This window comes from Streptomyces sp. NPDC054842 (assembly GCF_053611025.1).
The window spans coordinates 1-51,807 of sequence record NZ_JBSGZN010000055.1 but is presented as its reverse complement, the minus strand read 5'-3'; the positions used below and the strand labels follow the sequence as shown (position 1 = coordinate 51,807).

The 51,807-nt window shown below is 73.9% G+C and carries 40 protein-coding genes; 18 read left to right on the top strand and 22 right to left on the bottom strand.

From position 1 onward, the window contains the following. Positions 1–71 precede the first annotated feature (71 nt). The 4 genes from ACWGIS_RS31280 to yczE all read right to left on the bottom strand — a co-directional run bounded on the left by ACWGIS_RS31280 (position 72) and on the right by yczE (position 3,552). Positions 72–446 (bottom strand): RNA polymerase-binding protein RbpA, encoded by a 375-nt coding sequence (locus ACWGIS_RS31280; protein ID WP_003977404.1) that lies wholly within the window; start codon positions 444–446, stop codon positions 72–74. A 254-nt stretch (positions 447–700) separates the two neighbouring features. After that, complete coding sequence (locus ACWGIS_RS31275; protein WP_453365852.1) at positions 701–2,047, bottom strand: MFS transporter; 1,347 nt, start codon at positions 2,045–2,047, stop codon at positions 701–703. 42 nt (positions 2,048–2,089) lie between these two features. Then, a complete protein-coding gene (locus tag ACWGIS_RS31270; RefSeq protein WP_453365851.1) occupies positions 2,090–2,857 on the bottom strand; it encodes a glycerophosphodiester phosphodiesterase in 768 nt (255 codons plus the stop codon). Further along, the gene (gene yczE / locus ACWGIS_RS31265) at positions 2,854–3,552 is read right to left on the bottom strand and encodes a membrane protein YczE (protein ID WP_453365850.1); all 699 of its coding nucleotides are present in this window, start codon (positions 3,550–3,552) and stop codon (positions 2,854–2,856) included. Before yczE ends, ACWGIS_RS31270 begins: the two co-directional genes overlap by 4 nt. Before the next feature lie 64 nt (positions 3,553–3,616). Between yczE and ACWGIS_RS31260 the strand changes: the two genes are divergently transcribed. Then, a complete protein-coding gene (locus tag ACWGIS_RS31260) occupies positions 3,617–5,116 on the top strand; it encodes an SCO1417 family MocR-like transcription factor (protein WP_453365849.1) in 1,500 nt (499 codons plus the stop codon). A gap of 129 nt (positions 5,117–5,245) precedes the next feature. On the opposite strand, the gene ACWGIS_RS31255 is transcribed toward ACWGIS_RS31260, so the two are convergent. Both ACWGIS_RS31255 and ACWGIS_RS31250 read right to left on the bottom strand, forming a co-directional pair. Next, positions 5,246–6,910, bottom strand: coding sequence for an ATP-binding protein (locus ACWGIS_RS31255; RefSeq protein WP_453365848.1), 1,665 nt, complete (start codon positions 6,908–6,910; stop codon positions 5,246–5,248). A gap of 37 nt (positions 6,911–6,947) precedes the next feature. Beyond that, positions 6,948–7,142 (bottom strand): hypothetical protein, encoded by a 195-nt coding sequence (locus tag ACWGIS_RS31250; RefSeq protein WP_121404479.1) that lies wholly within the window; start codon positions 7,140–7,142, stop codon positions 6,948–6,950. 337 nt (positions 7,143–7,479) lie between these two features. Between ACWGIS_RS31250 and ACWGIS_RS31245 the strand changes: the two genes are divergently transcribed. From ACWGIS_RS31245 to ACWGIS_RS31230, 4 genes are all read left to right on the top strand, one after another. Next, positions 7,480–7,872 carry an ankyrin repeat domain-containing protein gene (locus tag ACWGIS_RS31245; protein WP_453365847.1) on the top strand — a complete coding sequence of 131 codons (393 nt, stop codon included), beginning with the start codon at positions 7,480–7,482 and terminating at the stop codon, positions 7,870–7,872. Positions 7,873–8,173: 301 nt separating this feature from the next. Next, positions 8,174–9,592 carry a HEAT repeat domain-containing protein gene (locus tag ACWGIS_RS31240; RefSeq protein ID WP_453365846.1) on the top strand — a complete coding sequence of 473 codons (1,419 nt, stop codon included), beginning with the start codon at positions 8,174–8,176 and terminating at the stop codon, positions 9,590–9,592. Between the two features lie 140 nt (positions 9,593–9,732). Next, entirely contained in the window at positions 9,733–10,857 is a 1,125-nt protein-coding gene (locus ACWGIS_RS31235; RefSeq protein ID WP_453365845.1) for a glycosyltransferase family 4 protein, read from the top strand. Next, a complete protein-coding gene (locus ACWGIS_RS31230) occupies positions 10,854–12,047 on the top strand; it encodes a glycosyltransferase (RefSeq protein ID WP_453365844.1) in 1,194 nt (397 codons plus the stop codon). Before ACWGIS_RS31235 ends, ACWGIS_RS31230 begins: the two co-directional genes overlap by 4 nt. Before the next feature lie 29 nt (positions 12,048–12,076). Here ACWGIS_RS31230 and ACWGIS_RS31225 read toward each other — a convergent pair whose 3' ends face one another. The 5 genes from ACWGIS_RS31225 to ACWGIS_RS31205 are packed head-to-tail and all read right to left on the bottom strand — an operon-like array spanning position 12,077 to position 16,478. Then, a complete protein-coding gene (locus tag ACWGIS_RS31225; protein ID WP_453365843.1) occupies positions 12,077–12,949 on the bottom strand; it encodes a 5-oxoprolinase subunit C family protein in 873 nt (290 codons plus the stop codon). After that, entirely contained in the window at positions 12,946–13,563 is a 618-nt protein-coding gene (pxpB, locus tag ACWGIS_RS31220) for a 5-oxoprolinase subunit PxpB (RefSeq protein WP_453365842.1), read from the bottom strand. The genes ACWGIS_RS31225 and pxpB overlap by 4 nt, the downstream gene beginning before the upstream one ends. Then, complete coding sequence (locus ACWGIS_RS31215; protein ID WP_453365841.1) at positions 13,560–14,318, bottom strand: LamB/YcsF family protein; 759 nt, start codon at positions 14,316–14,318, stop codon at positions 13,560–13,562. The genes pxpB and ACWGIS_RS31215 overlap by 4 nt, the downstream gene beginning before the upstream one ends. A gap of 19 nt (positions 14,319–14,337) precedes the next feature. After that, a complete protein-coding gene (locus ACWGIS_RS31210) occupies positions 14,338–15,162 on the bottom strand; it encodes a putative hydro-lyase (protein WP_453365840.1) in 825 nt (274 codons plus the stop codon). After that, on the bottom strand, positions 15,159–16,478 hold the full coding sequence (locus ACWGIS_RS31205) for an MFS transporter (RefSeq protein ID WP_453365839.1): 1,320 nt from the start codon (positions 16,476–16,478) through the stop codon (positions 15,159–15,161). Before ACWGIS_RS31205 ends, ACWGIS_RS31210 begins: the two co-directional genes overlap by 4 nt. A gap of 175 nt (positions 16,479–16,653) precedes the next feature. Here ACWGIS_RS31205 and ACWGIS_RS31200 point away from each other — a divergent pair, with 175 nt between their 5' ends. The 4 genes from ACWGIS_RS31200 to ACWGIS_RS31185 all read left to right on the top strand — a co-directional run bounded on the left by ACWGIS_RS31200 (position 16,654) and on the right by ACWGIS_RS31185 (position 25,189). Continuing rightward, positions 16,654–17,358 carry a GntR family transcriptional regulator gene (locus tag ACWGIS_RS31200; protein ID WP_453365838.1) on the top strand — a complete coding sequence of 235 codons (705 nt, stop codon included), beginning with the start codon at positions 16,654–16,656 and terminating at the stop codon, positions 17,356–17,358. A gap of 272 nt (positions 17,359–17,630) precedes the next feature. Then, the gene (locus ACWGIS_RS31195; RefSeq protein WP_453365837.1) at positions 17,631–19,157 is read left to right on the top strand and encodes a hypothetical protein; all 1,527 of its coding nucleotides are present in this window, start codon (positions 17,631–17,633) and stop codon (positions 19,155–19,157) included. A gap of 461 nt (positions 19,158–19,618) precedes the next feature. After that, a complete protein-coding gene (locus ACWGIS_RS31190; protein ID WP_453365836.1) occupies positions 19,619–20,497 on the top strand; it encodes a hypothetical protein in 879 nt (292 codons plus the stop codon). A gap of 39 nt (positions 20,498–20,536) precedes the next feature. Then, positions 20,537–25,189 carry a hypothetical protein gene (locus tag ACWGIS_RS31185; RefSeq protein WP_453365835.1) on the top strand — a complete coding sequence of 1,551 codons (4,653 nt, stop codon included), beginning with the start codon at positions 20,537–20,539 and terminating at the stop codon, positions 25,187–25,189. A gap of 61 nt (positions 25,190–25,250) precedes the next feature. On the opposite strand, the gene ACWGIS_RS31180 is transcribed toward ACWGIS_RS31185, so the two are convergent. Together ACWGIS_RS31180 and ACWGIS_RS31175 are read right to left on the bottom strand one after the other, a co-directional pair. Beyond that, entirely contained in the window at positions 25,251–26,807 is a 1,557-nt protein-coding gene (locus ACWGIS_RS31180; RefSeq protein WP_453365834.1) for an APC family permease, read from the bottom strand. Positions 26,808–27,017: 210 nt separating this feature from the next. After that, positions 27,018–27,545 (bottom strand): hypothetical protein, encoded by a 528-nt coding sequence (locus ACWGIS_RS31175; RefSeq protein WP_453365853.1) that lies wholly within the window; start codon positions 27,543–27,545, stop codon positions 27,018–27,020. Positions 27,546–28,171: 626 nt separating this feature from the next. On the opposite strand from ACWGIS_RS31175, the gene ACWGIS_RS31170 reads away from it, so the two are divergent. From ACWGIS_RS31170 to ACWGIS_RS31155, 4 genes are all read left to right on the top strand, one after another. Then, positions 28,172–31,099, top strand: coding sequence for a nitrate- and nitrite sensing domain-containing protein (locus ACWGIS_RS31170; protein ID WP_453365833.1), 2,928 nt, complete (start codon positions 28,172–28,174; stop codon positions 31,097–31,099). Further along, complete coding sequence (locus ACWGIS_RS31165; protein WP_358855355.1) at positions 31,096–31,536, top strand: roadblock/LC7 domain-containing protein; 441 nt, start codon at positions 31,096–31,098, stop codon at positions 31,534–31,536. Before ACWGIS_RS31170 ends, ACWGIS_RS31165 begins: the two co-directional genes overlap by 4 nt. A 9-nt stretch (positions 31,537–31,545) precedes the next feature. Next, positions 31,546–31,941, top strand: a complete 396-nt coding sequence (locus tag ACWGIS_RS31160) for a DUF742 domain-containing protein (protein WP_453365832.1) — start codon at positions 31,546–31,548, stop codon at positions 31,939–31,941. A 259-nt stretch (positions 31,942–32,200) separates the two neighbouring features. Next, a complete protein-coding gene (locus tag ACWGIS_RS31155) occupies positions 32,201–32,806 on the top strand; it encodes a GTP-binding protein (protein ID WP_453365831.1) in 606 nt (201 codons plus the stop codon). 241 nt (positions 32,807–33,047) lie between these two features. Here the strand turns inward: ACWGIS_RS31155 and glpK are convergent, their stop codons facing one another. The 5 genes from glpK to ACWGIS_RS31130 form a co-directional block, all read right to left on the bottom strand. Further along, positions 33,048–34,565, bottom strand: coding sequence for a glycerol kinase GlpK (gene glpK / locus ACWGIS_RS31150; protein ID WP_453365830.1), 1,518 nt, complete (start codon positions 34,563–34,565; stop codon positions 33,048–33,050). A gap of 23 nt (positions 34,566–34,588) precedes the next feature. Continuing rightward, a complete protein-coding gene (locus ACWGIS_RS31145; RefSeq protein ID WP_453365829.1) occupies positions 34,589–35,371 on the bottom strand; it encodes an MIP/aquaporin family protein in 783 nt (260 codons plus the stop codon). A gap of 471 nt (positions 35,372–35,842) precedes the next feature. Beyond that, positions 35,843–37,489, bottom strand: coding sequence for an EAL domain-containing protein (locus ACWGIS_RS31140; protein WP_453365828.1), 1,647 nt, complete (start codon positions 37,487–37,489; stop codon positions 35,843–35,845). 110 nt (positions 37,490–37,599) lie between these two features. Then, positions 37,600–38,790, bottom strand: coding sequence for a lipid-transfer protein (locus ACWGIS_RS31135; protein ID WP_453365827.1), 1,191 nt, complete (start codon positions 38,788–38,790; stop codon positions 37,600–37,602). Positions 38,791–38,794: 4 nt separating this feature from the next. Then, the gene (locus tag ACWGIS_RS31130) at positions 38,795–39,274 is read right to left on the bottom strand and encodes a Zn-ribbon domain-containing OB-fold protein (protein ID WP_453365826.1); all 480 of its coding nucleotides are present in this window, start codon (positions 39,272–39,274) and stop codon (positions 38,795–38,797) included. A gap of 278 nt (positions 39,275–39,552) precedes the next feature. Here ACWGIS_RS31130 and ACWGIS_RS31125 point away from each other — a divergent pair, with 278 nt between their 5' ends. Continuing rightward, a complete protein-coding gene (locus ACWGIS_RS31125; protein ID WP_453365825.1) occupies positions 39,553–40,362 on the top strand; it encodes a M15 family metallopeptidase in 810 nt (269 codons plus the stop codon). Positions 40,363–40,408: 46 nt separating this feature from the next. Then, the gene (locus tag ACWGIS_RS31120; protein ID WP_453365824.1) at positions 40,409–40,969 is read left to right on the top strand and encodes an NUDIX domain-containing protein; all 561 of its coding nucleotides are present in this window, start codon (positions 40,409–40,411) and stop codon (positions 40,967–40,969) included. A gap of 58 nt (positions 40,970–41,027) precedes the next feature. Here ACWGIS_RS31120 and ACWGIS_RS31115 read toward each other — a convergent pair whose 3' ends face one another. Beyond that, the gene (locus ACWGIS_RS31115; protein ID WP_453365823.1) at positions 41,028–43,394 is read right to left on the bottom strand and encodes a glycoside hydrolase family 31 protein; all 2,367 of its coding nucleotides are present in this window, start codon (positions 43,392–43,394) and stop codon (positions 41,028–41,030) included. A gap of 213 nt (positions 43,395–43,607) precedes the next feature. Between ACWGIS_RS31115 and ACWGIS_RS31110 the strand changes: the two genes are divergently transcribed. After that, complete coding sequence (locus ACWGIS_RS31110) at positions 43,608–45,575, top strand: acetoacetate--CoA ligase (protein ID WP_453365822.1); 1,968 nt, start codon at positions 43,608–43,610, stop codon at positions 45,573–45,575. Here the strand turns inward: ACWGIS_RS31110 and ACWGIS_RS31105 are convergent, their stop codons facing one another. Beyond that, complete coding sequence (locus ACWGIS_RS31105; RefSeq protein ID WP_453365821.1) at positions 45,576–46,895, bottom strand: aminotransferase class I/II-fold pyridoxal phosphate-dependent enzyme; 1,320 nt, start codon at positions 46,893–46,895, stop codon at positions 45,576–45,578. A 111-nt stretch (positions 46,896–47,006) separates the two neighbouring features. Here ACWGIS_RS31105 and ACWGIS_RS31100 point away from each other — a divergent pair, with 111 nt between their 5' ends. Continuing rightward, entirely contained in the window at positions 47,007–48,221 is a 1,215-nt protein-coding gene (locus ACWGIS_RS31100; protein ID WP_453365820.1) for an MFS transporter, read from the top strand. Positions 48,222–48,243: 22 nt separating this feature from the next. Continuing rightward, positions 48,244–49,134 carry a hypothetical protein gene (locus ACWGIS_RS31095; RefSeq protein WP_453365819.1) on the top strand — a complete coding sequence of 297 codons (891 nt, stop codon included), beginning with the start codon at positions 48,244–48,246 and terminating at the stop codon, positions 49,132–49,134. Between the two features lie 68 nt (positions 49,135–49,202). Here the strand turns inward: ACWGIS_RS31095 and ptsP are convergent, their stop codons facing one another. Beyond that, the gene (gene ptsP / locus ACWGIS_RS31090; protein WP_453365818.1) at positions 49,203–50,873 is read right to left on the bottom strand and encodes a phosphoenolpyruvate--protein phosphotransferase; all 1,671 of its coding nucleotides are present in this window, start codon (positions 50,871–50,873) and stop codon (positions 49,203–49,205) included. A 77-nt stretch (positions 50,874–50,950) separates the two neighbouring features. Then, positions 50,951–51,400 carry a PTS sugar transporter subunit IIA gene (locus ACWGIS_RS31085; RefSeq protein ID WP_453365817.1) on the bottom strand — a complete coding sequence of 150 codons (450 nt, stop codon included), beginning with the start codon at positions 51,398–51,400 and terminating at the stop codon, positions 50,951–50,953. Positions 51,401–51,807 lie beyond the last annotated feature (407 nt).

Sequence of the window (51,807 nt, the reverse complement as noted above, 5' to 3'; positions counted from 1 at the left end):
GCCCCGTACAGAACGTACGGGGCCCGCGGTCGTCGTGCGTGTGTCGGTATGCCGCCCAGCTCCCGGAGGGGCTACGCGGACTTGCGGCTGTCTCGCGGGTGTACCGCGATGTTCATCGCGCCTGAGCGCAGAACCGCCAGACGCTCCTCGAGGACCTCTTCGAGTTCCTCTCGGGTACGCCGCTCCATCAGCATGTCCCAGTGCGTACGCGCGGGCTTGGCCTTCTTTTCCTCAGGGCCGTCGCCGTCCACCAGGAGTGCCTGGGCCCCGCAGACCTTGCACTCCCACTCCGGCGGGATCTCCGCCTCGACCGAGAAGGGCATCTCAAATCGGTGCCCCTTCTCGCATGCGTACTCCACGGCCTGGCGCGGGGCCAGGTCGATGCCGCGGTCCGTCTCGTAGCTGGTCACCACGAGGCGCGTGCCGCGAAGAGCTCGCTCACTCATGAATCGTGCCTCCCGGGCTTGTCGCCCACAGGACAGGTGTCGCTGTCGTCGTCATCCGGTCAACGTCCGGTCGGCGGTAAAGATTCCCGTTGTGGGTCATGCTCGCCGTCGTAGCCGCCCCTTGTTGTACCCACCAGCGCCCGGTTTGTCACATCTGACAGCAGATGTCACCCGGCGTTTCGTGTTCTTTGACGCGCAGTAACGGTACGCCAGGCAGGCCAAACGCGTACACTACCGGCCTTTGGCGTCGCGCGCTAAATCCTGGCCGGTTCGGGATTGCCCGCGTCGCGCACGGCCTGGCGTACGGGTACCCGCGCGAGCAGCACGAAACCGAGGACGAAGAAGGCCACGAGCGAGACGATCGCGTCCCGGTAGCTCCCGGTCAGCTGGTAGGTGAGACCGAACAGGAGCGGGCCCAGCCAGCTCATGCCGCGGTCGCTCATCTCGTACGCGGAGAAGTACTCGGCCTCCTTCCCGCTCGGCACCAGGTGCGAGAACAGCGAGCGGGACAGGGCCTGGCTGCCGCCGAGGACGAGACCGATGCCGGCGGCGAGCACGAAGAACCACACGGGCGCGCCGGCCGGCAGGAAGTACCCGGCACCCAGGGTCGCTGTCCAGGCGATCAGGGAGCCGAGGATGGTGCGCTTGGCGCCGTACACGCGCGCCAGCCGCCCCATGCCGAGCGCGCCCGCCACGGCGAGCACCTGGACCAGCAGGACGGCGACGATCAGGGTGGACTGGCTGAGGCCCAGTTCCTCCGAGCCGTACACCGACGCCTGCGAGATCACCGTCTGGATGCCGTCGTTGTAGACGAGGTACGCGAGCAGGAAGGCCAGCGTCAGCGGCTGGCGGCGCATGTCCCGGACCGTGGACGCCAGTTGCCGCCAGCCGTGCACCGGGGGCCCGGCCGGCGTCGTGCGGCGGTCGCGCAGGGCCCGCAGCGGTACGAGGGTGAAGGCGCCCCACCAGATGCCCGCCGAGGCGAGGCACACGCGGACGGCGGCCGACTCGGACAGGCCGAAGCTGTCGTGGGCGGTGTACAGGACGAGGTTCGCGACGAGGACCAGCGACCCCGCCGCGTAGCCGAAGGCCCAGCCGCGGGAGGAGACCGCGTCGCGCTCCTCGGGCGCGGCGATCTGCGGCAGGTACGAGTTGTAGAGGGCCATCGAGACCGCCAGCGAGGCGTTGGCGACGATCAGGAGCAGTCCGCCGAGGAGATAGCGGTCGCCGTCCAGGAAGAACATGCCCGCGGTGGCGGCGGCGCCCAGATAGGCGGCGGCCGCCAGCAGCGGTTTCTTGCGGCCCGTGCGGTCGGCGGCGGCCCCCGCCAGAGGCATCACGAGGATCGCCAGGATCACGGACGCCGACACGGAGTACGCGAAGAAGGAGCCGGCGCGGACCGGGACGCCCAGGGGGTGCACGAAGCCGTCCGCGTCCGCCGCCGACTTGGCGACGGAGGTCAGATAAGGGCCGAGGAACACGGTCAGCACACTCGTCGAGTAGACGGAGCACGCCCAGTCGTAGACGTACCAGCCGCGTTGTTCGCGTCGCCGCCCGGCGGCCTCGTCGGCCTCCGTCGCCCGCACGGTGTCGGTGCCCAACCCGCGCCCCTCGCTCTCCGTGGATGACCGTCGCGCGCGGGCTCAGACCCAGGTGCCCCGGTCCTCCAGGACCTCGCGCAGCGTGTCGATGTGATCGGTCATGATGCCATCCACGCCCAGGTCCAGGAGCCGGTGCATGCGCGCGGGTTCGTTCACGGTCCACACGTGCACGTGGAGGCCGCGCGCGTGGGCGGCGCGCACGAAGCGGCGGTCGACGACGGTCACGCCGGACTGGGCCTCCGGCACCTGGGCCGCGATCGCGGAGCGGCGCGCGACCGCGGGCATCCCGTACGAGCGCAGGCGCAGGCCGAGGACGCCGCGGGTGCCGTAGGAGGTGGCGAGGCGGGGGCCGGCGAGGCGCTGCGCGCGGGCCACCCGCGCCTCCGAGAAGGAGCCGACGCAGACGCGGTCCCAGGAGGCGGTGCGCTCGATGAGGCCGAGCAGAGGGCGCAGCGCCCCTTCGGCCTTGACGTCGACGTTCCAGCGGACCTCGGGGAAGGTGTCGAGGAGTTCCTCGAAGAGGGGAACCGGTTCGCGGCCCGCCACGCGCGCGTGGCGCACCTCGTCCCAGGGGAGGTCGGCGATCCGGCCGACGCCGTCCGTCACCCGGTCCAGCGTGCTGTCGTGGAAGGCGACGAGCCGGCCGTCGGCCGTCGTGTGCACGTCCGTCTCGATGTAGCGGTACCCCGCCTCGACCGCCCGGCGGAACTGGAACAGGGTGTTCTCCAGGCCCTCCGCCGTCCCGCCCCGGTGGGCGAAGGGGATCGGGCCGGGGTGGTCGAGGTACGGATGGCGTATGCGGGTGCTCACCCGGGCAGTATGGCGCGCTCCGGTTGACCGCCGGCGACGACCGTGCTGCCGGGCGGTGCCGGCGCGGGGGCGAACACGCGCAGGAAGAGCTGGGCCAGCGGGCCGATCGCCAGCGCGTACAGGACGGTGCCCGCCCCGACGGTGCCGCCGAGGGCGAATCCGGTCGCGACCACGGTCACCTCCACGGAGGTGCGCATCAGGCGGATCGAGCGGCCGGTGCGCCGGTGCAGGCCCGTCATCAGGCCGTCGCGCGGACCGGGGCCGAAGCCCGCCGTGATGTAGAGGCCGGTCGCCGCACCGTTGAGCACGATGCCCGCGACGAGCAGCGTGACCCGGAGGGCGAGGCCGTGCACGTCCGGCACGAGGGCGAGGGTGCCGTCCATGGCCACACCGACCACGAAGACGTTGGAGACCGTGCCGAGACCCGGCCGCTGGCGCAGCGGGATCCACAGGAGCAGCACCGCCGCCCCGACGATGATCGACACCACTCCGATGGTCAGCCCGGTCAGCTCCGCCAAGCCCTGGTGCAGCACGTTCCACGGCTCCAGGCCGAGGCCCGAACGCACCAGCAGCGCCGAGCTGGCGCCGTACAGCGCGAGACCCGCGTACAGCCGGAGGAGCCGAAGGGGCAGGCGCCCGGACTCGGTGAGTGTGGACAACGGAATCCCCCGTGTGGTGGCAGTGGCCTGACGCATGACACTCTGTGGCGGGGAAACGGTCGTCATCCATGGCCAATTCGGGGAAGGTGGACTGGTTCGCATGGTGCAGTGGACTTCGGCGGTGGGGGCGGCGCAGCTCGCCCGGCTCCTCAGCTCGCAGCAGGACCGCCCCGCCGGCCCCGGCACGCGCCGCCCGCCGGCCTACCGGGCGCTCGCCGACGGCATCCGGCTCCTCGTGCTGGAGGGCCGCGTGCCGGTCGCGGCCCGGCTGCCCGCCGAGCGTGAACTGGCGCTGGCCCTGACCGTCAGCCGCACCACGGTCGCCGCCGCCTACGAGGCGCTGCGCAGCGAGGGCTTCCTTGAGTCCCGGCGCGGAGCGGGCAGCTGGACCGCGGTCCCGGCGGGCAACCCGCTGCCCGCGCGCGGCCTGGAACCGCTGCCGCCCGAGGCGCTGGGCTCCATGATCGACCTCGGCACCGCGGCCCTGCCCGCGCCCGAGCCGTGGCTCACCCGCGCCGTGCAGGGCGCCCTGGAGGAACTGCCGCCCTACGCGCACACCCACGGCGACTACCCGGCCGGGCTGCCCGCCCTGCGCTCGATGCTCGCCGAGCGCTACACCGCGCGCGGCATTCCGACCATGCCCGAGCAGATCATGGTGACCACCGGCGCGATGGGCGCGATCGACGCGATCTGCCACCTGTTCGCCGGCCGCGGCGAACGGATCGCCGTCGAGTCCCCCTCGTACGCCAACATCCTCCAGCTCATGCGCGAGGCCGGGGCCCGGCTGGTGCCGGTCGCCATGGCCGAGGGCCTCGCCGGCTGGGACATGGACCGCTGGCGCCAGGTGCTGCGCGAATCCGCGCCCCGGCTCGCGTACGTGGTCGCCGACTTCCACAACCCGACCGGCGCCCTCGCCGACGAGGACCAGCGGCGCCGGATGGTGGACTCCGCCCGCTCCGCCGGGACCGTGCTGGTCGTCGACGAGACCATGAACGAACTGCACCTCGACGCGGACGTCGACATGCCGCGCCCGGTCTGCGGCTTCGACCCCGCCGGGTCGACGGTGATCACGGTCGGGTCGGCCAGCAAGGCGTTCTGGGCCGGGATGCGGATCGGCTGGGTGCGCGCGGCCCCCGACGTGATCCGGAGCCTGGTCTCGGCGCGCGCCTACGCCGATCTGGGGACCCCCGTCGTGGAGCAGCTCGCGGTGAACTGGCTGCTCAGCACCGGCGGCTGGGAGCAGGCCGTGGAGGTGCGCCGGGAGCAGGCGCGGGAGAACCGCGACGCGCTGGTGGCCGCCGTGCGGCGGGAACTGCCCGGCTGGGAGTTCTCCGTCCCGCGCGGCGGGCTCACGCTGTGGGTGCGCACCGGGGGCCTGTCGGGCTCGCGGATCGCCGAGGCGGGGGAGCGGGTCGGGGTGCGCGTGCCCTCGGGACCCCGCTTCGGGGTCGACGGGGCCTTCGAGGGGTACGTGCGGCTGCCGTTCACGGTGTCCGGCGCGGTGGCCGAGGAGGCGGCGGTCCGGCTGGCCGCGGCGGCCCGGCTGGTGGAGACGGGCGCCGGCGGGGGCTCCGACGCGCCGCGTACGTTCGTGGCGTAGGCCGGGCGGGGCGCCTCGGCTCTCCGCGACGGGCGACCTCGGCGTGCACCGGCGTTCGGGATGGACGCGGCGCCGACAGGGACTCCGACGCGCCGCGTACGTCCGTGGTCTGCGCCCCGCTGGGCGCCCTCAGCTCTCCGCGACGGCGACCTCGGTGGGCATGGGCTCCAGGACCGGGACGGGACGCTTCTTCTCCGTCTCCACGGCGGGCTTCTTCTCCAGCTCCGCCTCCATCTCCGCGTCCGCGTCCGCCTCTCCCGGGACGAGGTGCTCCGGCCCGACCGGAGTCGTGCGCTCCGGCAGCAGGGCCAGTACGGCGCGGCGCTGTGCCTCGCTCGTCGCGTCGTCGAAGGGGTCCGGGGTGGCCGGGACCTGGAGGCGGTGGACGGGGCCCGAGCCGAGCCGCGCGTAGCCCCGCCCGGGCGGGGTGTCCGGGGTGGGCGTGGTGTGCGGGGGCACGCCCAGCACCGCCTGGAGCTGCGCCGCGGACGCCGGACCGAGGACCACGCGCGCGCGGGTGTGCTGCCGCACGGCGTCGGAGAGGGCGTCCAGGCTGTCGAACTGGTCGGCCACGACGACGGTCACGTTGGCCGCGCGACCGTGCCGGAGCGGGACCTGGAGCAGCGACTGGGGGTCCTTGCGGCCGTCGGCCGCGGCCAGCAGCCCCAGCGTGCTGGGGCGGTCGAGCAGGATCCACAGCGGGCGCCTGATGTCGTCGGGCGCCGGGCGGCCGGCCTGCCGCGCGCGGTTCGCCGCGACGAGCCGCCGCTCCGTCTCGTGCGCCGCCCACTCCAGACTCGTGAACGCGCCGGTCAGGCCGCACTCGACGGCGAGGACCCCGTCGCGGCCGGTGAGGCACGCGAACTCGCCGGTCCCGCCGCCCTCGACGATCAGGACGTCGCCGTGCTGCAGGGCCTGGAGGGCGATCGAGCGCAGCAGGGTGGTCGTACCGCTGCCCGGCTCGCCCGCGACGAGCAGGTGGGGCTCCGTCGAGCGGACGCCGGTGCGCCAGACGACGGGGGGAACGTCGCGCTGCTCCTCGCCGTGGGTGACGGGAAGCGTGCGCTGGACGTCGCCGGGGTCGGTGAAGCCGAGGACCGTCTCGCCGGGCGCCGTGACGAATCGCTGGGCGGCGATGTCGGTGGGCAGCGGGGACAGCACCGAGACGGAGAGCTCGTTGCCCTCCTCGTCCCAGACGAAGTGGTACTCGCGGCCGCGGCCGGACTTGGCGTGCAGCAACTGTTCGACGCGGGCGCGGGACTCCGCCTCGCCGTCCGTGAAGTACGCCGGGTAGCGGACCAGCAGCCGCGAGACGCGGCCGGTGCCGTCGAACTCGTAGGACGGGAAGGCGTTCTCCCACTCGCCGCCGTGGGCGTAGAGGGGAGCGGGGTCGTCCGTGGTGGAGAAGTACGGGACGAGCGCCTCGTACAGCGACTGGAGGCGCTTGGTCTGCGGTTCGTCGGGGCCCGCGGGCTCCGACGAACGCTGTTCGCGGCCCTTCCAGGCCGCCGCCGCCATCAGAGTGACGACGGCGAGCAGCGGCCCGTACGGCACGAGGGCCACGACCAGTACCACCGAAGCGACCAGGAACAGGAGCGGCCCGCGCCGGTCCTTCGGTGTGCCGGCCCACCTGCGCCGCCCGGCTCCGGCCAGCCGGCGCAGTCCACGAGTGATCGTGATGAGTGGGTGGAGGACATCGGTGGCGCTGTCGGCCGCCGTCCGGGCCAGCTCCCGGCTCCGGGCGATCTGTGCGCTGCCGTTGCTCAGAATGCGGGGAAGAGGGCGCCGCGCCACTGGTGTCTCCTGATCGTGCGTGCGTAGGGGAGGGGCGTCAGAACTTGATTCCGCCGAGGAGCCCCGCGAGGCTCTCGCCGCCCGCCTTGATGCTCGGCGCGATGGCCGTGCTGGCGAGGTAGAAGCCGAAGAGCGCGGAGACCATGGCGTGTGACGCCTTGAGGCCGTCCTTGCGGAAGAAGAGGAAGACGATGATGCCGAGGAGGACGACGCCGGAGATGGACAGGATCATTTTTGGCTCCTGGTTGTGGGGACAGTCACCATGAGTTCTTCCAGGCTCACAGCATGTATCCATACGATAAAAGGTGCAACTGAGTGAATTTCCCCAGATTTCGCCCGGACGGCCGAACGTCGGAGCCGTCCAGGACCCGCCGACGCCTCCGGCGGCGCCCGTGATGATCTTTGCCTCGGACGGCACCGCTCATGTGCTCGCGAAGCCAGTACGCTGGCGATTCACCCGTACGGCCGCGCCGCTCGCCGTCGTACCCTCCCGGGCGCGACGGCACCGCTCGCTGTCGTAAGCTCCCGCAGTCCCCAGAAGCACCCGTAAGTGAGAGGCGGTCCGGCCGATGAGTGAAGCCCCCGACCCCGAGGTCGTGGAGCTGGCGACCAAGATCTTCGATCTGGCGCGCCGAGGCGAGACCGAGGCCCTCGTGGAGTACGTCGACGCGGGCGTCCCCGCCGACCTCACGAACGACCGCGGGGACACCCTCGTGATGCTCGCCGCCTATCACGGGCACGCTGACACGGTGCGCGCCCTCCTGGAGCGCGGCGCCGAGGCGGACCGGATCAACGACCGGGGCCAGACGCCCCTCGCCGGAGCCGTCTTCAAGGGGGAGGAAGCCGTGATCCGGGTGCTCCTGGACGCCGGCGCCGATCCGGCCGCGGGCACCCCGTCGGCCGTCGACACGGCCCGCATGTTCGCCCGGACAGAACTGCTCGAACTGTTCGGCGCACACTGAACTCACTGCCCTGACCAGGCAGAACGCTCAAAATGGGGGAGGCGGTACGGGGCCGCCGGAAATGCGGTCGCGGCAGGAAGAACCGCTGGGTCATCATGACGTCGTGATTCACGGACGCGATGGCTGGGCAGGTGTTGCCGCACCGCGCGGGCCGTGACGCGGCCCGCACGGGCCACCGACGAGAGGCAGAGGAAGATGGTCTACAGCAAGCAGGAAACGGCGGGCGCCCCGACGTGTTGTCACGCGGCCAGGTAAAGCACGATCCCCGGTTGCGTCGACGCTTGATGTGAGGCTGTTTCCCATGTTCGATCCGGTCATAGCGCCCAGCGGTACGCTGCTCGGCCTGCTCCAGAGGGGCCGCGGTGACGGCACGCTGCACGCGCTCACCGCACCGCGCGCCGAAGCGCTCGCGGCGCTCAACCAGTGCGTGCTCCACGACCCCCGCCACGACTGGCAGGTGGAGAACCGCTCCCTCTACTACGCCCGCCTCCACCTCGACCTGAGCGGTGAGCTCGACGAGATCGAGCGGCACCTCTTCGACGCCGAGGACATCCTCGACACCTGCGAGTCACGCACGGGCCTCTCCCTCGCGGTCCTCGGCCACCTCGCCTCGTACGGCAGGCGCGACGCGCTGGAGCTGCTGCGCAGGTACGCCGCCACCGGCACCAACTGGGCCTGGGCCCTCGACGAGCTGGCCCTGCGGGACGACGACGCGGGCCTGCGCGCCCTCGCCGCCCCCGTCCTCGCGCGTTTTCCCGCCGACGCCGCGGGCGAGGCCGAGCTGGCCGCACAGGTGCGCGACGCCTTCGAACCCCGGCCCTGGCGGCTGTGGGCCGAGGATCCGCGCCCCTCGATCGGCGCACGCGTGCGTGCGGCCCAGGAACAGGGCTCCTTCGACCGCTGGCAACGGCAGATGCGGCCGGCCGGGCCCCGGCCGGGCTGGAGCGTGCGGGCCGTCTTCGACTGGGCCCAGGAGGGCCTCGACCGCGGGGCCGCACTCCACATCCCGGCCGCCCGCTGCCTCTCCGCCGTCGCCGGTCCCGAGGACCGTCCGCAGATCGTCGAGGCCGCCCGCGAGGGAGACGACGGAGCCCGCTGCACCGCCCTGCGCTACCTCGCCGACAGCAATGATCCGGACGCCCTCGATCTGATCGAGGGAGCCGCGGCCGCCGGCACCGCACTGGTCGTGGACGCCGCCGTTGACGCCTTCGAGCGGATGCGCAGCGTCGCCGCCGTCGACCGGGCCCGGCGCTGGGCACGCCGCCCGGACGCCCTCGGCGCCGCCGCGGGCCGGATGCTCGCCTGCCGGGGCGGCGCGCAGGACAGCGACCTGGTCCTCGACGCCCTGCGCGAGGCCGTACGGGGCGAAGGACCCGACGCCCCGACCCTCTGGACGCTCGTGGACGGCGCCGGACGCCTCGGCATCGCCTCCGCGGGACCCGTACTGCGCCACGTCTACCGTGAGACCGCCTCGTCCCAGCTCCGCGGCCGCGCCGCACGCGCCCTGGCCGCCACCGACCCCTCCTTCCCCGCCGGCTTCGCCGTCGAGTGCCTGTGGGACTGCGAGGAATCCACCCGCGAGGTCGCCGCCCGCCACGCCGAGACCGGTGACGCCCGGGTCGTGGACCAGCTGCGCAGGCTCGCCGCGGACCCCGCCGAGGAGGCCGAGGTGCAGACGGCCGTACGCAGCCGGATCGGACCGGACATGCCCGCCGTGTGAACACCGGATGACCTGACGACGGGCGGCCGTGGCCCCGGGAGCCGCCCCGGGCAGGCGCGCAGCGCAACGCTCATGGGACGTTCCTCGCCCGGAAAGATCCACGTTGACGTGACCACGTCCGGTGCGACGACAACACGGTTATGCGTGTCGTCATCGTGACCGAGTCCTTCCCGCCCGACGTGAACGGCGTCGCCCACTGCGCCCTCCAGACCGCCCGGCACCTCGCCGACCGCGGGCACGCCCCTCTCGTCGTCGCCCCGGCCACCGCGGCCGGGAGCGGGCCCGACGCCCTCGCGCCGTGCCCCGTCGTCCGGGTCCCCTCCCTGCCGCTCCCCGGCTACCCGCAGGTCCGGGTCGCCCTCCCCAGCCGCCGTGTCGCCGCGGCGATCGCCGAGCACCGCGCCGACCTCGTCCACCTGGCGGGCCCCTTCGTCCTGGGCGTCCGCGGCATGGCCGCCGCCACCCGGATGCGGATACCGGCCGTGGCCGTCTACCAGACCGACCTCGCCGGGTACGCCCGTACGTACATGGGGGCGGGGGAGAGCGCCGCCTGGCGGCGCATCCGCTCCGTCCACACCGCCGCCGCCCGCACGCTGGCCCCGTCCAGCGCCGCCCTGCACGACCTGGAGGCGCACGGCGTGCCCCGGGTGCGGCTGTGGCCGCGCGGCGTCGACACCGTCCGCTTCCGCCCGGACCGGCGCGACGAGGCACTCCGCCGCGAACTCGCCCCCGGCGGCGAGCTGATCGTCGGCTACGTCGGGCGGCTCGCCCCCGAGAAGCAGGTCGAACTGCTCGCCGGGGTGTGCGGGATGGAGGGCGTGCGGGTCGTCGTCGTGGGGGACGGGCCGAGCCGGCCCGCGCTCGACGGGGCGCTGCCCGGCGCCGTCTTCCTCGGCCGCCGCACGGGCGACGACCTCGCGCGGATCTTCGCCTCGCTGGACGTCTTCGCGCACACCGGACCCTTCGAGACCTTCTGCCAGACCGTGCAGGAGGCGATGGCGAGCGGCGTGCCCGTCGTCGCGCCCGCCGCGGGCGGGCCGCTCGACCTGGTGGCCCACGGACGCACCGGGCTCCTCGTACCGCCGCGCGACCCCGCGGCGGTCCGGGACGCGGTGTGGTCGCTCGCCGCCGATCCCGCGCTGCGGGCCGCCTACGGGGCCGCCGGGCGGGCCGCGGTGGAGACCCGCACGTGGGCCGCCGTGGGCGACCAGCTCATCGGCCACTACACGGACGTGCTCGCCGCGCGGACGGCGGTGGCGGCATGAACCTCCTCACCGGCCCGGACGGTACGAGGCCCGGTACCCGCCTGCGGATCGTGCGGCTCGCCAACTTCGTCGCACCCGCCTCGGGCGGTCTGCGGACGGCGCTGCGCGAGCTGGGCGCCGGGTACCTCGCGGCCGGGCACGAGCCCGTGCTCATCGTCCCGGGAGAGCGTTTCACCGACCTCGCGACCGAGCAGGGGCGGGTGATCACCCTGCCGGGGCCGCTGCTGCCCGGGACCGGCGGCTACCGGGTCCTCACCGACCGGCGGCGGGTCGCCGCGCTGCTGGACTCCCTCGCGCCCGACCGTCTGGAGGTCTGCGACCGGACCACGCTGCGCTGGACCGGGGTCTGGGCGCGGCGGGCCCGGGTGCCGGCCGTGATGGTCTCCCACGAGACCGCCGACGGAGTGCTGCGGACCTGGGGTCTCCCCGAGGGACTGGCCCGGCGGGCCGCCGACGCCCTCAACACCCGTACGGCGCACACCTACGCGCGCGTGGTGTGCACCACCGAGTTCGCCGCCCGGGAGTTCGTGCGGATCGGCGCCCGCAACGTCGTACGGGCTCCCCTGGGCGTCGATCTGGCCGGACGGCATCCGGCGCTGCGGGACCCGAGGGTGCGGGCACGGCACGCGCGCGCGGGGGAGACCCTGCTGGTGATGTGCTCCCGGCTGTCGGTCGAGAAGCGGCCCGGCACGGCACTCGACGCGCTGGAGGCGCTGCTGCGGCGCGGCCGGCGCGCGGTGCTCGTGGTGACCGGTGACGGTCCTCTGCGCGCCCGGCTGGAACTGCGGGCCCGGGAACGGTCGCTGCCCGTGACCTTCCTCGGGCATGTCGCCGACCGGGCGGCGCTGGGCGCGCTCCAGGCGTCCGCCGACGTCTGCCTGGCCCCCGGTCCCGCGGAGACCTTCGGGCTGGCCGCCCTGGAGGCGATGGCCTGCGGCACCCCCGTGGTGGCCAGTGCCTCGTCGGCGCTCACCGAGGTGATCGGGGCCGCGGGTCTCACCGCCGCCGACGACGGCGGGGCCTTCGCCGACGCGGTGCGCTCGCTGCTGGCGCGGCCGGAGGCGGAGCGGAGGAGAGCGGCACGCGCGCGTGCCGAGTGCTTCGGCTGGGGCGGCTCCGTGGACGCCTTCCTCGCCGCGCACGACGCGGCGCCCCGGTCCTTCGGCACGCCCGTGCCGCTCACGGGCTGACCAGCGCCGTCCTCGCCGTCCCGGGCGGCTCAGCCGCGCCGGCGCACCGCCGCGAAGCGCAGCGGCGTGCCCGGGACGGCCTGGGCGGCGGCGGCCAGGTCGGCGGGGCGCACGACGCCGACCACCGGGTAGCCGCCGGTGGTCGGATGGTCCGCGAGGAACACCAGGGGCCTGCCGTCCGCCGGCACCTGGACCGCGCCTAGGACCAGGCCCTCGCTGGGCAGTTCGCCCGGCACGGCCCGCTCCAGGGCGGGTCCCTCCGTGCGCAGGCCGATGCGGTTGCTCGCGGAGGACACCGCGTAGGCGCGGCCGGTGAGGGTGCGCAGGGCGGCCTCCGTGAACCAGCCGTCGCGCGGGCCGAGGGTCACGCGCAGCACCAGTTCGGTGGGCGGGGCCGGCTGCGGGGCGACGTCCACGCGCGCGTGCGTGCCCTTCGCGGGCCCCAGCGGCAGGACCGTACCGTCCGTCAGGGGAGGAGGGCCGAGACCCGAGAGGAGGTCGGTGGAGCGGCTGCCCAGGACCGCTTCCACCGCCAGTCCGCCGGAGACGGCCACGTAGCTGCGTACGCCCGCGCGTGCCGGACCGACGTCCAGGAGCGCCCCGGCGGCGATCCGGACCGGCGCGCCCCAGGGCGCCGGCCGGCCATCGACGGTGACCGGGCAGGGCGCGCCGCCGACCGCCACGGTGACCGCGCACCGCGGCCGCACCGCGCAGCCGTCGAGCGTGGTCTCCAGGACGGCGGAGCCGGGCGCGTTGCCCACCAGCCGGTTCACCAGAGCGGCCGCCGGCGCGTCGAGCGCCCCGGAGCGCGGCACGCCGACGTGGGCGTGGCCGGGGCGTCCGCGGTCCTGCACCGTGGTCAGGGCGCCGGCGCGGACGACGGAGAGGGCCAGGTCCGTCATGGGGCGCCGACCGTGACGAAGCGGACGCGCGTGCCGGGGGCCAGCAGCGCGGCGGGCTCCCGCCGGTGGTCCCACAGGACCGCGTCGGTTGTCCCGATGAGCTGCCATCCGCCGGGCGAGGAGCGGGGGTACACGCCCGTGTACGGCCCCGCGAGGGCGACCGAGCCCGCGGGGACCGCCGTCCGCGGGGTCGCGCGCCGGGGGACGTCGTAGCGGGACGGGAGCCCGGTGAGATAGCCGAAGCCGGGCGCGAACCCGCAGAACGCGACACGGAACGAGGTGGCCGCGTGGATCTCCGCCACCCTCTCCGGCGGCACCTTCCACAGGGCGGCCACCTCCGCCAGGTCGGGGCCGTCGTACCGCACGGGGATCTCGACGGCCGTGTCCGTCCGGGCGGCCAGGGGCGGGATCGTCCATCCGCCGAGGCGCTCCGCCAGACGGGCGGGGTCCGGCACGCCGTCCAGCAGGACCGTACGGGCCGCCGGCACGATCTCCTCAGCGCTCAGGTCGCCCTCCGCGCGGCGGCGCAGCAGCTCGGCGTGCAGGGCCTGGGCCTCGTCGCCGGAGCCCACCTCGACGAGCAGGGCGTGGTCGCCGACAGCGAGCGTTCTCACGCGAACGCCTCCACGCGGACGCCCGAGGACTCCAGGCGGGCCCGGACCCGGCGGGCGAGGTCCACCGCGCCGGGGGTGTCCCCGTGGAGGCACAGGGAGCGGGCCCGGACCGCGACGCGCTCCCCGGTGCGGGTGGCGACCAGACCGGTGCGGGCGAGGCCCAGCGACCGTTCGACGACCGTGTCCCCGTCCGTGATCACCGCACCTTCCTCGGTACGGGGCACCAGGGTGCCCGCGGAGGTGTAGGCGCGGTCCGCGAAGGCCTCGGTGACGGCCGGCAGTCCGGCCTCCGCGGCCAGCTCCAGCAGCCGGGAGGACGGCAGCCCGAGGACGGGCGGCGAGCCGCCGGCGAGGAGGACGCCGTCCACGACGGCACGCGCCTGGATCTCGTCGTGGACCACGCGGTTGTACAGCGCGCCGTGCGGCTTCACGTACGACACGCGCGTGCCGGCCGCCCGGGCGAAGACCTCCAGGGCGCCGATCTGGTAGGCCACCTCGGCGGTCAGCTCGTCGGGCGGCACGTCCATCGCGCGCCGCCCGAATCCCGCCAGGTCCCGGTAGGAGACCTGGGCCCCGATCCGCACGCCGCGAGCGGCGGCGAGCTCGCACACCCGCCGCATGGTGACCGCGTCCCCGGCGTGGAACCCGCAGGCCACGTTGGCGCTCGTGACGACGGACAGCAACTGCTCGTCGTCGGTGAGCCGCCAGCGGCCGAAGCCCTCGCCGAGGTCGGCGTTCAGATCGATCAGGGTCATAGGAGGTCCGTTCTCCTGTTCAGGCTACGCGGTACTGCTCGTCGCGGGCGTCCGTGACGAACATCTGCCCCGGCGCGTGGGTGAGGGCGAAGGGCGGGCGCGACGCCATGACCGCCGCCTGGGGCGTCACCCCGCAGGCCCAGAACACCGGGATGTCGTCCGGTTCGGTGTCCACCGGCTCGCCGAAGTCCGGGGCGGACAGGTCCCCGACGCCGAGACCCGCCGGGTCCCCGCAGTACAGGGGGCTGCCGTGCACCGCCGGGAGCAGGCTGGTCTCCCTGAGCGCGGCGGCCAGGTGCCGGGGTGGGACGGGGCGCATCGACACCACCACGGGCCCGCGCAGCCGCCCCGCCGGACGGCACTGCCGGCCGGTCACGTACATCGGGACGTTGCGGCCCTGCTCGATGTGGCGCAGCGGCACGCCCGCCTCGGCCAGCGCCCACTCGAAGGTGAAGCTGCATCCGATGAGGAACGAGACCAGGTCCTCGCGCCAGTGGGCCCGCACGTCCGTCGGCTCGGCCACCAGTTCGCCGTGTTCCCACACGCGGTAGCGGGGCAGGTCGGTGCGCAGGTCCGCGTCCGGTGCCAGCGGAGTGGTCCAGGACCCGGCGTCGGTGACGTCGAGGACCGGGCAGGGCTTCGGGTTGCGCTGGCAGAACAGCAGCATGTCGTACGCCCAGTCGGCGGGGACGGAGATCAGGTTGGCCTGGGTGTGGCCCGCGGCGACTCCGGCGGTGGGTCCCGACAGGCCCGAACGGAAGCGCGCACGCGCGTCGGCGGGGCTCCACGCGTGCGCGTGGGCGTCCCGCAGCGTCACGGGGTGGTCCTGGGCGGTGCGGTTCACCGGAGCTCCGTCCCACGCGTCTCGGGAAGTCCGAGCAGGGCCAGCGCGGCGAGCGCGTAGCCGACCGCCCCGAACACCAGGGCACCGCCGACGCCCCAGCTGCCGGCCAGGAAGCCGACGAGGGTGGGGAAGACGGCGCCCACCGCGCGGCCCGTGTTGTACGTGAACCCCTGGCCCGTGCCGCGGACCGCCGTCGGGTACAGCTCGCTGAGGAACGAGCCGAAGCCGCTGAAGATGGCCGACATGCAGAAGCCGAGGGGGAAACCGAGTACCAGGAGGAGGGTGTCGGCGCCGCTGGGGATGTGGGCGTAGGCGAGGATGCCGACGGCGGAGAGGACCGCGAAGAGCAGGATGTTGCGTTTGCGGCCGAGCCTGTCGGTGAGGTGGCCGCCGGTCAGGTAGCCGAGGAAGGCCCCGGAGATCAGCAGCGTGAGGTAGCCGCCGGTGCCGACGACGGACAGGCCCCGCTCGGTCTTCAGGTAGGTGGGCACCCAGGTCGCCAGCGTGTAGTAGCCGCCCTGGACGCCGGTGGACAGCAGCCCCGCGAAGACGGTGGTCCGCAGCAGGCCGGGGGCGTCGGCCGTGCCGGGCCTGAAGATCGCCGCGAAGGAGCCCTTCCGCGGGTTCCCCTCCCGTTCGGCGGCCGCCTCCGGGGCGTCGTGCACCCGGCGCCTGACCCAGACGACGAGCAGCGCGGGCAGCGCGCCCGTCCAGAACATCACCCGCCACGCGAGATCCTCACCGACGAACTGGAAGACCAGGGTGGAGACGAGGACCGCGAGGCCCCATCCCACGGCCCAGGAACTCTGGACCGCCCCCAGCGTGCGCCCGCGGTGCCTGGGACTCGCGTACTCGGCGACGAGGATCGCCCCGACCGCCCACTCGCCGCCGAAACCGAGGCCCTGCAGGGCCCGGAACACCAGCAGCGTCTCGTAGTTGGGGGCGAAGCCGCAGGCCACGGTGAAGACGGCGTACGTGAGCACGGTGATCATCAGTGCCTTGACCCGGCCGATCCGGTCCGCGACCACACCGGCGACGGCCCCGCCGATCGCGGAGACGACCAGGGTGACCGTGGTGAACAGGCCGGTCTGGCCGCTGTCCAGGCCGAAGTAGGCCGCGAGGGCGACCATGCTCAGCGGCAGCGTGAAGTAGTCGTACGAGTCCAGGGCATAGCCGCCGAACGCGCCGGCGAAGGCGCGGCGGCCCCGCGGGCCGAGCGCGCGCAGCCAGCCGAAGGGGCCGTCGTCGGAGGGGGGTTCGCCCGGGCCGGCCGAGGGGCCGGTCTTCAGGGCCGGTGGCGGAGGAGTCGTGCTCATGGGCACCTCGCAGTGAGGGACGGAGGGTGCGTGAGGACTGAGCCGTGCCGTGCCGTGCGGAAGCGGTGGCGCCGGGCGGGTGCGGTCGGCGCCTGCCCGCCAAGGTAGAGGATCGTTGAACGATCCTTCAATACCCCTGTTGTCTCGTTCTGCCGTCTGCGGTTGAATCCCGGGCATGGCAGAGCTGACCGGACTGGCCGACGACCGTGCCCTGCTGGGCCGCACCAGCACCGCCGAGCGGGTCGCGGACATCCTCAGGAGCCGCATCGCCGAGGGCTTCTTCCCGCCGGGCACCCGGCTGTCCGAGGACAGCATCGGCGGCGCGCTCGGCGTGTCCCGCAACACGCTGCGCGAGGCGTTCCGGCTGCTCACCCACGAACGGCTGCTCGTGCACGAGCTCAACCGCGGTGTCTTCGTACGGGTGTTGACCGTCGACGACGTGCGCGACATCTACCGCACCCGCGCCCTCGTCGAGTGCGCCGTGGTACGGGGCCTCGGCGCGCCGCCGTACGCCGTCGAAGGGCTCGCGGCGGCGGTCGCCGAGGGGCGGCGCGCGGCGCGGGAGGGCGACTGGAAGGGCGTCTCCACGGCCAACATCCACTTCCATCGGGAACTCGTGGCGCTCGCCGGGAGCACCCGCACCGACGAGGTCATGCGCAGCGTCTTCGCCGAACTGCGCCTGGCCTTCCACGTAGTGGACGACCCGCGTCGGCTCCACGAGCCCTACCTGGCCCGCAACCGGCAGATCCTGCTGAGTCTGGAGGCAGGCCGGGGGGACGAGGCCGAGAAGCTGCTCGCGGAGTACCTCGACGACTCGCTGGAAGGGCTGGTGGAGGTGTACGGGCGGCGCGTGTCCGACGCGGGGACGGGCGTGGCCTGACGCTCCACGGGGCCGGCCGGGGGCACGGGAAGCCGGTGCCTCCGCGCGCGGGGGCGGGCCGGTGAACGCCCCGCGAGAGGGCGTGCCGTGCCGGGGTGGCAGCGGAGGTTCCGAGGGCGGGCCGCGGAGCGTCCCGCGAGGAGGCGGGGCGCGGGGGCGACGGTGCGCGGAGCGGCTCCCGCGGGGTGCGGCGGTGACGGGCGGGCCGCGGGCGCGTGGGCGCTTCTGCGTCGTTTAGACCGTTGTCAGACCGAGGACCTAGTCTGTGCACCGTGACTTCGCCTGCATCGACGGACCGTGTTCCGCCCCAGCTCAGCGCGGGGCCGCGCCCCGCCCAGGGCCCGGCCGCCGACGAGGGTCTGGCGCGGCGGCTGCGCGCGCTCGCCTGCACCGCGCCGCTGCACGATCTCGACGCCCGCAAGGTCAACCTCGCGGGGGAGTACTCGGTGTACGGGATGGCGGAGGTGGCCCTCGCCGCCATCGACCTCGTCACGCTCAACATGGACTTCGACACGGGCGCCGACCACGACCAGATAGTTGCCCGCCTCATCCCCCGCATCGCGGCCCAGGCACCGCAGCGACCCGTCGCCGAACACGAGCGGGTGGCCCGCTGGGTCCTGGAGAACCTGATCAACGTCGGCAGCGTCGACCGCGGCTTCCGCGCCGTGTACGGCACCTTCGCGCCCGACGGCAGCTACGTCCGCCGCGACTACGACTTCAAGCTGATCGAGGAGGTGCCCGGCTACGGGGGGAGCGTCTACCTCCGTACGACCGACGAGGCGGTCAACGTCCTCGTCGGCGCCCTCGACACGGACGTCACGAGCGCGCAGATCGCCGCCGAGGTCAAGCTGGAGGTGCTGATCAGCCGGGGCAGGCTCGCCGACGCGCAGCTCGCCGCCGAGCAGGCCCGCTACCGCACCGTGCAGTACTCGGAGACGCTGCGCAGGGCCCTGGACGCGACACGGCGCAACGTCCGCGCGGTCGACTGGCTCCAGACCGTCCCCGACATGATCGCGGAAGCGCTCGACCACGTCGCCGACCGCTACCGCCACGAGAACGCGATCCTCACCAACATCCGCAAGGCCCGTGACGAGTCCGAGGACCCCGAGCAGAAGCGGCGCGCCGCCGAGCTGGTCGACATCGTCAAGGACTGCATCCGCCGGCACACCCTGCTGCAGTCCCGGCTCCTGGAGGCGGGGCCGCTGTTCCGCGCCGAGCAGGACCGGCAGGCCTTCGCGACGCCCATGACCACCTCGGGCATCGACCTGTACGGCCATCTCGTCGCGCCCGTCCTGCCGCTCCCCGTGGAGCAGGCGACGCGCGTCACGGACGCCTTCTTCGCACGCGGCACCGGGCTGCGCACGCCCGTCTCGGTGCGGGTCGGGGACCTCGTGGACATCCTGCTGACGCCGCCCGTGGAGCGGGAGCACCTCGGCGCCGAGATGCCCGAACCCGACCTGATCGCCACCCCGGACGACAGCCGGTTCAGCGAGGAGCAGCTGGCCGCCGCCATGGAGCTGCTCGAACTGCCCGCGGACGCCCCCCGGCGGCTGTCCGGGCTCCTCGCCGAGGCCCGCCGCAAGGACCCAGAACTGCCGTACCTCGTCGCCCTCCTGGCCGTGCACGCGGCCAGCCCGCCGGTCGGCACCGCCTACCGCCAGGGCGAGGCGAAGCTGCTGTTCGCCGTGGACGACGGGACCGAGCTGGACGATCCCGAGTTCGGCGGTGCGGACCTCATCGTCGGGACGGCGCTGCTCGACGCGGCCGGGATGGCCGCCGGCCGGACGGAGGCGGCGTGACCACCCGGCCCCGACCGCCCGCCGACCGCGCCCCGTCCAGCCGCTCGCGGACCGGGCCCCGCGCCGGTGACCGGCCTCGCGTCCGCCGACCGCGCCCGGCCGGCGAGGCGCCGCTCCGGCACCGCGGTGACCCGGGGGGCCGGGTGACGGCCCTGTCCGGTGCCGCGCCGTCCGTCGGTGCGCGAGGGATCGTCTTCGCCTGCTGCCTCGGACTGACTGGTGCGGCGCCGCCGGTCGGTGCGGGAGGGACTGTCTTCGCCCGCTGCTCCGGTCCGTCCGGTGCCGCGCCGCGGGTGGGCCCGGGACGGACCGTCCTCGCCCGCTGCCCCGGCCCCTCCGGAGAGGCGGCCGGACCGGGGCGGCGGCACGCGCACGCCGGTGCGGCGCGTCCGCCCGCCCTCGCAACCCGCGCCCCCGGCCGGGGCGTCACCCCCGTACCGATGAACCAAGGAGCCTGAGCCGTGACCGAGCACGTCGAGTGGAGTGAACCGGAGGCAGCCGCCGCTCCGGCGAGCGCCGCCGTCACCCCCGCCGACGCCGCCGACGCGGCGCGGCTCGTCGCGTTCGGACTGCAGCCCAAACTGCAGCCCGCCCGCGACCAGGAGTACACCGAACTGCTGCGCCGCTACCGCGAGGACCCGCCGTTCGCCCGGCTCGCGGACGCCGTGGCCGCCGGGCTCGGCCTCGTCGTCCTGGAGGTCTCCCCACGCGCGGGCATGGCCGTGACCGCCGCCGAGGACTCCGTGTTCGCCGTCCGCATGGGCGACTACGCGCGCCGGACGTCCGCCGACTCCGGCGACCGGTTCCTGCACGGCCTCGCCCATCTCGCCGTCGCCGCCATGGCGTTCCCGCGCCCCGAGGACCTGGCCGACGACGGCTACATCGGGCGGGTCACGGTCAACGGCGTCGACGCCTTCGTCCGGCAGGCCTGCCGGCGCCTGGAGGAGCGGGCCGACGAGACCGGCGAGAACACCGACCCGGCGACGGACGCGCCGGGCCTGGAGGCCGCCTGGCGGATCTGGGCGCGGCGCAGCTCCACCGGCGCCACCAAGGACGCGCGCAGACTGGCCGGTTCGACGACGGGCATCGTCGGCAAGGCCGCCGCGTTCCTGACCGAATCCGGCTTCCTGCAGCGCACCGGCGACGACTCCGGGGGCACGTACCGGACCACCGCCCGCTACCAGCTCCAGGTCCGGGACATGGCGGGCGGCGCGGCCATGGCCGAACTCCTGGAGCTGGGCGTCGTCCCGGTGACCGACGGCACCCCGAGCCTGCTGCCCGCCGAGCAGACCGACGACCTGGAACTCGTCGCCGACGCCGGACTGCCGTTCCACTCCTGACCGCACCGCCCCCCCACACGATCACGAGAGTCCGCCGCCATGTACGAGCTGTCCCGGGTCCGCCTCTACTCCATCGGGCCCGCCGGCGCGCGCTACGCCGACACCGTCCTGGACCTGAGGGGCGTGGGCGAGCCCGTGCCCGACCCCGCGCCCACCCAGGCGGAGTTCTTCGAGGAGGAGCCCGTCGGGCCGCCGCGCCGCCCGGCACCCGCGGGCGTGCTCTTCCTGGAGAACGGCGGCGGCAAGTCGGTCCTGCTCAAGCTGATCTTCTCGGTCATGCTGCCGGGCCACCGGAACACCCTGGGCGGTGCCAGCTCCGGCGTGCTGCGCAAGTTCCTCCTCGCGGACGACTGCGGACACGTCGCGCTGGAATGGCAGCACACCCTGACCGGCGAGTGCGTCGTCGTCGGCAAGGTCAGCGAGTGGCGGGGCCGGCAGGTCTCCAACGACCCGCGGAAGTTCGCCGAGGCCTGGTACTCCTTCCGGCCCGGCCCCGGGCTGAGCCTGGACAACCTGCCCGTCGCCGAGGCCACCGCCGTCCGGCCGCCGGTCGAGGGCGTCTCCAACGCGCAGGGGCGGCGCCGCACCATGAAGGGCTTCCGGGACGCGATCACCGAGGCCGGCAAGGCCTACCCGCACCTGGAAGTGCACTGGGAGGAGATCCACGACCGCTGGAACGAGCACCTCGGCGACCTGGGCCTCGACCCCGAACTCTTCCGCTACCAGCGCGAGATGAACGCGGACGAGGGCGAGGCCGCCGGCCTGTTCGCGGTCAAGAAGGACTCCGACTTCACCGACCTGCTGCTGCGCGCCGTCACCGACACCCGGGACACGGACGGGCTCGCCGACCTCGTCGGCGGCTTCGGCGACAAACTCGGCAGGCGCGCCGAGCTCATCGCCGAACGGGACTTCACGGCCGGGTCCGTGGACCTCCTCACGCGGATCGTCGAGGCCGCCGAGGCCCGCGGCCGCGCGCGGGACGTCCACACGGGCGCCGAGCGGCGCACCCGCACACTGGCCCGGCGGCTCTCCGCGCGGTCGGTCCAGGAGCGGCACCGCGTGGGCGACCTCGCCCGGCAGGTCACCGCGGCCGCGCACACGGTCACTGAAGCCGAGGGCGCGCGCTCCCGGAGTGAGCTGATCGCCGCCGAACTCGCCTACCGGCACGCCTCGTTGGCCCTCGCCGCCACCGAGAGGTCCGCAGCGGCCCAGAAGCGGGAACTCGCCGACGCGCGGACCCTGCACGCCGCCTGGCAGGCCGCCGAACTGGTCCTGCGGCACCGCGCCGCCGCCGACCGCTCCGCGCGCGTCGCCTCGGCGATCCGCGAGGCCGAGCGGGACGCGGCACCCGCGCTCGCCGCCCGGGCGAAGGCCGCCGTCGACCTCGTACGCGCCCTGCACGGGGCCGCCGAGGGAGCCGAGGCGCTCGCCAACGAGGAGGAGGAGCGGTCCGCCGGACTCCAGGAGATCGGCGAGGCGGCGCACCGCGACGCGACGGCCGCCGCCACCGAGGCCCAGCGCGCCCGCAGCGAGATCGGCCATCTGCGCCAGCGGCTGGCCGAGGTAGAGCAGGAGACCGCCGAGGCGGTGCGCGCCGGCTGGCTCGACGACAGCGCCCCGGACGCCGACCCGGCGCGGGCCGCGCTGGCCGCGAGCGACGCCGAGAAGTCCGCCGTGGCCGCCTGGGACACCGCCCGGGACGCCTCGCGACGTGCCTCGGAGCACGCCCGCGAGGCGTCCGCCGCCGAGTCCCGCGCCGAACTGACCGCGGCCCGCGCGGCCGACGCGGCGACGGCCGCCGAGCGCGCCCACGACGCGGAGCGGCGCACGGCACTCGCCCTCGCGGGCGAGGAGCGGCTCACGGAACTGCTCGGCCTGCCCGGGGCCCCCGCCCGCACCGGTGTGCCGCAGCCCCGGCGGGACGAGAGCGCCGGCGAGGCGGGCCCTTCGGGGCAGAGCCCGCTCACCCCGGAGGAACTGGACCGCTGCGCCGACGAGTTGCGCCGGATGCTCGACGACGGCGTCGCCTCCGCCGAGCGCCAGCTCTTCGACCTGCGGACCGCCGCGGCCGACGACGCGCGGATCCTCGGCGCGCTCGGTGACGGCGGGCTGCTGCCGCCCGGCCCGGACGTGCTGGCCACCGTCGAGTACCTGGGCGAGCACGGCATCCCGGCACTGCCCGGATGGCGCTACCTCGCGCAGGCCGTCGACCCCGTCGACCACGCCCGCGTGCTGGCCGCCCGGCCCGAGCTGGTCGACGGGGTGATCATCACCGACCCGGACACCCACGCCCGGGCCCGCCAGGCGCTCGCCGAGGCCGCGCTGCTTCCGCGGTCCGCCGTCGCCGTCGGCACGGCCGCCGCACTGCTCGCCCCGACCCCGGCTCCGGGCTCCGGTGACGGCGGGGACGTGTTCCTCGTACCGCCGAACCCGGCCATGCACGACGAGCACGCCGCCGACGAGGAGCGGCAGGCACTGCGGGTCCGCGCGGCCGGCCGGGACGAGGAGATCCGCACCCTCGCGGCCCGGCTCGGCAAGGACCGTGAGCTGGCGGCGCGCCTGGCGTCCTGGCGTGCCGGATGCCCCGCCGGGCGGCTCGTGGAGCTGGCCGGCGCCGCCCGGGACGCCCGCGCCTTCGCCGAGGAGGCGGAGGCCGAGCTGGCCGAGGCGCGGGCCGTCCGCGCCGAGGCCGACGAGGAGGCCGCCGAGGCGGCCCTCGTGCGGGACGAGCGGCAGGAGGCCGCCCAGCGGGCCCGGCGTGCCGCGGACGCCCTCGCCGGACTCGCCTTCCGCCTGCGCGAGCGGGCCGCCTGGCAGGTCAAGCTGCGGGAACTCGCCGACGACGCCGCCGAGTCGGAGAGCCGCGCCCAGCACTGCCTGGAACGCGCACGCGCCGCCGACGAGGACCGGCGCGCCGCCCAGCGCGCCGCCGACGACGCCCGCCGCACGGCCCGAGCGCTGCGCGCCGAGCGCGCCGAGATCGCGGGCGTGCCCGACGACGTCATGGAGGCCGATGGCACCGACGGCGCCGACGGCACACCCAGGTCCTCGCTGCCCGCTCTGCGCGAGGCCTACCGCGCCGCCTCCCAGCTCTACGAGAAGGTCGGCGTCGGCGCCGACCTGCGCGCCGAACAGGCCCGGGCCGAGAGCGACGAGAGCGCGGCGATCGCCGAGTTCGACCGGCTCAGCAACAAGGTGCGCACACGCGCCGCACAGCTCCTGGAATCGCCGGACGGCTCCGACGGCCCCTCCCGGCAGGCCGCCGCGGCCCGCGCCGAGGAGCTGGTCCAGCTCCTGGAGACCCGCATGTCGACGGCGAGCGAGCAGCTCGGCCGGCTGCGCGGCGAGGCCGAGCGGCACGCACCCGAGGACGGCGAAGCCCATACCGAACTCCCCGAGGAGCTGACGCCCCGGGACGCCGAGCACGCCCAGACGCTGCTGCGCACCGCCACCGCCGAACTCGCCGCCCGCACCGAGGCGGTGAGTCAGGCCCGCGCGGCGCACACCGAGCTGCTCGACGCGCACCGCGCCGCGGAGGACGCCGCCGGCGGCTTCGAGGAGACGGCCGCCCTGCTCCGGGACCTGCTGCGCGAGCACCCGGCAGACGAGGAGCAGGACGAGACCGAGCCCTACCCCGGCACGCTGGAGGAGGCACGGCACGCCGCCGCCGAGACCCGGCGCTCGCTGCGCGGCTGCGCCGCCGACCTGTCCGCCGCCGAGGCCGCCGTGCGCGAGGCGAGCGACATCCTCGTCCGGCACGCCAACTCCACGCGCTACGAGCAGGTCCGCACCCCGGCGCGGCAGCAGATCCGCGAGCTGCCCGCCGCCGCGCTGCCGGAGCACGCCCAGAAGTGGGCGGACGCCTTCGCCCCCCGACTGCGCGTGCTCACCGACGAGTTGGCCCAGCTGGAGCGGAACAGGGACTCGATCGTCGACCGCCTCCGGGGGCTGGTGGAGTCGTCGCTCGCCACCCTGCGCTCCGCGCAGCGGCTCTCCCGGCTGCCCGAGGGGCTCGGCGAGTGGTCGGGGCAGGAATTCCTGCGCATCCGCTTCGAGGAGCCCGACCAGGCCACGCTCACCGAGCGGCTCGGGGAGGTCGTCGACGAGGCCACCCGGGCCGCCGTCAAGAAGAACTCGGACATGCGCCGCGACGGCATGTCGTTGCTGCTGCGGGGCGTCAGCGCCGCCCTCCACCCGAAGGGCGTCGCGGTCGAGATCCTCAAGCCGGACGCCGTGCTGCGTGCCGAGCGCGTCCCCGTCGGGCAGATGGGCGACGTCTTCTCCGGCGGCCAGCTGCTCACTGCCGCCATCGCCCTGTACTGCACGATGGCGGCGCTGCGCAGCAACGACCGCGGCCGCGACAAGCACCGGCACGCCGGGACGCTCTTCCTCGACAACCCCATCGGGCGCGCCAACGCGACGTACCTGCTGGAACTCCAGCGCGCCGTGTCCGACGCGCTGGGCGTCCAACTGCTGTACACCACCGGTCTGTTCGACACGACCGCGCTCGCCGAGTTCCCGCTCGTCATCCGGCTGCGCAACGACGCCGACCTGCGGGCCGGGCTGAAGTACATCAGCGTCGAGGAGCACCTGCGGCCCGGGCTGCCCCGGGAGGCGGCCGCGGGGGAGCCCGGCCACAGCGAGATCACCGCGACGCGGATGTACAAGCGACCGGCGCCGAGCGCCACGTAGCGTCCGGCCGCGTTCGCCCGGGGCGGGTGACAGTGCCCGGCCCCGGGCTCTCCGGGCGCCGTCAGTCGGTCGCCGGGGCGGCGACGGGGGCGGGCGCCGGCGGGTGCAGCCGGTGCTCGGCGAGGACGCCGGTGCGGTGCCGCTGCACGAACCAGTAGTAGGCGTACCCGCCGCCGGCGATCACCGCGACGAACAGGACCGCGCCCCAGCGCAGGTACCAGTGGTAGGGGGCGGCCGCGTTGTAGACCTCGGCCCGCGGCCAGATCAGGTTGACGGTCATGGCGGTGCCCCAGAGCACGGCGAGGATGTTGACCGGCAGGCCCCAGCGGCCCAGTGAGAATTTGCCGTCGCCCGCGGGCCGCCAGGTGCCGCGCAGACGCGCCACCAGCATCGGGACGGTCACGCCGAGGTAGGCGAGGTAGACCATGACGATGCCGATGCTGGTGACGACCGTGAAGATCTGCGGCTGGCGGATGTTCACGACGAGGATGGCCATGGCGAGGACGCCGATGATCACCGCGGGCAGCACCGGCGTCTTGAAGCGCGGGCTGACCCGGGCCATCAGGGCGGACGCGGGCAGGTTGTTGTCCCGGGCCATCGCGAAGGCCAGCCGGATCGCCGCCGTGTGCACCGCGAGCGCGCACACCGTGACCGCGATGAGCACGCACCACAGCATCGCCTTGCCGGCCGTCGGGCCGAGCACGTCGAGGACGATGTACTGCAGCCCGTCCGTGGACAGCTTCTCGCCCCTGAGGCCGCCGACGCTCATCAGCGCGAGCAGCAGGACCAGCCCGCCGAGGACGAACGAGGCGACGATCGCGCGGAGGATGGCACGGGGCGCGTTGCGCGAGGGGTCCAGGGACTCCTCGCCCAGTGAGGCCGCCGTGTCGAAGCCGTACATGACGTACGCGGACGCCAGCGAGGCGACGAGGAACGGTCCGAGGTAGCCGAGCGACTGCCCGGCCCCGTGGCCCTGCGTCTCCATGACGACCTGCGGTCCGCGCGTGATGTGGACGGCGAACAGCACGATGAGGACGACGGTGGCGACCAGCTCGATGAGGACACCGGCGCTGTTGATGGTGGCCATGAGCTTCACGCCGAAGGCGTTCACCAGCGTGGTGAAGAGTATGAGCACGCCCGCCAGCACCACGGCGTTCGTCGCGACGTCGTACTTCCCGGTGCCGTCCCCGACGAACTGGAAGACGGACGAGATCTGCGGCAGCGTCAGCTGGTAGGCGAGGGCCACGGCGGCGATGGAGACGATGGACGCGACGAGCATCATCCACCCGGCCAGCCAGCCGAGGTGCGGATTGCCCACCTTCTTCGACCAGTTGTAGACGGACCCTGCCACGGGGTGCCGGGCGGCCAGCTCGGCGAAGCACAGGGCCACCATGAACTGTCCGGCGAAGACCATCGGCCAGGACCACCAGTAGGCGGGGCCGCCGCTGCCGTAACCGAAGTAGAACAGCTGGAAGGTGCCGGTGAGGATGGAGATGTAGCTGATGCCGGCGGCGAAGGTGTGGAAGTTGCCGAGGGTGCGCTTGAGTTCGGGGCGGTAGCCGAACTCGGCCAGTTCTGAGTCGTCGTTGTGCCCGGTCGTGGACGGACGGGTGGTCATCAGCGGCCTCCTGGATCGGCGAGCGGGGACGACTCGTGCGGGAGCCCCACCGGTCCGCCCGTCGATGCCCACACCTGTCGGGCCGCCCGGCGACGCCACCCTCATCAGGCCGACGCGCAACTCTCGTACCAGGAGGGCCCGTCCGGCAATCCCCGCGCCCGCGTGACTCGACCGAATCCGCGCGGACGAGGCCGCCGTCCCGCGCCTCTCCTACGAGTGCGACAGCCGGCGGGCGCCGCTCCGGCGCCGTATCCGCTGCTGGGCGCGCTCCGCCGTGCGGGCGTGCCGGCGGGCGGTGCGGCGCTCGCGCCTGAGCGCGCGTGCCGTGCTGCTCGGGACGGACACCACTCCGTGCCGCTGGTTCCAGACCTGGCGGGTGACCCAGACGTCGAGGGCGGCCCAGGTGGCCACCACGGTGCTCGCGACGCTGCTCAGGACCATCGGGAAGGCCAGCCAGGAGCCGGCCAGGGTGCACAGGAAGGCCACCACACCCTGCATGAGTGTCACCGCGATGATGATCACCGCGCGCACGGCCGCCGTACGCACCGGATCGGGCAGCCGGCGCCTGCGCGCGGGCTCCTCGACCCACAACGGCCGGTAGGAGTAACGCTCCTCGCCGCGCTCGCGGGCCGCTACGCCGTACCCGGCGCCCTTCTCCCCGTCGACAAGGCCGGCCGTCGGGCCACCGCTCTCCGCCGAGGGCCGGGGTGTGGTCAGGACCTCGTCCGCCGGAACCATCCGGGCGCCGTCGGTGTCGTCCCCGCGCGGGTCGGTCCCTAGGGGATCCGTGGCGTCACCGGTGCCGTGAGGACCCCGTGGCCCGGCCGTCGTCGCGTCGCGTCCGTCCGTCGTGGCGCCGGGATCCGGGGCCTGCGGTCCCCGTCGTGCCGCCACTGGCGCCGCCACGCCGCTCCTGAGCGCCTCGCGCTCCACCGTGCCCATCAACTCGTCACTCCCCATCCCCAGCAGACCGCTCGCCCTGGTGCCTCAGGACTCCCACTTCCCAGTGGCTGCCCGGCTTGCGCTGTTTTACGCGGCCCGGACGTGGCCCGCGGCACCATGCGGCTGATTCCGCCCCTCGTTCCCGTACAGAAAGACGAACGACCTCCGGCAAAGATTCCCGGCGACCGAAGGTTTCCGGCCAACCGGGCGGACACATCTGCGGGTTGTGGCCCCGGTGCGGGGGCCGCGACCGGGAGGCAATCTCCCGCAATGCCCGGACAACTGCTGATGTCCCGTGCGGTGCAAGGCAGATGGAGGTTCGGACAGCCCTTCGAGATACCACTGTGTCGGTAGTAGGCTCACGCCGTTTGTTGACGCACATGTGTGCCCCCGGGCCGGCGGGGGTCGAGCTGGGGGAGGCCATGCGCTTTCGCGGGAAGTCCATCCGCCGGAAGATCGTGGCGCTGCTACTCGTGCCGCTCGTGTCCCTGACCGCGATCTGGGGCTTCGCCACGGTGCTCACCGGGCGCGAGGCGATCCACCTGTTCGAGGTGTCCGACGTCGTCGAGAAGGTCGGCTTCGCCACCGAGGACACCATCGGCGTCCTCCAGCAGGAACGCCGCCAGAGCCTCGTCCACCTCGCCGACCCCCGTGCCTCGGACGCCCAGGCGGCGCTCAGGCGCAGCAGGGCCGCCACCGACAAGGCCGTCGCCGAGATCCGCGGGAACGCCGAGGACCCGGACGTACGGGCGGAGATGAGCGAGGGCACCGGTGGGCGCGTCGCCTCGATCATGGACGCCCTCGACGGGCTGGACTCGCTGCGCCACGGCGTCGACGAGGGCACCGTCGACCGGACGCAGGCACTCGACCTCTACAACCGCATCGTCGATCCCTGCTACGTCCTCCTGGCCAACCTCCACGTGCTGGACGACGTCGAGATGGACAAGCAGGGCCGGGCGCTGGCCAACGTCGCCCGGGCCCGGGAGCTGCTCTCCCGCGAGGACGCGCTCCTCGGATCGGCGCTCGTCGCGGGCCGGATCACCGGCGATGAGATCCGCGACGTCTCGGACCTCGTCGCCCAGCGCGGCCTGCTGTACGACACCAGCCTGCCGTTGCTGCCCGCCGCCGAGCGGGCCCGCTTCGAGCACTACTGGCGGAACGCGGGCACCGCGCCGCTGCGCAACGCCGAACAGGCCGTTGTCGCCGCGCCCCCGGGCGCGCCCCGCGGGGTCACCGCGAAGAGCTGGGACGAGACGGCCGGACGGACCCTCGTCGAGCTGGAGCGGATGGACGACGAGGCGCAGGACCGCTACCGGGACCGGGTCCAGCCCCTGGCCGTCAACGTCATCGTCAAGGCCGCCATCGCGGGTGTCCTGGGTCTGGCCGCCCTGCTCGTCTCCCTGTTCCTGTCCGTGCGCATCGGCCGGACCCTGATCCGCGACCTGCGCAGACTGCGGCTGGAGGCCCACGAGGCGTCCGGCGTACGGCTGCCGAGCGTCATGCGCCGGCTCTCCGCGGGCGAACAGGTCGACGTGGAGACGGAAGTGCCGCGCCTGGAGTACGACAAGAACGAGATCGGCGAGGTCGGCCAGGCGCTCAACACCCTCCAGCGTGCCGCCGTCGAGGCCGCCGTCAAGCAGTCGGAACTGCGCGAGGGCGTCTCCGAGGTCTTCGTCAACCTCGCCCGCCGCAGCCAGGTCCTGCTGCACAAGCAGCTCACACTGCTCGACACCATGGAGCGCAGGACCGAGGACACCGACGAACTCGCCGACCTGTTCCGCCTGGACCACCTGACGACGCGTATGCGCCGCCACGCCGAGGGGCTCGTCATCCTCTCGGGTGCGGCGCCCTCCCGGCAGTGGCGCAAGCCCATCCAGCTCATGGACATCGTGCGCGCCGCCGTCGCCGAGGTCGAGGACTACGAGCGCATCGAGGTACGCCGGCTGCCGCGGGTCGCCGTCACCGGCCCGGCGGTCGCCGACCTCACCCACCTCGTGGCCGAACTCCTGGAGAACGCCACGGTGTTCTCGCCTCCGCACACGGCCGTGCAGGTGCTCGGCGAGCGCGTCGCCAACGGCTTCACGCTGGAGATCCACGACCGCGGACTCGGCATGGCCGCCGAGGCGCTGCTCGACGCCAACCTCCGGCTCGCCGAGACCCCCGAGTTCGAGCTCTCCGACACCGACCGGCTCGGCCTCTTCGTGGTCAGCCGGCTCGCCCAGCGGCAGAACGTCCGCGTGTCCCTGCAGCCCTCCCCGTACGGCGGCACCACGGCCGTCGTCTTCATCCCCGACGCGCTGCTCACCGACGACGTCCCCGACACGAACGGCACCGGCTTCCGTCTCGACCGTGCGACGCCGGCGAAGGACGCCGGGAGCGAGCAGGACCACAAGACGGCGCAGGTTCCGGTACGGCTGCCGGGCCTGCCGGCCTCGATCCTGGACGGCCCCGTCGAACTGGAGGCCCCCGTCGGCCTCGACGGCCTGGGCGACCTGCCCGGCGTCCTGGGCGAGGACGACGGGGAGGGAGGCGGCCTCTTCCGGCCGCGCCGCTCCATCACCGGTGTCCCGGGTGAGCACCAGCAGGCGCGTGAGGGCCAGGGCGAGACCGCGCGCCCCGGTGACCCCGTCCGCCCCGAGGCACCCGTGCCGTTGCCGCAGCGCCGCAGGGCCCCCAAGCTGGTCAGCTCCCACGGGCGCCCGGTGACGGAGGCGAGGTCCCGGCGCGGGGCCGCCGACGGGGAGCAGCCGCCGGAGAGCGTGGAGCCGCTGCCGTCGGAGCACGTGGACTTCCAGGACGCGGCACCCTCCGCGGCCCGCCGCGGTACACGCGCCGACACGGCACGCGCCGTCCTCGAACGCTCCGCGTCGTCGCGTCGTTTCGGCGGCGGACGCGGCGAGGCCCCGGGCGGCCCGGACGGCGGACACGGCGACGCGGCGGCGCCCCTCGGGAGCGAGCGCCCCGGCACCCCCGGGCGGAACGGTGACGCCGGCGGGGCTCCCGCCGCCCCCGCGCGCGGGCGCCGTACCGCCCGGCCGGGCGGTACGGACGAGACGGTCGCGCCCACCGGGCCGGCGGTCGGCGCCGAGGGCCCGGACACGAGCGCGCTGCCCCGCCGGGTGCGGCAGGCCAGCCTCGCCCCGCAGCTGAAGGACGGACCCGAGCGGCGCACCGAGCGCGACCGGACCGCGAGCGACGGTGCACCGCCCGCCGAGCGTGACGCCGACGACGTACGCAGCCGCATGGCCTCCCTCCAGCGGGGCTGGCAGCGCGGCCGCGAGGAGAACGCCGGGGGCGACGATGCCCACGGCGGCTCAGCACCAGGAACGACAGAGGGAGACGGTCGATGACCGCACCGAAGGCCGCAGGGCACCCCGTGAGCAGCGCGACGTCGGGGGAGCTCAACTGGCTCCTCGACGATCTGGTGGACCGGGTCGCCAGCATCCGCAAGGCGATCGTCCTCTCCGGCGACGGACTGCCCACGGGTGTCTCCAAGGACCTGACCCGCGAGGACAGCGAGCACCTGGCTGCCGTCGCCTCCGGGTTCCACAGCCTCGCCAAGGGTGTCGGCCGGCACTTCGAGGCGGGCAGCGTCCGGCAGACGATCGTGGAGCTCGACGACGCGTTCCTGTTCGTCACGGCCGCCGGCGACGGCAGCTGCCTGGCCGTCCTCTCCGAGGCCGAGTCCGACATCGGGCAGGTCGCCTACGAGATGACGCTCCTGGTCAAGCGGGTCGGCGTACATCTCGGCGCGGCTCCGCGCACCGATCTGCCCGCCGACGGGTAGTGGGATGGCATGAGCGGAGACGGTCAGGGGACCAGCCACTGGTTCGACGACGAAGCCGGACCGGTGGTCCGTCCGTACGCCATGACGCGCGGGCGCACCACCAGCCCGGCCCAGCACCGGCTCGACCTGATCGCGGTGGTCGTCACGGAGACCCACGCGGACGACCCCGAGGCGGACCAGGCGCTGTCCCCGGAGCACGTGGACATCGTCGAACTCTGCCGTGACGCACCGCAGTCGGTCGCCGAACTCGCCGCGGAACTCGACCTCCCCATCGGAGTGGTCAGGGTCCTGATCGGCGACCTCGTGGACGAGGAACTGGTGCACGTGACCCGCCCCGTACCGCCCGCGGAACTGCCGGACGAGAGCATCCTGCGCGATGTGATCAGCGGCCTCCGGGCGCTGTGAGCGGCGCGACCGGGGTGCGGACGTGAGCGGCCGGCGGCCTTGGCCCGGCCGCCGCGGACGCGTCGCGGAGCGCTCTCCCGGAGCCCGTGCCGCCGCCGTCCGCGCGGGCACGGCGTCCCGGCCGCGAGGGCGGGACCGCCACGGAACACGGCGGACGTGAGACGGCGGATGCCCGCCCCGGAGACGTACCTGTCATCGACATTCCGCGCGGCGGCCACGTCCGCCCCGCCCGACCCCAGCGAAGCAGGAGAAGAGACCGATGATCTTCGGGCGAACTGAGCGCGGCAAGCCTCCGGTCGAGCCCGTCACGCTCAAGATCCTCGTCGCCGGCGGTTTCGGCGTCGGGAAGACGACCCTCGTCGGCGCGGTCAGCGAGATCAGGCCGCTGCGGACCGAGGAGATGCTCACCGAGGCGGGGCGTCCGGTCGACGACATCAGCGGCGTCGAGGGCAAGAGGACCACCACGGTCGCGATGGACTTCGGCCGCATCACCCTGCGCGAGGACCTGGTGCTGTACCTCTTCGGTACGCCGGGACAGGACCGCTTCTGGTTCCTGTGGGACGAACTGGCCACCGGCGCCCTCGGTGCGATCGTCCTGGCCGACACCCGCCGACTGGAGGACTGCTTCGCCGCCGTCGACTACTTCGAGCGGCGCTCCATCCCCTTCGTGATGGGCGTCAACTGCTTCGAGGGCGCGGCCCGTTACCCGGCCGAGGACGTACGCCGGGCGCTCGACCTGGACGAGGGCGTCCCCGTGGTGCTCTGCGACGCCCGGGACCGCGAATCGGCCAAGGAAGTGCTCATCCGGGTCGTCCAGCACGCGATGGACCAGGCCGCCGTACGCCGTGAGGCCGTGACCGGCTGACGGCCGGTCCCCCGCGCGGCACCGCCGGTCCCGGGGGCGCCGCGGTGGTGGCGGACTCCCGTACGCCGTGCGCCGCGCCGGGCGGCCCGTGCGTGCGGCCCGTACCCCCGCCGACCGGGGTACGGGCCGCACTCCTGCACGCGCGCGTGGGCCCACGGGGACCCATACGCCCGCAGCACCGGCGACCGGGGCGTACACGCGCGGCGGCGTCATCCCACGCGCGCGTGCACCACCGGTCGGATCAGACGCCCTCCTCGTGCCAGCCGAAGCTCTTCTCCACCGCCTTGTGCCAGTTGTGGTACTCGCGGTCGCGCTCGGCGGACTCCATGACCGGTGTCCACTCGACGTCCTTCTGCCAGTGCGTCTTGAGTTCGTCGAGGTCGCTCCACACGCCCGTGGCCAGGCCGGCCGCGTACGCCGCGCCCAGACACGTCGTCTCCGACACCTTCGGGCGGATCACCGGGACGCTGAGCACGTCCGCCTGATGCTGCATCAGGAGGTTGTTCTTGGTCATGCCGCCGTCGACCTTCAGGGTGGTGATCTGTACCCCGGAGTCCTGGTACATGGCGTCGACGACCTCACGGGTCTGCCAGCTCGTGGCCTCCAGGACCGCGCGGGCCAGGTGCGCCTTGGTGACGTACCGGGTGAGGCCGGTGACGACACCCCGTGCGTCGGAGCGCCAGTAGGGCGCGTACAGGCCCGAGAAGGCCGGCACGATGTACGCGCCGCCGTTGTCCTCGACGCTCGCCGCCAGCGTCTCGATCTCGTCGGCGGTGCGGATGATCCCCAACTGGTCGCGGAACCACTGCACCAGGGCCCCGGTGATGGCGATCGAGCCTTCGAGGCAGTAGACCGGCGCCTCGTCGCCGATCTTGTAACCCATCGTGGTGAGCAGGCCGTTCTTGGAGGGGACGGGCCGGTTGCCGGTGTTGAGCAGCAGGAAACTGCCCGTGCCGTAGGTGTTCTTGGCCGTGCCGACGTCGTAGCAGGCCTGTCCGAACACGGCCGCCTGCTGGTCGCCGAGCGCCGACGCGACCGGCACGCCCCCGAGTTGGCCCACGGCGGGGCCGTACACCTCGGAGGAGGACCGGATCTCGGGCAGCATCGCCTCCGGGATGTTCATCGCGGAGAGGATGGACGGGTCCCACTGGAGGGTCTCCAGATTCATCAGCATGGTGCGCCCGGCGTTGGTCACGTCGGTGACGTGCCGCCCGCCGTCCGTGCCGCCGGTCAGGTTCCAGATCAGCCACGAGTCGATCGTGCCGAAGGCGATCTCACCGCGTTCGGCACGCGCGCGCAGCCCCGGCACGTTGTCCAGCAGCCAGGCCGCCTTGGGCCCGGAGAAGTAGCTGGCCAGCGGCAGCCCGGTCTGCTCGCGGAAACGGTCCTGCCCGTCCGTGCCGCCCAGTTCGTGGCAGAGGGCGGAGGTACGGGTGTCCTGCCAGACGATGGCGTTGTGCACGGGCTTGCCCGTGGCGCGGTCCCACAGCACCGTCGTCTCGCGCTGGTTGGTGATGCCCAGCGCGCTGAGCTGGTCGGCGCGCAGCCCGGCCTTGGCGATCGCTCCGGCGACCACGGCCTGCACCTTGGACCAGATCTCGGTGGCGTCGTGCTCCACCCAGCCGGGCTTGGGGAAGATCTGCCGGTGCTCGCGCTGGTCGACGGCGACGATCGCGCCGGCCCGGTCGAAGACGATGCAGCGGCTGGAGGTGGTGCCCTGGTCGATGGCGGCGACGTACTTCTCGGCGTTGTCCGGCATGGATACCCCTTGGTCGCTCGAACTCAGAAGGCGGCGTTGTAGAGGAGGCCCGCGAGCGCCCCTCCGATCAGCGGGCCGACGACCGGGACCCAGGAGTAGCCCCAGTCGGAGGTGCCTTTGTTCGGGATGGGCAGGAACGTGTGCACGATGCGCGGGCCCAGGTCGCGCGCCGGGTTGATGGCGTACCCGGTGGGTCCGCCGAGCGAGAGCCCGATGCCGACGACCAGCAGGGACACCAGCAGCACCGAGATGCCGGAGCCGTAGATCCCCTGCTCTCCGGGGACCGGGCCGATGCCGATGCCGATGTTCTTGCCGAAGGCGAGGATCGGCAGCACGAGGGCGATCGTCGCGATGATCTCGGTGAGGAGGTTGGCGACCGGGTTCCGGATCTCGGGGATGGTGGAGAAGATGCCGAGGGTCGGCGTCGGCTCGTCCGCCGTCCCCTCCGTGGTGCCCGTCTTGCGGACGTTGGCCTGGAACTGCGCGAGGTAGACCAGGTAGGCCAGGACGGCGCCGATCATGGCACCCACCATCTGGCCGAGCACGTAGACCCACACCTTGTCCCACACGCCGGTGTCGACGGCGACGCCGATGGTGACGGCAGGGTTGAGGTGGCCGCCCGACAGCGGGGCGGCGGTGTAGGCGCCGGCCAGGACGGCGAAGCCCCAGCCGAACGCGATGACGATCCAGCCCGACGCTTGCGCTTTGGAGAATCTGAGAGTGACCGCGGCGCAGACTCCGGCGCCGAAGAGGATGAGGATCGCGGTACCGATGACCTCACCGACGAATATGTCTCCGTTGCTCATGGCGGCTCCTAGGCCCTCGCCCGGGGCGGTCCGCCCCGGTCCACCGTGCAGGGTGCGTTTCCCATGGCCGCTTCGGCCGAGGGCAGGGAGATCCCGCGCCCCGCCCGGCGTCCGTGACGAGCGTGCCGTAGCAGCGGAATCGCCCGTGGGGGGATGGCCCTTCGCGCAGGCGGGAACCCGAGCGGTACAGCGCCTGAAGACGCCCGAATGCGGCGATGCCGACTGACACCGGGAAGTGTTCACCGGCACTCAGGGGGCGTCAAGGTCGCCGACCGGAACCGTTCGCGACCGTGTGCGAGCCGCGGCCCGCGGACGGCGCGGAACGGCGGCCGCGCGACGGTCCCGGCCCGGGAGCCGCCCGTACGCCGCGGGTGCCGTCGCGTCAACTCCCGGACGCGAGAAGGCCGTTGACGCGCCGGCCGGACCGGTGGGCATCGCCCCTCGGCGCCGCGGCCGTCCGGCCCGGACGCCTCATCCCGCCTCGGCCGCCCCGCACCCCGCCTGTGCCGCCATGGGCCCCGGACCGCGGCGCACCTCGTGACCGGCCAGTCCCGCCCGCCCCAGGATCCAGCTGGCGCCCGGCAGGGCCTTCGCCGCCTGCTTGAGCGGTGCGAGGCACGCGGCGGCCTGCCGGTGGTCGGTCACGGTGCCGGGCGCGCACAGCACCGTGGCGAGGGACAGCGTCACCGCCAGCCCGCCCGCCGACCAGGGGACGTCGAGCACCGAGGCGGCCACCTGGTCGAGACCGTCGGGGTCGGCGAGGACCAGGAAGTCGTCGCCTCCGATGTGCCCCACGCGCGTGGTGTCGGACGCGGCGAGCTGCAACGCCCGCCCCACCGACCGGATCAGCTCGTCGCCTGCCGCGAACCCCGCCCCGTCGTTGACCCGTTTGAAGTGGTCGACGTCGAGCCAGCTCAGCGCGAAGGGCCGCCCGGCCGCGATCCGCCGGTCCACCTCCTCGGTGATCGCGTCCGAACCGGGCAGCCGCGTCAGCGGGTTGAGCCCCGCCGCCTCCTCGACCCGGCTCTCGGCCAGCGCCCGTACGAGGTCGGCGAGACGGACGACCCCCACGCACCGCCCGAGCCGGTCGACGACGGCGACGTCGTCGGACGTACGGTCCCGGTCGCCGCCCGCGACCACGTCCAGCACCTCCCACGCCGTCGCGTCGACGCCGACCGTGCGCGGCGGATCACCGAGCTTGGCGGCGGGCCGGTCGGCGTACAGGGCGTGCCCGTACCGCCCCGACATCGACAGCAGGAACCGGGACCGGTGCACCGAGCGCACGGGCACCCCGGACGCGTCGACGAGCAGCACCCCGGACACCTCGGGCGAGCCGGTGAGCAGCGCCCGCACGCGTCCCGCCGACGCCGTCGCGGGCAGCAGGGCGGCCGGCCGGACGAACTGCCGTACGGAGGGCCCCGACCGGGGCGTGGCCGTGAGGGCGGGGGAGACGGCCGGGACGTACACGTCGGCGGCGGGCAGCCGCGCCGGCGGGGCGAACAGCTGTCCCTGCGCGAGCTGCGCACCGGCGGCGACCGCGGCCGCGCACTGCGTCTCCGTCTCGACGCCCTCGACGGACAGCAGCGCGCCCGAGTGATCGCAGAACGTGCGCATCGCCCGCACCGCCGCGGGGCGGCTCAGCAGGGACGCGTCGAGCTTGATGAGTTCGGGGTCGAGGTCCGCGAGCAGCCGCAGGGGAACGTCGCCGTCCCCGACGCCGTCGGCGCAGATCCTGAAGCCCTCCGCCCGGAGCCCGGCCACCGCCTCCAGCAGCGCGTGCCGGGGCACGTGCGTGTACGGCGGGCCGATGTCGAGGGTGATCTCCCACGTCATCCGCCCGGCCTGCCGTACGGCCTCGCGCAGGGCGGCCAGACCCCCGAGATCCGCCAGCGTCCCGGCGAACACGTTGACGTGCAGCGGCAGCAGCGTCTCCTTGCGGGCGGCGGCGTGCACGGCCCACGCGGCCACCCGCCCGTCGAGCTCCGGGTCGCGGCGGGCCTGCGCCAGGATGTCCCCGGCCTCCGGACGCGCGAGTATCTCCAGCGCCGCGACCACTCCGGTCGTCAGGTTGACCACCGGCTGGAAGGCGAAGCGGAGAGTATCCGTCCAGGAGTGCACGGAAGCATGATGGCGCCGCTCGCGTACGCCGGAACGCGATTCACACGCTGTTCACACAGCATTCCCGCCCGGTCACACTGGGTACGCACACCCGTCCGGGCGCCGCCGGATCACCGCACCGCGATCACCGACGAACCATGCCCGAACAGACCTTGGTTGGCGGTGATCCCGACCCGCGCCCCCGCCACCTGCCGCCCCCCGGCCTCGCCCCGCAACTGCCATGTCAGTTCGCACACCTGGGCGATGGCCTGCGCCGGGACGGCCTCCCCGAAGGACGCCAGCCCGCCGCTCGCGTTCACCGGGGTCCGTCCGCCGAGCGCCGTCGCGCCCTCCCGCAGGAGCTTCGCCGCCCCGCCCTCGGCGCACAGCCCCAGATCCTCGTACCACTGCAGCTCCAGCGCCGTGGACAGGTCGTACACCTCGGCCAGCGACAGGTCCTCGGGCCCGACGCCCGCCTCCTCGTAGGCGGCACGGGCGATCGACGCGCGGAACGTCTCCCCGGTCGCGGCCACGGCCGCCGCGGAGTCCGTCGCGATGTCCGGCAGGTCCAGCAGGGTCTGCGGATAGCGGGGGGTCACCGTGGACACCGCACGGATCCGTACGGCCCCGGCCCGGCCGTGCCGCCGGGCGTACTCCGTGCTGCACAGCACGAGGGCCGCGCCGCCGTCCGACGTCGCGCAGATGTCGAGCAGGCGCAGCGGATCCGCCACCACGGCCGAGGCGGCGACCTCCTCGGCCGTGACCCGCGCGCGGTACCGCGCGTTCGGGTTCAGGGCGCCCGCGGCGGCGTTCTTCACCTTGACCCGCGCGAAGTCCTCGGGCGTGTCCCCGTGCAGGGCCATCCGGCGCCGCGCGTACAGCCCGAAGTACGCCGGGTTGGTCGCCCCGAGGAGCCGGAAGCGCAGCCAGTCCGGGTCGTCCGGGCGGTCCCCGCCGGCCGGGCGGAAGAAGCCCTTGGGCGCCGCGTCCGCGCCGACCACGAGCACGACGTCCGCGAGCCCCGCGAGGATCTGCGCCCGCGCCGCGTCGACGGCCTGCGCCCCGGAGGCACAGGCCGCGTAGACGCTCGTCACCCGGGCGCCCTGCCAGCCCAGCGCCCTGGCGAACGTCGCGCCCGCCACGTACCCCGGATATCCGCCCCGCACGGTGTCCGCGCCCACGATCGAGCCGACGTCCCGCCAGTCGAGGCCGGCGTCGGCCAGTGCGGCGCGGGCGGCCACCGTCCCGTACTCGACGAAGCTCCGGCCCCACTTGCCCCACGGGTGCATGCCCGCGCCGAGCACCGCCACGTCGCCCGTCACGCCGTCACCCCCGCCCCTCGGACACGCCTCGGCCGTCCGTCCCGCCCGCTTCCGCCGGGCGCCAGTGCCAGGTCGTCCAGGTCGTCCCCGCGTCCTCGTTCAGCACCCCGGGGACGAGTTCCACCTCCATGCCCACCACCAGATCGGCGACCGTGACCCCGGGCGCCGCCTGCCCGAGCACGACGATGCGCTCGGCCTCCAGCTCCGCGGCGATCAACGTGAAGGGCTCCCAGGGGAGTTCGGGATCGGACACGTAGGGCGACGGCGGCCGGTAGCGGCTGTCCGTGTACGACCAGACGCGACCGTGCCGGGACAGCGGCACCTCAGCCAGGTCGCCCCCGGCGCAGCCGGGATTCCGGCAACGGACGTCCTCGCGGGGGAAGAAGACGCGGGCGCACGCCGAGCAGCGCGTGCCGAGCAGCCGGAAGCCGTCCTCTTCGGCGGTGAACCATCCGGCCACCGCCGGTGTGCGGGTACGCGGCAAAGGTCCTCCCCTTAACGCGATCTGACGGAACGTCAGAAGTGTGCCACGGGCATCGCCGATTGGGCAGGGCGGCCGCGGAGAACCGGACACCCCGGCGTGCGGCGGATCCGGACGCGGTGGCGCGCGGCGAATCCCCGTCGCGGTGGCCCGGGGCCGGGGGAGGCACGGCACCCCACGCGCGCGTGCGACGCGTCGAGCCGAACCGGACCGCCCCGGGACGCGCGGACGGCGGGCGCTCCCTTCCCAGACGCGACCCCGGCCTGATAGACGCAAGGGTCATGACACGACTCTCCACCGCGCTGCGGGGCCTGGTGACCGCACTCGCGGCCCTGCTGTCCGTGACCGCCGCCTCCGCCACCGCCCGCGCCGATCCCGGACCAGGAGCGCCCGAGGACTTCGTGGCCCTCAGGTCCGTCGACCCGACGATCCTGGAGGACATGCGGTACTTCACACCGCACAACTTCGTGGGCGAGCGCGTCGAGGGCTACCGTCAGCCGCTCTGCATCCTGACCCGGCCCGCGGCCGAGGCGCTGCACAGGGCGCAGACGAAGCTGCTGCGGCGCGGCTACAGCCTCAAGGTCTACGACTGCTACCGGCCGCAGCGGGCGGTGGACCACTTCGTGCGCTGGGCCGAGGACCTCGGCGACCAGCGGATGAAGGCGGAGTTCTATCCCCGGGTCGACAAGACCCGCCTGTTCGAGGACGGTTACATCGCCGAAAAGTCCGGGCACAGCCGCGGCTCCACCACCGACCTCACCATCGTCCGGCTGCCGGCCCGGCCGACGCGGCCCTACGTCCCCGGGCAGCCCCTCGTGCCCTGCCACGCGCCCCGGGCGGAGCGCTTCCCCGACAACTCCGTGGACATGGGCACGGGTTACGACTGCTTCGACACCCTCGCGCACACCCTGGACCCGCGCGTCCAAGGCGAACAGCGCGCCAACAGGCTGCTCCTGAAGAGCACCCTGGAGGACCTCGGCTTCGTCAACCTGGCCGAGGAGTGGTGGCACTACACCTACAAGCCGGAGCCGTACCCGGACACCTACTTCGACTTCCCGGTGTCCCGCAAGTCGCTGAAACCGTCCCACTAGGGACGGGCCGAGGACGGCCGGGACACCTCCCGACGGGGCTCCCGGCATGATCGGATACAGTCCGCGCGTGTCCGTAACCCACCACCCGCCGACGGCCGGCCCCGCGCCGGACTCCCACTGCTCCGGCTGCGGAGCGCCCTTCGGGGAGGCCGTCTCCGGCTGGCCCCGCACCTGCGCCGCGTGCGGCACCACCGCGTACCGCAACCCGCTGCCGGTCGCGGTGGCCCTGCAGCCCGTCTACGACACCCAGGGCGCCGCCCTGGTGGTCATCACCCGGACGATCGCCCCCGCGCGCGGGGGCATCGCCCTGCCCGGCGGCTTCATCGACCACCGGGAGGACTGGCGGCACGCCGTCGTGCGGGAACTCCGGGAGGAGACGGGCATCGAGGCGGCGAGCCGCGAGGTGCGGCTCATCGACGCGATGAGCTCGCCCGACGGGCACCTGCTGCTCTTCGGGCTCCTCCCGGAACGCCCCGCCGCCGGACTCCCCGAGTCCGCCGCCACGGACGAGACCGAGGGCTGGCACCTGCTGCGCAGGCCGGCGGAACTCGCCTTCCCCCTCCACACGCTGGCCGTCCGCGCCTGGTTCGACGGTCGCTACATCTGAGCGGCGCCCCGGACCACCGTCCCCGGGGCGTGCCGCACGGACACTGCCCCGCCGTGGCTCACTTGGCCCCGAGCCCGCGCAGCCGCACCCGGTGGGGCGGCTCGGCCGGCCCGCTGTCGGAGTCCCGCTCGACCACCAGCCGCCGCCCCTCCCAGCGCGTCACATAGCGTTCGATCTCCGGCTCCTCCCACCCGTCCCCGGCGTCGGGCACCACCAGCCCGCCCCCGGTGCGGCCCCGCGCGGGCGCCCACACCTCCAGCTCCAGGACCCCGTCGTCGCCCCGCACGGGCAGCACGGCACCCGCGCGCGCGAGCACCGGAATCCGTGACAGGGGGGCGTCGACGAGAACCTGGGCAGGCCCCTCGTACGCCTCTCCCGTCGCGGTGTCGTACCAGCGCCCGCGCGGCAGCCGCACCGCACGCCGGTCCGTCCCCGGACCGAACACCGGCGCCACCAGCAGGCAGTCACCGAGCAGGAAGGCGTCCTCGCAGTCACGCAGCGCCCGGTCCTCGGCCGCGCCCCACCACACGGGACGCACGTAGGGCGCCCCCGTACGGCGGGCGAGGTGCGCCAGCGTCATGAAGTACGGCAGCAGGCGGCGCCGCTCGGCGAGCGCCACGCGCGCGTGCGCCAGCACCTCGTCACCGAACTCCCAGGGCTCCCGGCGACCCGCCCGGGGCCCGCCGTGCGTACGGAACAGCGGCAGGTAGGCGCCCAGCTGGAACCACCGCAGATACAGCTCCGGCGAGGGGCGACCGTCGGACCCGCCCACGTCGGCCCCCGAGTAGGGCACCCCGCTGAGCCCGAGCCCCATCACCAGCGACAGCGACGCCCGCAGCCCCGGCCAGCCCGTCGCCGTGCCGCCCGGCCAGACCCCTCCGTAGCGCTGCATCCCGGCCCACCCGGAGCGCGAGAGCACGAAAGGACGCTCCCCGGGTGCCAGTTCGCGCAACTCCTCGTAGCCGGCCCGCGCCATGCCCAGCGCGTACACGTTGTGCGCCTCGCGATGGTCCCCGCCGGCGCCCTCCAGGAAGTGCCGCGCCGAGAGCGGCAGGGTGTTCTGCCCGAACGCCGTGAACGACGTCGGCTCGTTCATGTCGTGCCGGAACCCCGCGAACCCCTGCGCCAGCCGCTCCTCGTAGAGCCGTCCCCACCACCGCCGCACCCGAGGGTGCGTGAAGTCCGGGAACACCGACCTGCCGGGCCTGGCCGGCGCCTCGACCGGCTTCCCGCCCGCGTCGCGCACGAAGACGTCCTCCGCCGCCCCGCCGTCGTGGACGGCGACGCCCGGCGCGGCGGCGACCGCCGGGTCCACGACCGACACCAGCCGGATCCCGTCGCGCCGCAGCTCGTCGGCGAGCACCGGCAGCTTGGGGAACCGCTCCCGGTCCACCGTGAACACCCGTCGCGCCTCGTGGTGGTCGACGTCCAGGTGGACCGCCCCGAGCGGCAGGTCGCGCTCCTGGTAGCCCCCGACGATCCGCCGCACCTCCTGCTCGCCACCGAAGTCCGACCGCCCGTGCTGATGCCCGAGCGCCCAGGCCGGCGGCAGCGCGGGAGCCCCTGTGAGCGTGGACCAGGCGTGCAGCACGCGCGCGGGGGTGCCCACCAGGACCCAGCAGCGCAGCGGACCGCCCTCCATCCGGACGCGGCACGTGCCGGGCCGGTCGTGCCCGGAACCGGCGCCCTCCTCACCCTCGCCGAGCGTCACCGTCCCGTCCCACGGGTTGTCGTGGAACACGAGATGGGTGCCCGCGTCGGACACCACCAGCTGCACCGGCATGGTGATGTGCAGCGGGTCGTCGCCCGGCACGAGGGCGCGGCCGGGGTCCGTGTTCCACAGCCGGTAGGTGCCGTCGCGCAGCCGCGCCCCCGCGGCCCGCCCGCCCAGGCCGAAGAACCGGGCGTCGGCCGCCACCTCGGAGCGCTGCTCCCAGCGCGCCTCGCCCCCCTCGGCCGACTCCCACCAGCGGGGCGGCAGATCACGGCGCAGCGTCACTCCGCCGGGCGTACACACCTGGATCGCCCCGTGCCGCGACACGGCGACGGTGAGGCGCTCGGCCACGATCCGCCACCCTCCGTCCTTGTCGGGCTCCAGGACGGCCCGGGGGTCCGGTTCGGGGAAGCCGCCCGGCAGGGCGTGCGACGGCAGGGGCCCGGCCCCGTCCCAGCCCCAGAACAGCGCCCCGTTCACCGCCACGCCGACCCGGAGCTCCGCGCGCGTGAACTTCACGACGCCGCCTCCGGGACCCGGCTCCACGCCCTGCACCGGTCCGGGCACCCGGGCCCGCTCGGCCCTCCGCCGCGGCAGACCGGCGGCGTCCGCACGCCTCCTGCGCCACGCGGCCCGCACGGTGCCCCACCCCTGACTGGCACCCCCCGAGCCGACCGCTGTCACCGAACGCACCAGGTCACGACCGTCCATGCTGTTCAGCCTGCCATTCGCGCAGGCCCGGGGGAGGCTCGTTCAACTTCCGTTCACCCGTGGTGAGGGCACATCTTCACGACACCGACTATGTGCGGCGCACCCTGGTGCGGAAGTCGATCACATGGCATCGTCCGTGTCAGCCGCGTGACGCGCACACCCCTGCCCGTGCGCGCCCGACGCACACGACGCGCACAGTCCGGGAGCCGCCCCATGTCCTCTGCGAACGCCTCGCCGCTCTGGCAGCCCGACCGGGAACGTATCGACCGGGCACAGGTCACCAGGTTCCAGTCCTGGGCGGCCGAACACCACGGAGCCCCGGCCTCGGGAGGCTACGCGGCACTGCACCGCTGGTCCGTCGACGAGCTCGACACGTTCTGGAAAGCCGTCACCGAGTGGTTCGACGTACGGTTCTCCACCCCCTACGCGCGCGTGCTGGGCGACCGCTCGATGCCGGGCGCCGAGTGGTTCCCCGGGGCCACCCTGAACTACGCGGAGCACGCCCTGCGCGCGGCGGGGACCCGCGCGGACGAGCCCGCCCTGCTGTACGTCGACGAGACCCACGACCCGAGCCCGGTGACCTGGGCCGAGCTGCGCCGCCAGGTCGCTTCCCTGACGGCCGAGCTGCGGTCCCTCGGGGTGCGCCCCGGGGACCGGATCAGCGGCTACCTCCCGAACGTCCCGCAGGCCGTGGTGGCGCTGCTCGCCACGGCCGCCGTGGGCGGCGTGTGGACCTCGTGCGCCCCGGACTTCGGCGCCCGCAGCGTCCTGGACCGCTTCCAGCAGGTGGAACCGGTCGTCCTGTTCACCGTCGACGGCTACCGCTACGGCGGCAAGGAGCACGACCGCCGCGACACCGTCGCCGAGCTGCGCCGCGAACTGCCCACCCTGCGCGCCGTCGTGCACATCCCGCTGCTGGGCACCGAAGCCCCCGAGGGCGCCCTGGAGTGGTCGGCGCTGACCGCCGCCGACGTGGAGCCCGTCTTCGAGCAGGTCCCCTTCGACCACCCCTTGTGGGTGCTGTACTCCTCGGGCACGACGGGACTGCCGAAGGCGATCGTCCAGTCCCAGGGCGGCATCCTCGTCGAGCACCTCAAGCAGCTCGGCCTGCACTGCGACCTGGGGCCGGAGGACCGGTTCTTCTGGTACACGTCGACCGGCTGGATGATGTGGAACTTCCTCGTCTCCGGCCTGCTCACGGGCACCACGATCGTCCTGTACGACGGCAGCCCGGGTTATCCGGACACCGGAGCCCAGTGGCGCATCGCCGAGCGCACGGGCGCCACCCTCTACGGCACCTCGGCGGCCTACGTCATGGCGTGCCGCAAGGCGGGCGTCCACCCCTCCCGGGACTTCGACCTCTCGCGCGTGCAGTGCGTGGCGACCACGGGCTCGCCGCTGCCTCCCGACGGCTTCCGCTGGCTGCACGACGAGGTCCGCGACGACCTGTGGATCGCCTCGGTCAGCGGCGGCACGGACGTGTGCTCGTGCTTCGCCGGCGCCGTGCCGACGCTCCCGGTCCACATCGGCGAACTCCAGGCCCCCGGCCTCGGCACGGACCTCCAGTCCTGGGACCCGGCCGGCGAGCCCGTGATCGACGAGGTCGGCGAGCTGGTGGTCACCAACCCCATGCCGTCGATGCCCGTCCGGTTCTGGAACGACCCCGACGGCAGCCGCTACCACGGCAGCTACTTCGACACGTACCCCGGAGTGTGGCGCCACGGCGACTGGATCACCGTCACCTCGCGCGGCTCCGTCGTCATCCACGGCCGCTCCGACTCCACGCTGAACCGGCAGGGCGTGCGCATGGGGTCCGCTGACATCTACGAGGCCGTCGAACGGCTCCCGGAGATCAAGGAGTCGCTCGTCATCGGCGTCGAACAGCCCGACGGCGGCTACTGGATGCCGCTCTTCGTGCACCTCGCTCCCGGCGCCGTGCTCGACGACGCCCTCCTGGACCGCATCAGGCGCACCATCCGGGAGCAGCTCTCGCCGCGCCACGTCCCCGACGAGGTGATCGAGGTCCCCGGCGTCCCGCACACCCTCACGGGCAAGCGCATCGAGGTCCCGGTCAAGCGCCTCCTCCAGGGCGCCTCCCTGGAGAAGGCCGTCAACGTGGGGTCCGTGGACGACGTCGAACTGCTCCGCTTCTACGAGGACCTGGCCCGCAAGCGCTCCTGATCAGCCCCCGTAGGTGGCCTCGGACTCGCCCAGCACGGCGGCGAAGTCCGAGGCCAGCCGCACCGCGTCGGCCGGCTCCAGGTCCGCGACCGAGATCCGCACGCCCGGCCCCGACGCCAGCCGGAACCGCGCCCCCGCCGCGACCCACCAGCCGTACGAGCGCAGCCCGTTGACCACGGCGGACTCGTCCCGCACCGGCACCCACAGGTTCATCCCGCTCACCCCGTGGGCCTGGACGCCGTGCTTGGCGAGCTCGCCGGCCAGCGCGCTCCTGCGCTGTCCGTAACTCTCCCCTGCACGGGCCACCGACGCGCGCGTGGCCTCGTCCGCCAGCAGGCCGAGGACGGTCTCCTGGAGCAGATGGCTGACCCAGCCCGAGGTCAGCAGCAGCCGGCCGTCGTGCCGGGCCAGGGTCGTCGGATCGCAGGCCGCCGCGGCCCACCGCAGGTCCGTGCCCAGGAACTTGCTCACGGTCCGCACGTGCACCCAGCGCGCCAGTTCCCCGGACGTCAGCGTGTGGAGCGGGGCGCCCGCCACGGCGGACGCGTGGTCGTTCTCCACCACGAGCACCTCGGGCCGCTCCCGCAGCACGTCGACCAGCGCGTCACGGCGCGCCGCGGAGAAGCAGCCGCCGTACGGGTTCTGCGCCCGCGGACTGCACACCACCGCGCGGACGCCCGCCCGCACCGCGGCGCGCAGCGCGTCCGGGCGGATCCCCTCGTCGTCCACCGCCACCGGCACCGTCCGCAGGTCCAGTGCCGTCACCAGGTCCAGCAGGTGGTGGTAACCGGGGTCCTCCATGGCGACGGCGTCGCCGGGCCGCAGCTCCACGGACAGCAGCCGGCCGATCAGGTCGAGTGCGCCGTGCGCGAAGGTGAAGCCCTCGGTGGGGACGCCGTCCGGGGCCAGCCACGCACGGACCGCCTCCTCCAGCGGGGCCAGCCGGGGCGTGCCGCGGTGCGACCGCGCCCCGGAGGAGAGACGCGAGGGCGGCACCAGGCGCGGCAGGAAGGCGGGATCCGGGTGCCCGCCGGCCAGATCGCGGACGCCGGACGGCACCTTGGGGGGCCGCCGCGAGGCGACCGTGGGGGCGGCGGCGACCACGGTCCCGCCCCGCCCGCGCGTCACCACGATTCCGCGTCGGCGCAGCTCCTGGTAGGCCGTCGCGACCGTGCCCGGGCTCACCCCGAGTCCGTCGGCGAGGCGCCGCACCGGCGGCAGGGCGTCCCCGGGGCTCAACGCCCCTTCGGCCACGCCGCGTTCGACGGACGCGGCAATCCCCTTGGCTGTCGTACCTGTGATCCCATATTGTGTTGCCACGTTGCCAAGTATGTATCAATACATAACTGGAAGCAAGGGGGAGCAGTGAGTCCGACACGCCGCGCAGCCGGATGGGCGACACGCATACCGGGAGGCCCCGACGGCCGGAGAATGCTCTGGATCGCGCTCGTCGACCGCATCGGCAGCGGCCTCTGGGCCTCCGTGTCCGTCCTGTACTTCACCTACGTCACCGGCCTCTCCATCGCCCAGGTCGGCACGCTCGTCGCCGCCTCCGGGGCCATCGGCATCGCCGGCGCACCGCTCGGCGGCCGCATCGCCGACCGCCTCCCGCTCACCCACGTCCTGATCGCCCTGCAACTCCTGCGCGCCGCCGCCTCCCTCGCCCTGCTGACCACCGACAGCTACGTGCTCCTGCTGCTGTTCTCCGCGGCCGGCAGCCTCGGCGACCGGGCCGCCAACGTCCTCACCAAGCTCTACGCGACACGCGTCGCCGGCCCCGACCGCGTCCGCTACCAGGCCGTGAACCGCACGGTCGCCAACGCGGGCTGGGCCATGGGCGGCCTGATCGCGGCGGCCGCCCTCGCCGCCGGCTCCACGGCGGCGTACCGGTGGCTCCTGGCGGGCGACGCCCTCTCCTTCGCCGTCGTCGCCCTCCTCACCCGCCGCTGCGGCGAGCCGCCGTCCCCGTCGCGCACCGTGGCCGCCTCCGGAAAACCCGCTCCGACGACGACGGCAAGGACGACCAACCCCTGGCGGGACCGCACCTACCTGGCCTACGTCGCCACCGAGACCGTCCTCTTCCTCGACGACGCGGTGTTCAAGGTCGGCCTGCCCCTGTGGATTGCCCACGGCAGCGAAGCGCCCCAGGGCCTCGCACCTCTGCTCATGGTCCTGAACAACGTCATGGTCGTCGGCCTCCAGGTCCCCCTGGCCCGATTCGGCGCCACCACCGAGGCGGCCCGCGCACTGCTGCTCCCGCTCTCCGGCGTCTTCGCCCTCGGCGGCGTCCTGATGGCCCTCTCCGGCACCGGCGGAACCATGGCCGCGGCCCTGACCCTCACCGGCGCGGCCGTCGCCTTCACCGTCGCCGAGATGCTGCACGCCACCGTCTCCTGGGACCTGTCGGTCGCGCTCGCTCCCGACACCGCGCAGGGCGGCTACCTCGGCGTCCACGGACTCGCCCAGTCCGCCCAGCGCAGTGTCGGACCACTCGCGGTGACCGCGGCCATCACCGCCGGCCCCGCCGGCTGGGCCGTCTTCGGCGCGGTCATCGCGCTGACCTGCGGCTTTCAGCACCGCCTGGTGCGTGACCGACTCCGCGAACCCCCGTTGTCAGTGCCCCCGATTACTGTGAGTGAGCATTGATCGACCGTGCACAGGGGGAACCATGCCGCACACCCGACACCAGACCATGCGCCGCGTCCTGCGCCGCGAGATCGCGGGCACCATCGGCCTGCTCACCGACGAAGAGGACTTCGCCGCGATGCGGCGCTACCGGACCTTCACCTTCGACGACCACCGGACCTACCTCCGGCAGGTGGAAGCCCTGCTGAGGACACTCGCCGCACAGGGCAGCCACACCACCGTCGCCCTCTTCGACCCCGAGGAGTACGCCGCGTACTGCTCCGACACCGGCCTCGATCCCGACGCCCCGGCCAGCCGCTCCCGCTTCACGGCCGAGCTCGCCGCGACCGGCCCCGCCCTCCCGTACGAGGGACAGCCCCTCGCCGACCTGGTCCCGGACCTCGTCGACGAGGCCGTACGACAGGCGACCTGGGAGTACGCGACCACCCTCCTGGCCCGCATCGGCGACTGCGCGTCCTGCGGCGAGGACATCGGACGCGCCGCCTTCACCCGGGCCACCCACCTGCTCACCCGCATCCTCGACACCGCGGGCCCCGGCGAGCGCCACCTGGTGTGCAGCGTCTCCACCGCACCGGAGACGCTCATGGCCGTCCTCCGCGCCGAAGCCACCGACGACTCCGCGGGCCTGGACGAGAGCGAGGCCCTGGAGTTCGCCACGGTCCTGGCCCTCGGCATCGCCACCCACGCCCCGGGCGGACTCGTCATGCGCACCAGCGCCCCCGGCACGACCGACCGGATCTACGGCTGGCGCCTGCGCGGCGAAGGACTGGAACCCCTGACGGCCGCCGAGGTCTTCGACGCCTACTGCACCGACATCGACTCCGGAGACCTCGTCTCCCCGGAGTCCGGGGTCGACTACTGCGTACCGCCCGACCTGGGAGAGGAGCAACCCGGCAGCGGGCACACGCACTGAACGCGCGAGGGGCGCCCCACCCGCGGGTGGAGCGCCCCTCGCCACAGCCGATGAGCCGGAGTGCGGCCCTACTCGCCCGACAGCACCGCCTGAGCCGCGCTGCGCGCCTCTTCCGCGGTGTCCGCGGCCCGAGCCGCGGCGGCCGCACGCTCGCACTGCGCGAGCGTGTACTTCGCCAGCGTCGACCGCACATAGGGAATGGACGCCGCCCCCATCGACAGGGAGGTCACCCCGAGACCCGTCAGCACACACGCGAGCAGCGGGTCCGACGCGGCCTCGCCGCAGACACCGCAGCTCCTGCCCTCGGCCCCGGCCGCCTCGGCGGACAGCGCCACCAGGTCCAGGAGCGCGGGCTGCCACGGGTCCTGCAACCGGGACACCGCACCCACCTGCCGGTCGGCGGCGAAGGTGTACTGCGCGAGGTCGTTGGTCCCCAGCGACAGGAACTCGACCTCCTGCAGGATCGAGCGCGCCCGCAGCGCGGCCGACGGGATCTCGACCATCGCGCCGAACTTCGCCCGCAGCCCGGCCTCGCGGCACGCGTCGGCGAACGCCTTGGCGTCGATGCGGTCCGCCACCATCGGCGCCATGACCTCGAGATGGACCGGCAGCCCCTCCGACGCCTTCGCGAGCGCGGTCAGCTGGGTACGCAGCACGTCCGGGTGGTCGAGCAGCGAGCGCAGCCCGCGCACACCCAGCGCGGGGTTCGGCTCGTCCGCCGGGGTCAGGAAATCGAGCGGCTTGTCCGCGCCGGCGTCGAGCACCCGCACGACCACACGGCCCTCGGGGAACGCCTCCAGCACCTGGCGGTAGGCCTCCACCTGCTTCTCCTCGGACGGCGCGTTCGCACTGTCGTCCAGGAAGAGGAACTCGGTACGGAACAGTCCGACGCCCTCGGCGCCCGCCTCCACGGCGGCCGGCACGTCCGCGGGACCGCCGACGTTCGCGAGCAGCGGCACCTTGTGCCCGTCGGAGGTGGCGCCCGGGCCGGTCGAGGCGGACAGCGCCGCCCTGCGCTCGGCAGCGGCCGCCTCCAGCTGCGCCTTCTTCTCGGCGCTCGGCTCCACGAAGATCTCACCGGTGCTGCCGTCCACGGCCACGACCGTGCCCTCGGCGATCTCACCCGCACCGGGAAGGGCCACCACGGCCGGCACACCGAGCGCCCGCGCCAGGATCGCGCTGTGGCTGGTGGGACCGCCCTCCTCGGTGACGAAACCGAGGACCAGCGTCGGGTCGAGGAGCGCGGTGTCCGCCGGCGCGAGGTCACGGGCGATGAGAACGTACGGCTCGTCGCTGTCCGGGACACCCGGCATGGGGACGCCGAGCAGCCGCGCGACGATGCGGTTCCGCACGTCGTCCAGGTCGGCCACCCGCCCGGCGAGGTACTCACCGGCACCCGCGAGCAGCGCACGGTAGGAGGCGAACGCGTCGTAGACCCCGCGCTCCGCCGTGCTGCCGACGGCGATACGCCGTTCCACGTCCGCCATCAGCTCGGGGTCCTGGGCCATCATGGCCTGGGCCTCGAGCACCGCCTGCGCCTCGCCGCCGGCCAGGTTGCCGCGTGCCGTCAGATCGGCCGCCACAGCTTCCACGGCCTTGCGGGCGCGCCCCTGTTCGCGCTCCGCGTCCTCCGCGGGAATCTGCTTGGCAGGCGGTTCGAGAACCGCCGTTCCCATGTGCCGAACCTCGCCGATCGCCACACCGTGGCTCACGCCGACGCCTCGCAGCGTTGTCTCCATCTCACCCGTCTCCGATAGTGCGGCGGGCCCCGCCGCCGCGGTGGTTGTTCGATTGCCGCCCGGGGACGGCACTGCCGTCACTGCCAGCCGAAGAGGCTGTCGCCGGCCTTCACGTCGCCGTCCTCGCGGAGCTCGGAGAGGGACTCGGCCGTGGCCTCGAGCGCCACGACCGGGCACACCGGGGACTTTCCGGCCTCCTCGACGGCGGCCGGGTTCCACCGGATCACGGACTGGCCGCGGGTCACGGTGTCGCCCTTGTTGACGAGCAGCTCGAAGCCCTCGCCGTTGAGCTGCACGGTGTCGATGCCGAGGTGGGTGAGGACTCCGTGGCCCTGATCGTCGACGACGACGAAGGCGTGCGGGTGGAGCGAGACGATGACTCCGTCCACGGGGGCCACCGCCTCGGAGGACTCACGCACGGGGTCGATCGCCGTACCGGGGCCGACCATGGCTCCGGAGAAGACGGGGTCCGGCACTGCGGCGAGCCCGATGGCGCGTCCTGCAAGAGGGGACGTCACGGTGGTCATGGGAAGCCTCCCAGGGGTGGAGATTCAGATGGGCCGTCACTCCCTGTATCGGACGGCGCACTGTTCAGCAGCGTATGTCAGATGAACTGCCGGTTCCGCACGATAGCTGCCGAGTAGAGGTCTAGACCACCTCTCCAACGGATTTGCACCCACTCGGGGCCGGGAGTACAGTCGTAGACCTGCCTGGGGCTGAGCGATGCGACTACGCGTCCTTGTCCGGCAGCACCCAAACTTGTCAGATCCTATCTCGGGATCCGTTCCCCATGTCCGGGGGCCGGTGGTCAGGGAGACGGAAAATCACTGATAGAGTTTGAAACGCAAGACCGAAGGGAAGCGCCCGGAGGAAAGCCCGAGAGGGTGAGTACAAAGGAAGCGTCCGTTCCTTGAGAACTCAACAGCGTGCCAAA

Bases quoted from the DNA above. Each gene is read 5' to 3' on its own strand.
- ACWGIS_RS31160 (WP_453365832.1), top strand. From the start codon at position 31,546: ATGAGCGGAGACGGTCAGGGGACCAGCCACTGGTTCGACGACGAAGCC.
- ACWGIS_RS31175 (WP_453365853.1), bottom strand. From the start codon at position 27,545: ATGGTTCCGGCGGACGAGGTCCTGACCACACCCCGGCCCTCGGCGGAG.
- ACWGIS_RS31120 (WP_453365824.1), top strand. From the start codon at position 40,409: ATGATCGGATACAGTCCGCGCGTGTCCGTAACCCACCACCCGCCGACG.
- glpK (WP_453365830.1), bottom strand. From the start codon at position 34,565: ATGCCGGACAACGCCGAGAAGTACGTCGCCGCCATCGACCAGGGCACC.
- ACWGIS_RS31280 (WP_003977404.1), bottom strand. From the start codon at position 446: ATGAGTGAGCGAGCTCTTCGCGGCACGCGCCTCGTGGTGACCAGCTAC.
- ptsP (WP_453365818.1), bottom strand. From the start codon at position 50,873: ATGGAGACAACGCTGCGAGGCGTCGGCGTGAGCCACGGTGTGGCGATC.
- ACWGIS_RS31215 (WP_453365841.1), bottom strand. From the start codon at position 14,318: ATGACCCTGATCGATCTGAACGCCGACCTCGGCGAGGGCTTCGGCCGC.
- ACWGIS_RS31095 (WP_453365819.1), top strand. From the start codon at position 48,244: ATGCCGCACACCCGACACCAGACCATGCGCCGCGTCCTGCGCCGCGAG.
- ACWGIS_RS31245 (WP_453365847.1), top strand. From the start codon at position 7,480: ATGAGTGAAGCCCCCGACCCCGAGGTCGTGGAGCTGGCGACCAAGATC.
- ACWGIS_RS31250 (WP_121404479.1), bottom strand. From the start codon at position 7,142: ATGATCCTGTCCATCTCCGGCGTCGTCCTCCTCGGCATCATCGTCTTC.
- ACWGIS_RS31205 (WP_453365839.1), bottom strand. From the start codon at position 16,478: ATGAGCACGACTCCTCCGCCACCGGCCCTGAAGACCGGCCCCTCGGCC.
- ACWGIS_RS31125 (WP_453365825.1), top strand. From the start codon at position 39,553: ATGACACGACTCTCCACCGCGCTGCGGGGCCTGGTGACCGCACTCGCG.
- ACWGIS_RS31170 (WP_453365833.1), top strand. From the start codon at position 28,172: ATGCGCTTTCGCGGGAAGTCCATCCGCCGGAAGATCGTGGCGCTGCTA.
- ACWGIS_RS31115 (WP_453365823.1), bottom strand. From the start codon at position 43,394: ATGGACGGTCGTGACCTGGTGCGTTCGGTGACAGCGGTCGGCTCGGGG.
- ACWGIS_RS31110 (WP_453365822.1), top strand. From the start codon at position 43,608: ATGTCCTCTGCGAACGCCTCGCCGCTCTGGCAGCCCGACCGGGAACGT.
- ACWGIS_RS31180 (WP_453365834.1), bottom strand. From the start codon at position 26,807: ATGACCACCCGTCCGTCCACGACCGGGCACAACGACGACTCAGAACTG.
- ACWGIS_RS31260 (WP_453365849.1), top strand. From the start codon at position 3,617: ATGGTGCAGTGGACTTCGGCGGTGGGGGCGGCGCAGCTCGCCCGGCTC.
- ACWGIS_RS31100 (WP_453365820.1), top strand. From the start codon at position 47,007: ATGCTCTGGATCGCGCTCGTCGACCGCATCGGCAGCGGCCTCTGGGCC.
- ACWGIS_RS31165 (WP_358855355.1), top strand. From the start codon at position 31,096: ATGACCGCACCGAAGGCCGCAGGGCACCCCGTGAGCAGCGCGACGTCG.
- ACWGIS_RS31145 (WP_453365829.1), bottom strand. From the start codon at position 35,371: ATGAGCAACGGAGACATATTCGTCGGTGAGGTCATCGGTACCGCGATC.
- ACWGIS_RS31185 (WP_453365835.1), top strand. From the start codon at position 20,537: ATGTACGAGCTGTCCCGGGTCCGCCTCTACTCCATCGGGCCCGCCGGC.
- yczE (WP_453365850.1), bottom strand. From the start codon at position 3,552: ATGCGTCAGGCCACTGCCACCACACGGGGGATTCCGTTGTCCACACTC.
- ACWGIS_RS31200 (WP_453365838.1), top strand. From the start codon at position 16,654: ATGGCAGAGCTGACCGGACTGGCCGACGACCGTGCCCTGCTGGGCCGC.
- ACWGIS_RS31085 (WP_453365817.1), bottom strand. From the start codon at position 51,400: ATGACCACCGTGACGTCCCCTCTTGCAGGACGCGCCATCGGGCTCGCC.
- ACWGIS_RS31225 (WP_453365843.1), bottom strand. From the start codon at position 12,949: ATGACGGACCTGGCCCTCTCCGTCGTCCGCGCCGGCGCCCTGACCACG.
- ACWGIS_RS31235 (WP_453365845.1), top strand. From the start codon at position 9,733: ATGCGTGTCGTCATCGTGACCGAGTCCTTCCCGCCCGACGTGAACGGC.
- ACWGIS_RS31230 (WP_453365844.1), top strand. From the start codon at position 10,854: ATGAACCTCCTCACCGGCCCGGACGGTACGAGGCCCGGTACCCGCCTG.
- ACWGIS_RS31155 (WP_453365831.1), top strand. From the start codon at position 32,201: ATGATCTTCGGGCGAACTGAGCGCGGCAAGCCTCCGGTCGAGCCCGTC.
- ACWGIS_RS31240 (WP_453365846.1), top strand. From the start codon at position 8,174: ATGTTCGATCCGGTCATAGCGCCCAGCGGTACGCTGCTCGGCCTGCTC.